Below are 56,589 nucleotides of genomic sequence, written 5' to 3'. Positions count from 1 at the left end.
CATAAAGAAATCTTCCGTGCCGTGCCGCGCTTTGAGCAGCTCGGTCAACCCTTTTTCGGCAACCTGGGTATTGGCATTGTCTTTGATTTTGACGGTGATGGAGTTGGTGTGGCTCTCGCCTGTGATTTGGTGCATCACTGTCGTATAGGGCGACCAAAGCATCAGCACGTCGGAATTGCCGAAAGCGTTTTCGTCTTTTTTCATCACGCCGATGACGGTCAAGGGGCGTTTCCTGAACAAAATGGTTTTACCCAACGGATCCGAGTCCGCAAAGAGTTTGTCTTTGACATTTTGGTCGATGACGACGACTTGCGCGTCTTCTTTCACATCGTTCTCATCAAACAGCCGCCCCGTTTCCAGCTTCAGCCCGCGCACGTCGAAATATTGTTCGCCCACGCCGTAAAGCGAGGCGGTCAGGTCGGTATTGCGGTAGGTCAGCGTGCCGCCGCTCGAAGTCATGGGCGTGGCGGAAGCAACGTAGCTTTGTTTGGCGATGATTTTTGCGTCGTCTATGGTCAGGGTTTTGATTTTGCCGCTGCGCCTGTCGCCGAAGCCGCGCCCGGGGAAGATGCTGATGGTGTTCGTCCCCATCGAACTGATGTCTTCAAGGATTTTTTTCTGCGAACCGTTGCCCAATGCAACGACGGAGACAACCGAAGCGATACCGATGATGATGCCGAGCATGGTCAGCAGCGAACGCATTTTGTGCGCCAATACTGCTTGCACCGACATTCTGAAGGCTTCGACAAACTGGTCGTAATAAAACGACCACGAGGCTTTTTCCTGAATCCTCCCGACCTTGCTTGTGGGGATTTCGGGATTTTTCGAGGTGTCGGAAATGATTTCGCCGTCCCGGATTTCGATGACGCGGTTGGCGTTGGCGGCGATGCCGGGGTCGTGCGTGACCATAATGACGGTATGCCCCGCTTCGTGCAGCCTGCGGATGATTTCCATCACGTTTTTGCCGCTGGCGGTATCGAGTGCGCCGGTCGGCTCGTCGGCGAAAATGATTTCGCCGCCGTTCATCAGGGCGCGGGCGATGGAGACGCGCTGCTGCTGTCCGCCCGAGAGTTCGCCGGGCTTGTTGCCCTCTTTGCTTGCCAAACCCAAATCCTGCAAGAGTTTGTCCGCCCGCGCGGAACGCTCTTTGCCGCCCATACCCATATACACGGCTGGCAGCGCGACGTTGTCCCTTGCGGTCAGCGAGCTTAAGAGGTTGTAGCGTTGGAAGATGAAACCGAAGCGTTCGCGGCGCAATGCCGCCAGTTCGTCAGGCTGCATTTTGGCAGTTTCGATGCCGTCGATTCGGTACGAACCGGAACCGGCGGTATCCAAACAGCCGAGTATGTTCATCAGCGTGGACTTGCCCGAACCAGACTGCCCGATGATGGCGACAAAATCGCCCTTCTCTATCGACAGGCTGATGTCTTTCAAAATATGGACGCGGTTCTCGCCGCTGCCGAAATAGCGGTTGATGTTTTTACATTCGATCAAGCTCATAATGTTCCGTCAATCAGTATGATAAATGCCGTCTGAAACCGTTTCCGTGTTCAGACGGCATATTCGTTTATCAGCGCGGCGGTCCGCCCATGACGCGTTCGCTGCTTTCCTGTTGCTCGGCGGCGGTCATTTCGGAGATAACCACTTTGTCCCCCTCTTTCAAACCGCTTTTCACTTCGGTATTCATACTGTCTTTCATACCGGTCCGGATTTCGCGTTCCACTGCTTTGCCGTCTGCACCCAACACGCGTACGAACGCCTTGCCGCCGCGATTTTTCACGGTCAGTGACGGAATAATCAGCACATTTTTCACACCGTCGATTTCAACCGTATTCTGCGTCGTCATCCCCGTGGCGAGTTTGCCGTCCGGATTGGGCACAAACGAACGGGCATAATAATAGACCGCATTGGAAGCCGTATCCGTACTGCTGTTGTAGCCGCCCGACGACATCGTGGTCAGCCCGGGGTCGACGCTGTCGAGCTTCGCCTTAATCGGCGTATCCGGTTCGGACAAAATCGTAAACGAAATATCCTGCCCCGCCTTCACCTTGGTAATATCGCCCTCGGCAATCTGCATTTTGTTCAACATCATATCCAAATTGGCAAGCTGGATAATCGTCGGTGCGGACTGCGCCGCGTTCACAGTCTGCCCTTCTTCCACGGGAATCGCCACCACCGTGCCGTCCATCGTCGCGGTAATGCGCGTGTAGCCCAATTCCGACTCGGCGGTATTGATGGAAATTTTGCTCTGTCTGATTAGAGCCTTCAGCTCGGCAACATTGGCTTTGGCGGCGGCAAGCGCATCCTGCGCGCTTTCCAAATCTTCTTTAGAGGTCGCATCATCCTTCCATAACGCCACCTGGCGTTTGTATTTCTTCTCCGCGCTGCCCAATGCAATCTGTGCCGACACCAGCTTCGCCTGATACGTTTCCAATTTGGATTTTTCCATATTGAGCGTGTTGGTCTGCGAGGTCGAATTGATTTCCGCAATCAAATCGCCCTTTTTGACCTGTTGCCCGAGCCGGACATAAAGTTTCTTAATCTGCCCCGATGCCTGCGCGCCGACCGATACCAGATTCGACGGCGAAATCTCACCTGTCGCAGAAACCGTCCGGCTGATGTCGCCACGCCTGACCGTTTCCGTAATATAAGAAACCTGCGGCTCGGGCTTCAGATAAGACCATCCGCCCCAAACCGCTGCCGCCGCGACTGCCGCAACAGCCGCCCATTTCATCATTTTTGCCATATTTTCAATTCTCTGTATGCGCCAATCCCATAAATCGGAAGCGGATTCTACCGCAAGTCCCTGCCCCATCCAAGGAGGCAAACTGCCGACAATAAAAATAACCATTTGTTTTAAATGGCTTATACAATCTGCTTTCCCTAAAATTTCAATCTGTTTACATATTCCGCCATTTCCGATACGGCGTTATAATGCCGCCGACCGATAAACAAATGGAAACACATTGCTATGAAAAACGTTCAAAAAGGCTTCACGCTGCTCGAGCTGCTGATTGCCGTCGCCATCCTCAGCATCCTGACGCTCATCGCCTACCCTTCTTATAAAGCCTACACCCGGCGCATCCGCCTGTCGGAAGTCAAATCCACCCTGCTGATGAACGCGCAAAACTTGGAGCGTTACTACCGCCAAAAAGGGACGTTTGACAACTACGACCCAAAAAAACTGAAACAAAACAAATATTTCAACATTACCTTAAGCAAAGTCAACCCCGACCACTTCACCCTTCAGGCCGTCCCCGATCCGACGACCAACGAAGGCGAAACCTGCATCGTCACGCTCAACGACGGCGGCACACTTTCCGCCGCCGGCAACGGACAATCCTGCCCGGACTTCGACTGATCCTCCGCCGAACCCGCAAACCCGTAAAAATGCCGTCTGAAGCTGTGTTCAGACGGCATTTTTGCGGGTTTCCCGTCCGGTTTTTTCAAACTGAAAACCTGCCGCCCCTTATCCGGCAACCGTCCGGATGCTGCGCCTTTCCAAGCCGTTATAGTATAACATATAACCCATATTTTTCAACAACATACTATTTGACCCGCAAGATGCGGAAGCGTATGCTTACCCTTATATCGGACAACATTCCGTTTACAGGTTTTTTTACCGTAACTAAGGAGCGCAATCATGAAAATGCAGGCAGTTGTTGTGAATAAAAATGTAGCGGGCGATGTGGAAGTAGTCGAACGCGAGGTTCGCCCGTTGGAATACGGCGAGGCGTTGGTGGAAGTCGAATATTGCGGCGTGTGCCACACCGACCTGCACGTTGCGGCAGGCGACTACGGCGAAAAACCGGGCCGCGTGTTGGGACACGAAGGCATCGGTTTGGTTAAAGAAGTTGCCGACGGTGTGAAAAATCTGAAAGTCGGCGACCGCGTCAGCATCGCCTGGCTGTTCCAAAGCTGCGGCTCGTGCGAATACTGCAACACCGGCCGCGAAACCCTGTGCCGTTCCGTATTGAACGCGGGCTACACCGCCGACGGCGGTATGGCGACCCACTGCATCGTCAATGCGGACTACGCCGTCAAAGTCCCCGACGGACTCGACCCCGCCCAAGCGTCCAGCATTACCTGCGCCGGCGTTACCTGCTACAAAGCCGTGAAAGTGTCCGGCGTGCGTCCGGGACAGTGGATTGCCATCTACGGCGCGGGCGGTTTGGGCAACTTGGGTGTCCAATACGCGAAAAAAGTGTTCGGCGCGCACGTTGCCGCCATCGACATCAACGATGAAAAACTGGCGTTTGCCAAAGAAACCGGCGCGGATTTGGTTGTCAACGCCGCCAAAGAAGACGCTGCCAAAGTGATTCAGGAAAAAACCGGCGGCGCGCACGCTGCGGTCGTAACCGCCGTATCTGCCGCCGCATTCAACTCTGCCGTGGATTGCGTCCGTGCTGGCGGACGTGTGGTTGCCGTCGGACTGCCGCCGGAATCGATGGATTTGTCTATCCCGCGTTTGGTTTTGGACGGCATCGAAGTGGTCGGCTCTTTGGTCGGCACGCGCAAAGATTTGGAAGAAGCCTTCCAATTCGGCGCGGAAGGTTTGGTTGTGCCGAAAGTCCAACTGCGTGCTTTGGATGAAGCACCCGCCATTTTCCAAGAAATGCGCGAAGGCAAAATCACCGGCCGTATGGTGATCGATATGAAAAAAGAATGCGGCTGCGGCCATCGTCACTGATTTGACGTGGCGGTACACATCAAAATGCCGTCTGAACGCTGTTCAGACGGCATTTTTGACATCCGTACTCGTCGTTCAGGCAGATTCTGCCATTTCCAATGCCTGCTTGATGTCCACGGCGACGACGCGCGATACGCCTTTTTCCTGCATCGTTACGCCGACGAGCTGCTCTGCCATTTCCATGGTCAGGCGGTTGTGGGAGATGTAGAGGAACTGGGTTTGCGCCGACATTTCTTTGACCAGGTTGCAGAAACGCGAGGTGTTGGCGTCGTCCAACGGGGCATCGACTTCGTCCAGAAGGCAGAACGGAGCGGGGTTGAGGCTGAACAGGGCGAACACGAGGCTCATCGCGGTGAGGGCTTTTTCGCCGCCGGAGAGGAGGTGGATGGTGCTGTTTTTCTTGCCGGGCGGGCGCGCCATGATGGACACGCCGGCGGTCAGAAGGTCGTCGCCTATCATTTTGAGGGTGGCTTCGCCGCCGCCGAACAGGGTCGGGAAGAAGGTTTGGACTTTGCCGTTGACGGCGTCGAAGGTCTCTTTGAAACGCGCTTTGGTTTTATCGTCGATTTGGGCGATGGCTTCTTCCAAAAGGGTAATGGCTGCCTGCACGTCTTCGCTCTGGCTGCGGTAGTAGCCGTCGCGTTCGCGCGCTTCTTCGAGTTCTTGCAGGGCGGCGAGGTTGACCGCGCCGAGTGCTTCGATTTGTTGCGAAAGGCTGCCGATGCTGCTGTTCAATACTTTCGGCGATTCTTTTGCCAACGCTTCGAGCGCGTCCAAATCGGCGGCGCGTTCGGTCAGGTTTTGATGGTAGCGTTTGGCGTTGATCAGGGCTTCCTGCTGCTGCAATAGGGCGGTTTGGGTAGCGGCCTGAAGCTGCGGCAGCTTGGTTTGCAGGGTTTGTACGCGGGCGTATTGCTCCCTGCCCTGTTCCTGAATCTGCGCGAGTTTTTCCTGCACGGCGATGTATTCTTCGTCCAGCGTGTGTACGGCTTCGGTCAGCTCGTCGAGCTTGATGTGCTGCTCGTCGTTTTGGAACTCGGTTTCATAGGCAAGGGCAAGCTCTTGCTGGCGTTCCTGCCAGTCTAGGGTTTGCTGTTCGAGCCGGGCGATTTGCTGCCGGTAGTTTTGTTTTTGCTGGTTGAGCTTGTGAACGGCGACTTCGGCCAGCCCGTATTGGCGGTTGGCTTCCAACAGGGCAAGCTGCGCCTGTTTCAGACGGCCTTGCTGCTCTTGGCGGCTGTGCGCGGCGGTTTGCTGCTGGTGTTCGAGTTCGGCGGCGGCTTCCTGCAAAATGGCGATGTCGTCTGAAAGCCCGTCGGACGTGTGTTGCAACACGGTCTGCTCTTCCGCCAACTGCGCCAGTTCGCGCTCGATGTGTTCGCGGCGGATTTGCCCTTGGTTGGTGCGCGCCAGAAGTTCGGCGGCGTGTTGCTGCGCCTGGCTGTATTGGCGCGTGTGCTGCTGTTGCTGCTGCATCAGGTTTTTGTGTTGCGTCTCAGACGAGCGCACGGCGGCTTCCGCCTGTTTGAACGCGGCTTCGGCGGCGAAAAGTTCGGGGGCGAGGTTTTCCAGTTCGGAAGCGATGCCGTCGAGGCGCGCTTTTTGGGCAATCAGGCTTTCCTGCGCGGGTTTGGCATAGAGCAGGACGCTGACTTTATCGACCTGATGGCCTTCGGGCGTGAGCCAGATTTGGTGTGCGCCCAAATCACTTTGATGCGCGAGGGCGTAGCTCAAATCGGGCGCGCACAATACGCCGTCGAGCCAGTGGTGCAATGCCGTCTGAAACGGCGGCTGAGCTTGGATTTGGTTCAGCAATGCCTGTACGGGCAGGGATTTTTTGATGCCGCCGGAGAGGTCGTCTGAAAGCCATGCCGCCTGCCCCTGCGGCAACGGCGCGGGCGGCACGAAGCCAGACGGCACGGCGCGGGCGTGCAGGCGTTCGGCAAGGATGACGGACAAGGCGTGTTGCCACTCGGCGGGCGCGGTGATATGTTGCCACAGTTGCGGCGCGGCGGCGTGGTCGGTTGCCTGCCAGAAGTCGGCGGCTTCCTGCTGTTGCGACAGGATTTGCGACAACGCCTGCTGCTGCGCCTGCAAGGTGATGTGTTGCTGTTTCAGGCTTTGGAAGCGGTCTGAGGCCGTCTGAAACGCCTGGCGGGCGGCGTGTAAGGCTTCTTCGGCGGCAATGATTTGTTCTTCGTAATGCTCTTGCCGGTTTTGCAACAAGGCGGCGGCTTCCTGCGCGGCGGCGGTTTCGGCTTCGTCGGGCAGGTTTAAGGCTTGGTTTTCCTGTTTCAGACGACCTTTGCGCTCTTCGTGCTTGGCAACGGTTTGTTCGGCATGGGCAAGCTGCTGCTGCTTCAACGCCAGTTCGCGGCGGATACGGTTTGCCTCGTCCTGCCGGGTTTGGAAGGCGGCGTTGAGCGTGGCTTGGGCTTCTTCCAATTCGGGCAGACGCTCTTCGTGTTCGGCAACCTGCATCGCCCATTCCGCCAACTCGGTTTGCTTTTCTTCGGCCTGCAACTCGTTTTCTTCAAGCTGTACGCGGATTTGCTGCTGCTCCTGATGGATGCGCTGCATCTGCGCCTGCGCCGCCTGTTTGTCGCGTTCGATGCGTTGGTGCAGGTTTTGCTGATGGCGGATTTGCTCTTCCAAACGGGCAATCTGCTCGCGCAACACGCCGCGTTTGTTGCTCAATTCGTGCACCGCCTGTTGCTGCGACTGTTCAGCGGCTTGCAAGGCGTGTACTTCGTCGTTTAACGCCTGAACCTGCGCGGCGGTTTCGTCCTGCTGCGCCTGCAAAGACTGATGCTGCGCGGTCGCCTTGTCGGCGGCGGCAAGCGATTGCTGCCATTGGGCGTAATCGAGCAAATCCTGTTGCCGGTTCAACTGCGCGGTCAGGGATTTGTAGCGTTCGGCAGTTTCTGCCTGTTTTTCCAGCTTTTCCACCTGACGCGCCAACTCGTTCTGCAAATCGCCCAAACGCTGCAAATGCTCGCGCGTGTCTTTCAGACGGCCTTCCGTCTCCTTGCGGCGTTCCTTATATTTGGACACGCCCGCCGCCTCCTCGATATAGGCACGCAACTCCTCCGGCCGCGCTTCGATGATGCGCGAAATCATCCCCTGCTCGATAACGGCATAACCGCGCGCGCCCACGCCCGTACCCAAGAACAAATCGGTAATGTCGCGGCGGCGCACGGTCTGATTGTTGATGAAATAAGTCGATTCGCCCTGACGAGTCAGCTGCCGCTTGATGCTCACTTCGGCATACTGCCCCCACGCTCCCTGCAAACTGTGGTCGCTGTTGTCAAACACCAGCTCCACCGAAGCTCTTGGCGCAGGACGGCGCGTTGCCGCACCGTTAAAAATCACGTCCTGCATACTCTCGCCGCGAAGCTGCTTCGCCGAAGCCTCGCCCAATACCCAGCGCACCGCGTCAATCACATTCGACTTGCCGCAGCCGTTGGGCCCGATAACCGCGACAAGCTGCCCCGGCACATAAATCGTGGTCGGGTCGGTAAAAGATTTGAAGCCGGAGAGTTTGATGTGGGTCAGGCGCATAATGGTCGGAAAAAATAAAAAAGAAGCGTATTTTAACGGAAATCTCGCCGCACCACCCCATATCTTTCCGGCAAAACCTTACCGCATCCTACGCCCGCGATGCCGTCTGAAGCCTTCAGACGGCATTTTTAACGCGCCCGAACCCCGGTTCCGCCAATGCCCGATGCTTGGCGCGGCATTTGCCGTATTGCCCCGCCGCCGGGCGCGTTATAATCCGCTACGACATCCGCCCGATTTGGAAACCTGCCTATGAAACCCGCCTATTTCATCTCCGACCTGCATTTGAGCGAAAAGCACCCCAAACTGACCGCGCTGCTGCTGCGTTTTTTACGTTCTTCCGCCGCCGGGCAGGCGCGGGCGGTTTATATTTTGGGCGATTTGTTTGATTTCTGGGTGGGCGATGACGAAGTTTCCGAGTTGAATACTTCGATTGCGCGGGAAATCAGGAAATTGTCCGACAAAGGCGTTGCCGTGTTCTTTGTCAGGGGTAACCGCGACTTCCTGATCGGTCAGGATTTTTGCCGGCGTGCGGGCATGACGCTGCTGCCGGATTACTCGGTTTTGGACTTGTTCGGCTGCAAAACCCTCATCTGCCACGGAGACACATTATGCACCGACGACAGGGCATACCAACGTTTCCGCAAAATCGTGCATCGGAAGCGGCTGCAAAAACTGTTCCTGATGCTGCCTCTGAAGTGGCGCACACGCCTTGCCGCCAAAATCAGGCGTGTCAGCAAAATGGAAAAACAGGTCAAGCCCGCCGATATTATGGATGTCAATGCCGCCTTTACCGCGCGGCAGGTTCGCGCCTTCGGTGCGGAAAGGCTGATACACGGGCACACCCACCGCGAGCATATCCATCACGAAAACGGCTTTACCCGCATCGTTTTGGGCGACTGGCACGGCAGTTATGCCTCGATTCTGCGTGTGGACGGGGACGGCGCGGTATTCGTGCCGCTGGAAAAATGCTGAAAATGCCGTCTGAAGCCTTTCGGGCGGCTTTTTTTACACGCCCCTTTCCCACACTCCCTCCGCCGCATCATCACCATCCTTAACCCGCATTAATAGCCATTATCGATAAAATGCTTGACCGATTACATAAGATTACGTAAAGTGTGCAAACGCATAATAATTGGTCTTACCAATTTATCTTTTAACCAAAATATCGGGTGTGCGGGATTTGAACGTCTTTCCAAACCTCGACGCGCCTTATGATGCAAATGCCTAAAAAGGATTCGTTATGGCACTTTTCCTCAGCATATTCCCCATCGTCCTGCTGATTTGGCTGATGGTGAAAAAAAACAGTATGCCTTCCTACGTCGCGCTGCCGATTACCGCAGTGCTGATTTACGCCATCAAACTTTTCTACTTCGGCGATGCGGGAATGCTGCTCAACGCCACCGCCGCTTCCGGCCTCGTCAAAACGCTCACGCCGATTACCGTGATTTTCGGCGCGATTATGTTCAACCGTATGATGGAAACCACGGGCTGCATCGATGTCATCCGCAAATGGTTGGCGACCATCAGCCCGAACCCCGTAGCGCAACTGATGATTATCGGCTGGTCGTTTGCCTTTATGATTGAAGGCGCGTCCGGCTTCGGTACACCTGCCGCGATTGCCGCGCCGATTCTGATGAGCTTGGGCTTCAATCCGTTGAAAGTAGCGATTTTCACTTTGGTGATGAACTCCGTCCCCGTCTCTTTCGGTGCGGTCGGTACGCCGACTTGGTTCGGTTTTGCACCGCTGAACCTGAGTGCCGAAGACATACTCGCCATCGGCAGGCAGACCGGCGTGATGCACTTCTTCGCAGGTTTCGTCATCCCCGTTATCGGCTTGAGTTTTATCGTACCTTGGTCTGAAATCCGCAAAAACTTAGGCTTCGTCGCCATTGCCGTTTTCTCCTGTACCCTTCCCTATGTCGCATTGGCAATGGTCAACGAAGAATTTCCTTCTTTGGTTGCCGGCGCAATCGGTCTGATGTTTTCCGTATTTGCAGCTAATAAAGGCTGGGGCTTGAGCAAAGACCACGCCAAAGACCCGAATGCCGAAAAAGTGCCGTTCGCCCAAGTCGCCAAAGCACTCGCCCCTTTGGGTATGCTGATCGGTATGCTGGTGGTTACGCGCATCAAACAGATCGGCATCAAAGGCATTTTGACCAGCAAAGAAGAATGGTTCAGCTTCCAACTGCCGTTTGATTTGTCCAAAATTACCGTCAGCGACTCCCTGACGATTACCTTCGGCAATATTTTCGGACAAGATGTCAGCGCATCTTACCAAACGCTGTACGTCCCGGCTTGGATTCCGTTTGTCTTTACCGTTTGGATCTGCATCCTGCTGTATAAGACCAAATTCAAAGATGCTTGGACGATTTATGCCGTAACCTTCAATCAAACCAAAAAACCGCTGCTTGCCCTGATGGGCGCGCTGATTATGGTTCAGCTGATGCTGGTCGGCGGCGACAATTCGATGGTGAAAATCATCGGTAAGGAATTTGCCGCAATGGCGGGCGAACACTGGGTTTATTTCTCGCCGTATCTGGGCGCGATCGGCGCGTTCTTCTCCGGTTCCAACACCGTGTCCAACCTGACTTTCGGCCCGATTCAGCAGCAAATCGCACTGGATACCGGCCTGTCCGTTACCCTGATTCTGGCGTTGCAATCCGTCGGCGGCGCGATGGGCAATATGGTGTGCCTCAACAACATCATCGCCGTATGTACCGTATTGGACGTGAAAAATTCCGAAGGTGCGATTATCAAGAAAACCGTTATCCCGATGGCGATTTACGGCGTGATTGCCGTCGTCGTGGCAATGATTTTCTTCCTCTAGGCGAAACGCCGCCATCCATAGCGGCAGCACGCGGGGAACGGAAACCGCCGTTCCCCGTCTGGGCGGTGCGTCGGGCAGAATCTCGGTGCCGGAACAGCCCACCCCACCAAACAAATGCCGTCTGAAACCGGAAAAGGCTTCAGACGGCATTTTTCCGCCGTTTGCATTCAGGCGTAATGATGATGCGGCATCTTTCCGTCAAGGCGGTAGCGCGTGCCGCAATACGGGCAGGCAACGCTGCCCGACTCTCCTTCGCCCAAAGGCAAAAACACCCTCGGATGTCCGTTCCACTGCTCGTTGTCCGGTCCCGAGCAATACAGCGGCAGATTTTCCGGCAACACGGAAATTTCCTGCGGATTCAGATTGTCCATTTGATTTTCCTTTGCGTGGTTGACGTGCGCCCATTTTACGCCATCGGCAGGCTAAAGGATATTTTCGGCGCAAAGCCGCAATCCGCTATAATCCCCACTTTTCAGACGGCATACCATGACTGCGCTTACCCTTCCGGAAGACATCCGCCAACAAGAACCATCCGTTCTGCTCTACACCCTCGTTTCCGCCTACCTCGAACACACCGCCCAAACCGGCGACGAATCCCTCTCCTGCCTGTCCGACGACCAGCACACGCTGACCGCATTCTGCTACCTCGACAGCCAAGTCGAAGAAGGCGGCTTCGTGCAGCTTATCGCATCCGGCTACGGAGAATACATTTTCCGCAACCCGCTTGCCGACAGCCTGCGCCGCTGGAAAATCAAAGCCGTGCCGAAAGTCTTGGACAAAGCCAAAGCCCTCTACGAACAACACGGCGAAACCATCGAAACGCTTGCCGACGGAGGCGCAGACATCGAATCCCTGCGCAAACAGTTCCCCGACTTTGAAGAATGGGACGGCGCATACTACGAAGCCGCCGAACAAGACCTGCCCCTGCTTGCAGAACACATACGGTCAAACTGGGAAACCTTCACCCATATCGGGCAGGCGTGATTGCGTCTGTTTCCAGCCCGTGTAAAACAGCGTAAAATCGGCAAACCCGAATGACCTTCCGTCCCCATCAAGGAGCAAGCCATGTTCTTCAACCATATCGAAGCCGCCCCCGCCGATCCGATTCTCGGTTTGGGCGAAGCATTCAAAGCCGAAACCCGCCCCGAAAAAGTCAACCTCGGCATCGGCGTTTATAAAGACGCATCCGGCGCGACACCCATTGTCAAAGCCGTCAAAGAGGCTGAAAAACGCCTGTTGGAAAGCGAAACCACCAAAAACTACCTGACCATCGACGGCGTTGCCGACTACAACGAGCAAACCCAAATCCTGCTGTTCGGCAAAGACCACGAAATCATTGCCAGCCGCCGCGCCAAAACAGCGCAAAGCCTCGGCGGTACAGGCGCATTGCGTATTGCGGCCGAGTTTGCCAAACGTCAGTTGAACGCGCAAACCATCTGGATTTCCAATCCGACTTGGCCAAACCACAACGCCATCGCCAAGGCGGTCGGTATCCAAGACCAACCTTATCGCTACTATGATGCCGCCAAACACGGTTTGGATTGGGACGGTATGATTGAAGATTTGAACCAAGCGCAAAAAGGCGACATCGTCCTGCTGCACGGCTGCTGCCACAACCCTACCGGCATCGACCCTACGCCCGAACAATGGGAAACGTTGGCAAAACTTTCTGCCGAAAAAGGCTGGCTGCCGCTGTTTGACTTTGCCTACCAAGGCTTCGGCAACGGTCTGGAAGAAGATGCCTACGGCTTGCGCGTGTTCTTGAAACACAATACAGAATTGCTGATTGCCAGCTCTTATTCCAAAAACTTCGGTATGTACAACGAGCGCGTCGGCGCGTTCACTTTAGTGGCCGAAGATGAAGCAACCGCCGCCCGCGCCCACAGCCAAGTCAAAACCATCATCCGTACCTTGTATTCCAATCCGGCTTCACACGGTGCGAACACTATTGCGCTGGTGTTGAAAAATGATGATTTGAAAGCCCAATGGATTGCCGAACTCGATGAAATGCGCGGCCGCATCAAAGCCATGCGCCAAAAATTTGTCGGGTTGCTCAAAGCCAAAGGTGCAAGCCAAGACTTTGATTTCATTATCGAACAAAACGGCATGTTCTCTTTCAGCGGTCTGACTCCCGAACAAGTCGACCGCCTGAAAAACGAGTTTGCCATTTATGCCGTCCGCTCCGGCCGCATCAACGTTGCCGGCATTACCGACGACAACATCGATTATCTGTGCGAAAGCATCGTAAAAGTACTGTAAAAGTACTGTAAAAGTACTGTAAAAGTACTGTAAAAGTACTGTAAAAAGCGCAGCCATATGAAAATGCCGTCTGAACCTCAACCAGTTCAGACGGCATCTGTTTTTTTGTTAAAAAACAATAAACTATAACAATTTCAAACAAGCTGAAAACATCTATAAAACCAACCCAATATGATGAACTCAAATAAAAATACGAATATCATCATTCTCAAATTCAAAATTTGAACGCCACCGTATTATCCGAAGCCACAAAAACCTTTCCGCCGTCATTCCCGCGCAGGCGGGAATCCGGGAACCCAATGCTGTAAGAATTGATTAGAAACAACTGAAACCGAGCAAAATGGATTCCCGCCTGCGCGGGAATGACGAAATAAGGCGAGCAAAACTGATGAAACAAATCAATTAATTAATTATTAAAAACAATAACTTATATTATTTTCTTTATAGTGGATTAACAGAAATCAGGACAAGGCGACGAAGCCGCAGACAGTACAGATAGTACGGCAAGGCGAGGCAACGCCGTACTGGTTTTTGTTAATCCACTATAAATTTTCGATAAAATCAATTTTCCGTATTCAATACTGCCCCAATCAATTCCTGCGCACCGTCGTCCGCCAATTTCTTAGCGACTGCGCGTCCGAGCGCGTCGGCGTATTCGGCAGGTGCTTGCGCGTCCGCCTGCAAAATGATCGAACCGTCAGGATGACCGACCAAGCCGCGCAAGGTCAGCAAGCCGTTTTCTTCCGTGCAATACGCGGCCAGCGGCACTTGGCAGCTTCCGCCCAAAGCGCGCGCCAAAGCGCGTTCTGCCGTAACGCAGGCGTGTGTGGTATCGTGGTTTAACGGCTTTAAGACTTCGTACAAATCTTCGCGGTGCGCTGCAATTTCAATACCCAATGCGCCTTGTCCGGCTGCAGGCAGGCTGTCGGATTCCGACAAAATCATGCGGATGCGTTCATCCAATTCCAGACGCTGCAAACCGGCGGCAGCCAAGATAATTGCGTCGTATTCGCCGTTATCGAGTTTAGACAAACGGGTTTGCACATTGCCGCGCAAAGGTTTGATAAGCAAATGCGGATAGCGCGCACGCAACTGGGCTTCGCGGCGCAGGCTGGATGTGCCTACGATCGCGCCTTTGGGCATTTCTTCCAAACGCGCGTATTGGTTGGACACAAACGCGTCAAACGGATTGGCGCGTTCGCCGATGGCCGCAAGCGCGAAACCTTCAGGCAAATCCATCGGTACGTCTTTAATCGAATGCACGGCTAAGTCGGCCCGGCCGTCATACAAAGCCTGCTCCAACTCTTTGACAAACAAGCCTTTACCGCCGATTTTTGACAAAGTTCTGTCCAAAATCTGGTCGCCGCGTGTGGTCATGCCCAAAATCTCGACTTCGCAATCAGGATACAGGGCTTTCAGACGGCCTTGGATATGTTTTGCCTGCCACATGGCAAGCAGGCTTTCGCGACTGGCAATAACGAGTTTTTTCGGGTTCATGTTCAATGCGTTCAAAGAATGGAAACGGCGTGAAGTCTATCATATTTTGAACGTTTCTTCAGACGGCATGAGGGTGAATATGTTATATTTACGCCCAAAAACCAAATTTTTCGGACAACATGAAACGCGCCAAACAATATCCTTTTTTATCCTTACAGCGGCAACGTTTTCATCTGAACTTTGAAAACGCCTCTTCCGCCGCCAACCTTCCAAGCGAACGCGATTTCTACCGCTGGGCGTGGTCTGCCTTGAAAAACGGATACCGCCGCGCCGACATCAGCCTGATTCTTCTGGACGAAGAAGAAGCCCGCGCCTACAACCGCGACTACCGCGGCAAAGATTACGCCACCAATGTCTTGAGTTTCGCGCTCAACGAAGGCGAAATCCTGCCCGACCAGTTTTCAGACGGCCTGTATGGCGATTTGGTGATTTGCCCGCAAGTGGTTTTGAAAGAAGCCGCCGAACAAGGCAAAACACCCGAGCAGCATTTTGCCCACCTGACCATACACGGTACTTTACACCTGATGGGCTACGACCACATCGAAGACGATGAAGCCGAAATAATGGAAGCCGAAGAAATCCGCCTGATGCTGGCGGCAGGCTTCCCCAACCCCTACCAAGAGGACGAATATTAAAATGGACGGTACGCAGTCGAAACCCAAGTTTTTCGAACGCCTGATCTCCCGACTTGCCGGCGAGCCCGACTCCGCCGAAGACGTATTGACCCTGTTGCGCCAAGCGCACGAACAGGAAGTTTTTGATGCCGACACACTGACCCGGCTGGAAAAAGTATTGGACTTTGCCGAGCTAGAAGTGCGTGATGCCATGATTACGCGCAGCCGTATGAACGTATTGAAAGAAAACGACAGCATCGAGCGCATCACCGCCTACATCATCGAAACCGCCCATTCGCGTTTCCCCGTCATCGGCGAAGACAAAGACGAAGTTTTGGGCATTTTGCACGCCAAAGACCTGCTCAAATATATGTTTAACCCCGAGCAGTTCCACCTGAAATCCGTCTTGCGCCCTGCCGTTTTCGTTCCCGAAGGCAAATCTTTGACCGCCCTTTTAAAAGAGTTCCGCGAACAGCGCAACCATATGGCGATTGTCATCGACGAATACGGCGGCACGTCGGGTTTGGTCACCTTTGAAGACATCATCGAGCAAATCGTCGGCGAAATCGAAGATGAGTTTGACGAAGACGACAGCGCCGACAATATCCATGCCGTTTCTTCCGAACGCTGGCGCATCCACGCCGCAACCGAAATCGAAGACATCAACGCCTTTTTCGGTACGGAATACAGCAGCGAAGAAGCCGATACCATCGGCGGCCTGGTCATTCAAGAGTTGGGACATCTGCCCGTGCGCGGCGAAAAAGTCCTTATCGGCGGTTTGCAGTTCACCGTCGCCCGCGCCGACAACCGCCGCCTGCATACACTGATGGCAACACGCGTAAAATAAAGTTTGCCCTATAAAACAAATGCCGTCTGAACCCGATACGGTTTCAGACGGCATTTCCCTAACCGGCTACTTCCTGCTCAAGGTCAGCCCCGTCCAACCGAATAACAGGGTCAACACCAAGCTCAAATAACAGAAAAAGGCATAAGGCAGATATTCCCAGACCGGCACACCCAGCGCATGGCTGATAAATACGCCGCACACGCTCCACGGCACGAGCGGGTTGATAACCGTACCCGCATCTTCGAGCGTGCGCGACAGGTTGCGCGAATGCAGGCCGAGCTTATCGTAAACAGGTTTGAACGTTTCACCCGACAACAAAATACTCAAATATTGCTCTCCAATCAGGAAGTTCACTCCAACCGAAGTCATGGCGACGCTGAACGTCGCGCGTCCGGCATTCGTCAAAAAGCTGCGGACGGCATCCAGCAAGGAAGGAATCGCGCCCAGCGCAAACAGCAGCCCGCCCAAACTCATCCCGAGAATCACGATGGTTTGCGTGAAAAACATACTTTCCAAGCCGCCGCGCGAAATGAGTTTGGCGATGTCTTTAAACGCTTCGCCTTCGAGTTTGTAGCCGCCGTAAAACCACGCGCCGAGCTGACGCAGATCGGGCGTGCTGTGCAGATACGTTACCGCAACGGCGGCAATGACGGTAAAGAGCATGGCGACGACGGCGTTGACGCGCATCAATGCCAAAACGACCAACAGTGCAAACGGAATCAGCGAATAGCCGTGCACCAATCCCGTAGCTTCAAGCTGGCTGCGGAAGGATTCGACGCTGCCCATATCGTATGCGGCGACATTCGGCAAAAGCCAAAGCATCAGTGCCGCGCTGATGAGCCATGCGGGGATAGTGGTGTACATCATATTTTTGATGTGCTCAAACAAGTCGATGCCGACGATGGACGCGGAAATGCCCGTCGTATCCGAAAGCGGGGACATTTTGTCGCCAAAAAATGCGCCCGAAACAATCGCGCCCGCCGTCATCGCCATATCGGCATGAAACGCCGCCGCCATCCCCATAAAGGCAACGCCGACCGTAGCGCAGGTGGTCAGGCTGCTGCCGATGGACACGCCGATGACGGAACACAGCGCGAAGGCGGAAAAATAAAAATAAGTCGGGGAAATCAGTCCGAAACCGTAATACATCAGCGTCGGAATCGCGCCGCTCATCATCAGCGCGCTGACCATCAGCCCGATGAAGAAAAACAGGTAAATCGCGCCCATACCCTGATTCAACGCACCTATCATCCCTGCCTGCATATCGTTGTATTTCAAACCGCGCGCCAAGCCGTACAAAATCAGCACGACGATGGCGGCAATAATGGACATATGCGGCAGCCACTCCAATGAAATGATGGTATAGCCCATCGCGGCAATCAGAGCGACGACGACGGCAAGTGCCTCACCGCGCGGCATATCGAGTAAGGATTTGAAAGCAAACATGATTCTTTGCCCGATTTGATATAAAGTTAACGGATTCTAACACACCATACCGAATCCGCCCGACGTTTTCAGACGGCATTTTAGCGTTTTACAAAAGCCGGGCAGAAACAAAACGGCAATTTTCTCAATTTAAATTAATTTTTTTGAAATATAATTTTTTATTTTTTTGTTTGTTGGCATATAAGACTTTTATGGATTAAAGTATAGTGGATTAAATTTAATCCACTATAAATTCGTCATTCCCGCAAAAACAGAAAAACAAAAACCTAAAGTCCCGTCATTCCCGCGCAGACGGGAATCCGTTTTTTTAAGTCTCGGTTGTTTCTGATAAATTCTTGCAGCTTTGAGTTCCTAGATTCCCGCTTTCGCGGGAATGACGGCGGAGAGGTGCTGTTTTTCCGATAAATTCCTGCCGCTCTTCGTTTTTGGATGGCGGGAAATATAGTGGATTAACAAAAATCAGGACAAGGCGACGAAGCCGCAGACAGTACAAATAGTACGGAACCGATTCACTTGGTGCTTCAGCACCTTAGAGAATCGTTCTCTTTGAGCTAAGGCGAGGCAACGCTGTACTGGTTTTTGTTAATCCACTATATTAAAACCTCGGCACACACGCCGCAAACACCGGTACGCAAAAATGCCGTCTGAAAGGTGTTCAGACGGCATTTCTCAAGAAAAAGATTATTTGTCCGCCCTATATCCGTACACCGCAAAAAACACGATATACAGGTAACAGATAACGGAAACGACAAACGAAGACATCAGGGTGTAAGTATCCGCCGCCCAACCTTGAATCACCGGCACGACCGCACCGCCGACAATCGCGGTACACAGCACACCGGAAGCCGCGTTGGTGAATTTGCCCAACCCTTTGGTTGCCAAAGAGAAAATCGTCGGGAACATAATTGAGTTGAAAAAACCGATGGCAAGCAGCGACCACATCGCCACATCCGCATTGCCGCTGCCCGTCGCCATCGCAACGGCAAGCAGCACGACCGCAGCCGATGCGTTAAACGCCAGATAGCGGTTGGGCGCGAATTTCGCCATTACTGCCGAACCGAGGAAACGTCCGACCATCGCGCCGCCCCAATAGAACGACAGGTAATGCGCGGCAGAGGCGTGGTTCAGCCCTTTCAGATAACCCAATACGTTGACCATCAGCGAACCGATGGAGACTTCCGCACCGACGTAGCAGAAAATGCCTGCCGCACCGAACACGAGATGTTTGTATTGCCATACGCCGGTTTTGCCGTCGTGGTTATGCGCACTTTCCTCGGCGGCAATTTTTTGCGCGTCGGGCAGGCGGATCATTTTCACGAAAACGGCAAGGATAATCAACAGCCCCGCCAGTCCCAAATAGGGAATCTGTACGGAAGAAATCTGTTCCGCCTTGCTGACGGTTTGGGTTGCGTCTGCCAGAATCAGGAACGCGCCGATTTGAGGCGCAATGGTCGTACCCAAAGAGTTAAACGCCTGAACCAGCGTCAGCGTTGCCGATTCCTTACCCGGTTTCGCCAGCAGGGTAACATAAGGATTACCGGCGACCTGAAGCAGCGTTACGCCGGAAGCCAAAATAAACAACGCGCCCAAAAATACCGCGTAAGAATGGCTGCCCGCAGCAGGATAAAACAGCAGGCATCCGGCCGCCGTCAGCAGAAAGCCGCCGACAACGCCGTTTTTATAGCCGACTTTACCCACCAGCGTACCCATGGGAATCGACATCACCGCATAGGCGGTAAAGAAACAGAATTGAATCAGCATCGCCTGAACGTAAGTCAGGTCGAAAATTTCTTTCAAATGAGGGATAAGGATGTCGTTCATGCAGGTAATAAAACCCATCATGAAGAACAGCGTGGTCAAGACGACCAACGGGGACGTATGGTTGTTTTGTGATTGCGCAGACATGATTTGCCTTTCATTTTATTGGAATACATTGCACGGTTCGGACGGCAAAAATTGACATTCTTCAAGGGCGGCGTGAATCATACTGACATTTCACAAATTTGCAAGCCGTCGGCATATCCTTGCCGGACAACATCCGCTATTATCCCGACAAGCACGCCGACGCTGTATTTTTTCAATCCTCATTTTGATTTATCACAAACCGTACATGACCGTTTTTTCCGCCTACGCCGCACTCGCCTTTTCCGCCTTCACTTCCGCCACCCTCCTGCCCGGCACATCGGAAGCCGCCTTTGCCCTATTCGTCCACCGCTTTTCCGAACATGCATACGGCGCGTTGCTGTGCGCCGGCCTTGCCAACGGATTGGGCAGTATGGTTTCCTATTGGATGGGGCGTTTGCTGCCTTCCCGAAAAATGCCGTCTGAAAAAACAATCAGGATAATGAAGCGTTACGGCGTATGGCTGCTTGCGTTTGCCTGGCTGCCCGTCATCGGCGACGCACTGCCGCTTGCCGCCGGCTGGCTGCGGTTGAATCCGTGGACAAGCGGGCTGATGCTGGTTATCGGCAAAACGGCGCGTTACGCCTTCATTCTGTGGGGAATGCAATATTACGCCGCCTGAACCATACGTTATAATGCCGAACACACAAACCCACCGTATAAAAAAATGAACAGACACATCCGCCAAGAAATTTTCGAACGCTTCCGCGCCGCCAACCCCCATCCGACCACCGAGCTGAATTTCAACTCCCCTTTCGAGCTTTTAATCGCCGTTCTGCTTTCGGCGCAGGCGACCGACGTCGGCGTGAACAAGGCGACGGCGAAACTGTTTCCGGTTGCCGATACGCCGCAGGCGATGCTGGATTTGGGCTTGGACGGCGTGATGGAATACACGAAAACCATCGGGTTATATAAAACCAAGTCCAAGCACATCATGCAGACCTGCCGCATCCTGCTGGAAAAATACAACGGCGAAGTGCCGGAAGACCGCGAGGCTTTGGAATCGTTGCCGGGCGTGGGGCGCAAAACGGCAAACGTGGTATTGAACACGGCGTTCGGCCATCCCGTTATGGCGGTCGATACGCATATTTTCCGCGTGTCCAACCGAACCAAAATCGCACCCGGAAAAGACGTTCGCGAAGTCGAAGACAAACTGATGCGCTTCATTCCTAAAGAGTTCCTGATGGACGCGCACCACTGGCTCATCCTGCACGGACGCTACACCTGCAAGGCACTCAAACCGCAATGCCAAACCTGCATCATCAACGATTTGTGCGAATATCCTGCCAAAACCTGACCGCCGCCGCCCTTCAAAATGAAATGCTTGAAAATTCGGACGGACGTTGTAGAATTTCAACCTATGCCGTCTGAAGCCGACAAAATGCGCTTCAGACGGCATTGAAGTCAATATCGGCACAACACAAAGGACGAAACGTGTTCAAAAAATACCAATACCTCGCTTTGGCAGCACTGTGTGCCGCCTCGCTGGCAGGCTGCGACAAGGCAGGCAGCTTTTTCGGTGCGGACAAAAAAGAAGCACCCTTCGTAGAACGCATCGAACACACCAAAGACGACGGCAGCGTCAGTATGCTGCTGCCCGACTTTGCCCAACTGGTGCAAAGCGAAGGTCCGGCAGTCGTCAATATTCAGGCAGCCCCCGCCCCGCGCACCCAAAACGGCAGCGGCAATGCCGAAAACGATTCCGACCCGATTGCCGACAACGACCCGTTCTACGAATTTTTCAAACGCCTCGTCCCGAATATGCCCGAAATCCCCCAAGAAGAAGCAGATAACGGTGGATTGAACTTCGGTTCGGGCTTCATCATCAGCAAAGACGGCTATATTCTGACCAATACGCACGTCGTTACCGGCATGGGCAGCATCAAAGTCCTGCTCAACGACAAGCGCGAATATACTGCCAAGCTCATCGGCTCGGATGTCCAATCCGATGTCGCCCTTCTGAAAATCGATGCAACGGAAGAGCTGCCCGTCGTCAAAATCGGCAATCCCAAAGATTTGAAACCCGGCGAATGGGTAGCCGCCATCGGCGCACCCTTCGGCTTCGACAACAGCGTTACCTCCGGCATTGTGTCCGCCAAAGGCAGAAGCCTGCCCAACGAAAGCTACACACCCTTCATCCAAACCGACGTTGCCATCAATCCGGGCAACTCCGGCGGTCCGCTGTTCAACCTGAAAGGACAGGTCGTCGGCATCAATTCGCAAATATACAGCCGCAGCGGCGGATTTATGGGCATTTCCTTCGCCATCCCGATTGACGTTGCCATGAATGTTGCCGAACAACTGAAAAACACCGGCAAAGTCCAACGCGGGCAACTGGGTGTCATCATTCAGGAAGTATCCTACGGCTTGGCGCAATCGTTCGGTCTGGATAAAGCCAGCGGCGCATTGATTACCAAAATCCTTCCCGGCAGCCCCGCAGAACGTGCAGGCTTACAGGCAGGCGACATCATACGCAGCCTCAACGGAGAAGAAATACGTTCTTCCGGAGACCTTCCCGTTATGGTCGGCGCCATTACGCCGGGAAAAGAAGTCAGCCTCGGCGTATGGCGCAAAGGCGAAGAAATCACAATCAAAGTCAAGCTGGGCAACGCCGCCGAGCATACCGGCGCATCATCCAAAACAGATGAAGCCCCCTACACCGAACAGCAGTCCGGTACGTTCTCGGTCGAATCCGCAGGCATTACCCTTCAGACACATACCGACAGCAGCGGCGGACACCTCGTCGTCGTACGGGTTTCCGATGCGGCAGAACGCGCAGGCTTGAGGCGCGGCGACGAAATTCTTGCCGTCGGGCAAGTCCCCGTCAATGACGAAGCCGGTTTCCGCAAAGCGATGGACAAGGCAGGCAAAAACGTCCCCCTGCTGGTCATGCGCCGTGGCAACACGCTGTTCATCGCATTAAACCTGCAATAACACACATAATTTAACCAAAATATTTTTTAAATGATAAAATGCCAGTCAATACCGATTAACGGGCATTTTACAAAAATCAGTTGGCTGATTTTAAACAAATATTTTTTACAACAAAAAATATTTCCGCCCATTTTGCCAACAAAACCCAAACCGGAGGCGGACAGATACCCTCCCATCCGGACGCTTGACACCCCCATAAACCATGCAGCTGATTGACTATTCACATTCATTTTTCTCGGTTGTGCCACCCTTTTTGGCACTGGCACTTGCCGTCATTACCCGTCGCGTACTGCTGTCTTTAGGCATCGGTATTTTGGTCGGCGTTGCCTTTTTGGTCGGCGGCAACCCCGTCGACGGTCTGACACACCTGAAAGATATGGTCGTCGGCTTGGCTTGGTCAGACGGCGATTGGTCGCTGGGCAAACCAAAAATCTTGGTTTTCCTGATACTTTTGGGCATTTTCACTTCACTGCTGACCTACTCCGGCAGCAATCAGGCGTTTGCCGACTGGGCAAAACGGCACATTAAAAACCGGCGCGGCGCGAAAATGCTGACCGCCTGCCTCGTGTTCGTAACCTTTATCGACGACTATTTCCACAGCCTCGCCGTCGGTGCGATTGCCCGCCCCGTTACCGACAAGTTCAAAGTTTCCCGCGCCAAACTCGCCTACATCCTCGACTCCACCGCCGCGCCCATGTGCGTGCTGATGCCCGTTTCAAGCTGGGGCGCGTCGATTATCGCCACGCTTGCCGGATTGCTCGTTACCTACAAAATCACCGAATACACGCCGATGGGGACGTTTGTCGCCATGAGCCTGATGAACTATTACGCACTGTTTGCCCTGATTATGGTGTTCGTCGTCGCATGGTTTTCCTTCGACATCGGCTCGATGGCACGTTTCGAACAAGCCGCTTTGAACGAAACCCATGATGAAACCGCCGTTTCAGACGGCAGCCGGGGCAGGGTTTACGCATTGATTATTCCCGTTTTGGCCTTAATCGCCTCAACGGTTTCCGCCATGATCTACACCGGCGCGCAGGCAAGCGAAACCTTCAGCATTTTGGGGGCATTTGAAAATACCGACGTAAACACTTCGCTGGTCTTCGGCGGCACTTGCGGTGTGCTTGCCGTCGTCCTCTGCACGCTCGGCACGATTAAAACCGCCGACTATCCCAAAGCCGTTTGGCAGGGTGCGAAATCCATGTTCGGCGCAATCGCCATTTTAATCCTCGCTTGGCTCATCAGTACGGTTGTCGGCGAAATGCACACCGGCGATTACCTCTCCACACTGGTTGCGGGCAACATCCATCCCGGCTTCCTGCCCGTCATCCTCTTCCTGCTCGCCAGCGTAATGGCGTTTGCCACCGGCACAAGCTGGGGGACGTTCGGCATCATGCTGCCGATTGCCGCCGCCATGGCGGTCAAAGTCGATCCCTCACTGATTATCCCGTGTATGTCCGCCGTGATGGCGGGGGCGGTATGCGGCGACCACTGTTCGCCCATCTCCGACACGACCATCCTGTCTTCCACCGGCGCGCGCTGTAACCACATCGACCACGTTACCTCGCAACTGCCTTACGCCTTGACGGTTGCAGCCGCAGCCGCATCGGGCTACCTCGCATTGGGTCTGACAAAATCCGCGCTGTTGGGCTTTGGCACGACAGGCATTGTATTGGCGGTGCTGATTTTTCTGTTGAAAGATAAAAAACGCGCCAACGCCTGACCCCTTTCCCTGTTCAGACGGCATATGCCGTCTGAAGCTTTTTGGAGCAAACCGAAATGACTGTTCCCTGTATTCCGCGCGGCCCCGTAATGGCTGACATTGCCGCCTTCCGCCTGACCGGAGAAGAAAAGCAACGCCTTCTCGATCCCGCCGTCGGCGGAGTCATCCTGTTCCGCCGCAACTTCCAAAATATCGCACAGCTCAAAGAACTCACCGCCGAAATCAAAGCCCTGCGCACACCCAAACTCATTATCGCCGTCGATCACGAAGGCGGAAGGGTGCAACGGTTTATCCAAGGATTTACCCGCTTGCCCGCAATGAACGTTTTAGGACAAATTTGGGACAAAGACGGCGCGTCCGCCGCCGAAACCGCCGCCGGACAAGTCGGCCGGGTTTTGGCAACCGAGCTTTCCGCCTGCGGCATCGACTTGTCCTTCACGCCCGTCTTAGATTTGGACTGGGGAAACTGCGCCGTCATCGGCAACCGCAGTTTCCACCGTAACCCCGAAGCCGTAACCCGTCTTGCCCTCGCCCTTCAAAAAGGTTTGGAAGAAGGCGGCATGAAATCATGCGGCAAACATTTTCCCGGACACGGATTTGTCGAAGGAGACAGCCATCTGGTCTTGCCGGAAGACAGGCGCAGCCTGTCCGAACTCGAAACCGCCGACCTTATCCCCTTCCGCGGCATGAGCCGGGAAGGTATGGCGGCGGTCATGCCTGCCCACGTCGTTTATCCGCAAGTGGACACAAAGCCCGCAGGGTTTTCCGAAATCTGGCTCAAACAAATTTTGCGCCGCGATATCGGATTCAAAGGCGTGATTTTCTCTGACGATTTGACCATGGAAGGCGCATGCGGAGCCGGCGGTATCAAAGAACGCGCCCGACTGTCGTTTGAAGCAGGTTGCGACATCATATTGGTCTGCAACCGTCCCGACTTGGTCGATGAATTGCGCGACGGTTTCACCATTCCCGACAACCCGGATTTGGCGGGACGTTGGCAATACATGGAAAACTCGCTCGGTCATGAGACAGCACAAGCCGTTATGCAGACAACGGATTTCCAAGCGGCGCAAGCCTTTGTTGCCGGTCTGGCCTCGCCGCAAGACACAGCAGGCGGCGTGAAAGTCGGAGAGGCCTTTTAAATCCGCCCGACACGCTGCAAAAAGGCAAAACGGTATAGGCACGCCGTATTTTTTGCGCTATAATCACGCCTTACTTAATTCGGAATGTAGCGCAGCCCGGTAGCGCACTTCGTTCGGGACGAAGGGGTCGGAGGTTCGAATCCTCTCATTCCGACCATATTCAAACCGCCTCGGCATCGATTGCCGGGGCGGTTTTTCCTTTTGGCGGCAACAGAAAAATGCCGTCTGAAACAGAATGCTGTTTCAGACGGCATTTCGTTTTCCCTAACCCTGCTATTTGCGTGCACTGACAAAGGGTATCGGCAAGGTTCAAAAGACTATCAGAATTTAGGAAGCCGAGCTTGTACTCAACGACGGCATCTTATTCAGTAAGGTTACAAACCAATTAGGCAGCGGAAATGTGGGCAGTTTCACGCGGAAGCGGTACACTTTCCCCATATGTCAAACATCGGCAAAACGGTACGCCGTCCCTTTGAGTTACACTGCTTAAACTACTCTATCCCCGCCCATTTATGCGTCTGCACGCTCAACTGCCAATGGACGGGCGCATCGGGGCGGCCGTTCAGAATACCGATTTGGCGGATGGTGTCGTAGATGTTCATCGCACCGTCTTGTTCGCAGGGCGAAAGGTAGTAATGATGCGCGCGGATTTTGCGTTCCATATTTTCGCAGAACGCAAGGACATCGCCGTCCGCCACGATGCGCACTTCGTCGGCTTCGGCGATGCAGTTTGTTTCATATTTGTCGGAGTAGCAGACTTTGGGGCTGGTGGCGACATAGTCGATTTGCGGCGGCGCGGGCTTAAGGCCGTTGGTTTCGATACAGAGGAAATAGCCTTCCGCCTTGAGCGCGTTCAAGAGGGTGTCGAGATGCGGCTGTATGGTCGGCTCGCCGCCGGTGATGATGATGTTGCGGGCGGCATAGGCTTTCAGACGGCCTAAGATGTCGGACAGGCTCATCATGCCGAATGTCAAATAATCGGTATCACACCAGCCGCAGGCGAGGTTGCATTTGCCCAAGCGGACGAACACGGCGGGCATACCAGTATTCCAGCCCTCGCCTTGCAGGCTCTCGAAAATTTCGACGATACGGTATTGGGGATTTTCGGGGGCGACGCTGATTTTTTTCATACCGCCAATACCGCAGCGGCTGCCAGCATCGCGGGCAAACCTTGTTTGACGAGTATGCCTTTGTTGCCGGAAGAGAACGCGCCCCACGCGGCGGCAATCAGGACGAAGCCGAGAAACAGTACTGTCGCGCCGTACACGGCGTTATCCGGCGCGGCAAACTGCGCCCACAAAAGCCCGACGGCAAGAAAGCCGTTGTACAGCCCTTGGTTGCCAAACAGGGTCTGCACGCGCTTTTGTTCCATAAATTCATAAGGCAGCTTGAATATTTCCGCCGCTTTTTCGCTGGGAATCTGTGTCATTTCAAGCCAGGCGATGTAGAAATGTTCGGCAGCGACGAGGAGGACAAGGAGGGTGGCGAGGAGTTTCATGGGTGTTCCTTTTAATGGGTACGTTTGAGATGGAATGCCGTTTGAAAAGACGGGGAATCCGTGCAGGAGAAAAAACCGTTTTACGGTATATTGGTAGATCTTATCTGCTCTGGCTCTCAGGCTTCGTTCGCCGGGTGTGAATCCGTCCAAACGGTCTAGGGCATTATTCTCCACCGCATTCTGCCCCAGCACGCCCCCTACCTGTGCACTGATCAGCATGAAAAAAGTGTAAACAATGCAATTTTTCCAATAAATAATCAATACAGAAATTTACTTGCATCTATTATATTCACTTTGCAACCATGTTAAATCACTGTATTTTATTTTATTAATTTTATCAAAAACTATTTGGTGCTTATTTATTTGAGCATTTTCTATACTATCAGTTAGTTTGTTAATACGTAATAGCTTTAACTTTTTATTTGTATAGCAGAAATCATGCACAATACCTCCATCAATATATGAAAAATAAATAAAGTTACCCTCTTCTATATAGTTATTAATAAAGAAATAAATAATGGAATTCTGATTTTTATCTATTAAGAAATAGTTAAATGGTATGCCAGAATTATAACTGTATGACTTCTCAAAAATAAATCGTTTTGTTGATAATTCCTTCTCATTTGGATAAAAAATGAAAATCCAAAATAAAGTCATAACTACCCATAAAATTATTTTTTTAATTAACAATATTAACTCTCCCTTTGAAATCTATCTTGAATTTTGTACCACTAGTGGATTAACAAAAATCAGGACAAGGCGACGAAGCCGCAGACAGTACAAATAGTACGGAACCGATTCACTTGATGCTTCAGCACCTTAGAGAATCGTTCTCTTTGAGCTAAGGCGAGGCAACGCTGTACTGGTTTAAATTTAATCCACTATAAAGCAGATTCAAATAAGGACGCCCCACACTGTCATTCCCGCGCAGGAGGGAATCCAGAGATTTGGAATTGCTGCAATTTTTAAATATTCCTGATAAATCAAGGTCTGGATTCCCGCCTGCGCGGGAATGCCGGCTTAGTGCAAGTTTCATTCAAATTCACTATATCGATACGTTCAAGATATTCCCTACCCTCCTTCATACTCCGCGCACGATGTCGGCGTTTCCCACAATTTCACGCTGCACACGTTCAACCCCGCGTTTTTCAGACGGCCATACATTTCGACTGCCATATTTTCGGCAGTGGTGCGGCAGGGCAGGCGCAGGGTTTTCATGTTCCAGCCTTCCAAGAGTGCGGCGATTTGAGATTCGCGACCGTTGCCGCCGTGGTAGATGAAGGCGTGGTCGAAGGGGTCGGTAATATGTTGTTTCACAATGGCTTTCAAGTCAGTAAAGTCCATCACCATACCGTCTTTCGCGCCGCCTTTGATGATGCCGTCTGAAACGGTGATTTCGAGTTTGTAGGTATGCCCGTGCAGGTTTTGGCATTTGCCATCATGCCCGTCGAGCATATGCGAGGAGTCGAAGGTAAATATCTTGGTAATTTTCATCCCGATTCCTTTTCAGTGAAAACTCCGCCGCTTTCCGCCCGGGACGGTGCGCGGCGGGTGGCTTGATGTGTCGTTTTGCGTGGAAACATATCCGCTGCTTCAAATGGGCAAATAGCCTTGAAAGCCGATTTCGGCGGGTTTGCCGTGCGGATTCGGGGTCAGGCGGATATGGAAATTGCCGATGCGGTCGAGCGCAAGCAGGTTGTCCACGTCTTTTAAGTTGTCTTTATGTTGCTGAACATGGTCGGTCAACAGGGTTTGCAGGGCTTTTTGTTTGGCTTCGGCAGGCGTGGCGGCGGCGAACAGCCCGAACGCGTGCGCCTCGGCAAGCTGCCCCGCGCGATAACCGCCGACATTGGCAAAATACAGGCGCGGGGCGTGTTCAGACGGCATTTCCGTTTTGGGCATTTCGGATACGGCGATGTCGTAACCGTCCGCCCATTCGACAACCTGCCAACCGTCGATGTGGATTTTGTCCGCATCGCCGAACCACGCGGCTTTGAGTGCGGGGACGGCTTCGCGGTAGTCGTCGCACACGGCAAATTGGATGTCGTGCACTTCGATATTGGAACTGCCTGCGTTACCGCCGAGGTAAAACATATGAAGCTTGGGCATATCGTATTCCTTGTGCTTTGCGCGCGTTCAGACGGCCTTTTTACTTTCCAAATATTCCGCCAGCCCACGCTCGCGCAACACGCAGCTCGGGCATTCGCGGCAGCCGCCGACGATGCCGTTATAGCAGGTGTGGGTCTGCTCGCGGATATAGTCCAGCACGCCCATTTCATCCGCCAACGCCCAAGTTTGCGCCTTGGTCAGGTACATCAGCGGCGTGTGTATTTGGAAATCATAGTCCATCGCCAGATTAAGGGTAACGTTCATCGATTTGACGAACACGTCGCGGCAGTCGGGATAGCCGGAAAAGTCGGTTTCGCACACGCCCGCGATGATGTGCCGGATGCCCCGCCCTTTGGCAAAAATGGCGGCGTAAAGCAGGAAAAGCGCGTTGCGCCCGTCCACAAAGGTATTGGGAACGCCATTGCCGGCGGTTTCGATGGCGGCGGCTTCGTCCATCAGGGCGTTATGCGTAATCTGCCGCATCAGGCTCAAATCGAGTACGGTTTGACTGACACCCAAATCCTGCGCGATCCATTCTGCGCGTTCCAGCTCGACGGCGTGGCGTTGCCCGTATCGGAAGGTGATGGCTTGGACGTTTTCGCGCCCGTAGGTTTGGATTGCCTGAATCAGGCAGGTGGTCGAATCCTGACCGCCCGAAAAGATGACCAAGGCTTTTTGGTTTGACATATCGAATCCTAGTTTTGGTAACGCGGGAGGTTTGCGAACCGCGAAGTTGGACAGTAAAGACGCGGATTATACAGGCAAACGCGTTCAGACGGCATCTGAACGCCAAGCCGTCTGCCTTGTGCGAAAGCGGTGTCGTTTTCTTCGGCGGTCGGGACGGGGCCGCTGTCGGGAATATCTTTTTCGACGGCTTCGCAGACGGCGGACACTTTGGGAACGGTAAGCGATACGGCTTCACAACCTTCGACGCTGTCGATGCCGCGAGCGATTCGGCGGGCGGGATTGCGGGGGCTGCCGTTTTGGGAATAGTAGAGGACGAGGATTTTGAGGGGGATTTGGGTTCATAGGCGGATTCCGTTAAAATGGTTCGGTCTTCAGACGGCATAACGGTTGTCCCGATGCCGTCTGAAACAGCCGCGGTTCAGGCATTTGTTCCTGACGGCAAAACTGGCTATAACATCGGGCATCAACGCCCAACCTACTGACCGGGCAAGAAATTATGACCTTTTTACAACGTTTGCAAGGTTTGGCAGACAATAAAATCTGTGCGTTTGCATGGTTCGTCGTCCGCCGCTTTGATGAAGAACGCGTACCGCAGGCGGCGGCAAGCATGACGTTTACGACGCTGCTGGCACTCGTCCCCGTGCTGACCGTGATGGTGGCGGTCGCTTCGATTTTCCCCGTGTTCGACCGCTGGTCGGATTCGTTCGTCTCCTTCGTCAACCAGACCATTGTGCCGCAGGGCGCGGACATGGTGTTCGACTATATCAATGCGTTCCGCGAGCAGGCGAACCGGCTGACGGCAATCGGCAGCGTAATGCTGGTCGTTACCTCGCTGATGCTGATTCGGACGATAGACAATACGTTCAACCGCATCTGGCGGGTCAATTCCCAGCGTCCGTGGATGATGCAGTTCCTCGTCTATTGGGCATTACTGACGTTCGGGCCGCTGTCTTTGGGCGTGGGCATTTCCTTTATGGTCGGGTCGGTACAGGATGCCGCGCTTGCCTCAGGTGCGCCGCAGTGGTCGGGCGCGTTGCGGACGGCGGCGACGCTGACCTTCATGACGCTTTTGCTGTGGGGGCTGTACCGCTTCGTGCCAAACCGCTTCGTTCCCGCGCGGCAGGCGTTTGTCGGGGCTTTGGCAACAGCGTTTTGTCTGGAAACCGCGCGTTCCCTCTTCACTTGGTATATGGGCAACTTCGACGGCTACCGCTCGATTTACGGCGCATTTGCCGCCGTGCCGTTTTTTCTGTTGTGGCTGAACCTGTTGTGGACACTGGTGTTGGGCGGCGCGGTGTTGACTTCTTCACTGTCCTACTGGCAGGGCGAAGCGTTCCGCAGGGGCTTCGACTCGCGCGGACGGTTTGACGACGTATTGAAAATCCTGCTGCTGCTCGACGCGGCGCAAAAAGAAGGCAAAGCCCTGCCCGTACCCGAGTTCAGACGGCATATCAACATGGGCTACGATGAATTGGGCGAGCTTTTGGAAAAGCTGGCGCGGTACGGCTATATCTATTCCGGCAGACAGGGTTGGGTGTTAAAAACCGGCGCAGATTCCATCGCACTGGACGAACTCTTCAAACTCTTCGTGTACCGCCCCGCCGCCCAAAACAAAGACAAAGCCAACCGAACCGTCGATGCCGTCATGCAGCCCTGTCTGCAGACGCTCAACATGACACTGGCGGAATTTGACGCGCAAACCGGGCAAACCGTTTCCCCCAATTCCCCCACAACATCCGGAGGATAAGCCATGTTACGCAAAACCTTCCTCATCCTTTCCGCAACCCTCGCCTTCGCGCACGCACACGCCGATGCGCCAGACGGCATTTTCGCCGTCAATTTCCAATCCCCCAGCGGCAACATCGTCTGCGGCGGCGACACCGGACCGCCGGAAGGCGGAGAACCGTGGCACGGCGTATCCTGCTTCATCCGTGAAACCGGCAATACCAAACCCGCTATGCCGAAACCCAAAGGATGCGGATTCGACTGGGGCAACGTGTTCAATATCGACAACAAAGGGAAAGCCTATATGAGCTGTTACAGCGACTACCCGTACAGCCCCGAACCGCCCGTCCTCGCCTACGGCAGCAGCATCAAAGGCACAGGTTGGCAGTGCGGCAGCCTCGAAAACGGCGTACTCTGCACCAACTCGGCAGGACACGGCTTCCTGCTCAACCGCAAACGGCAGCGTATGTTTTAAAACAGAATGCCGTCCGAACCGCAGTTTCGCAGCGTTCGGACGGCATACCCGCCAACCACACAAAGGAAAAACCATGAGCAAAAAAATCAAAGCCGGCATTGTCGGCGCGACGGGCTACACGGGCGTGGAACTGCTGCGCCTGCTTGCCGCCCATCCCGATGTCGAAGTCGCCGCCGTAACCAGCCGCAGCGAAGCCGGAATCGCGGTTGCCGATTACTTTCCGAGTTTGCGCGGCGCGTACGGCCTCGCCTTCCAAACGCCCGAGCAGGCAGGTTTGGAACAATGCGACATCGTCTTCTTCGCCACGCCCAACGGCATCGCTATGAAAGACGCGCCGCGCCTGATTGAACAGGGCGTGCGCGTCATCGACCTTTCCGCCGACTTCCGCATACGGGACATTCCGACCTGGGAACACTGGTACGGCATGACCCACGCCGCTCCCGGCCTCGTTTCCCAAGCCGTGTACGGATTGAGCGAACTCAACCGCGAAGCCGTCGCACAGGCGCGCCTCGTCACCAACCCCGGCTGCTACCCGACCTGCGTTTCCCTGCCGCTCGTGCCGCTGTTGCGGCAATGCCGTCTGAAAGCCGGTATGCCGCTGATTGCCGACTGCAAATCCGGCGTGTCCGGCGCGGGCAGGAAAGGCAATGTCGGTTCGCTGCTGTGCGAAGCCGGCGACAACTTCAAAGCCTACGGCATAGCCGGACACCGCCACCTGCCCGAAATCAGGCAGACCATCGCCGGGCTTCAGGACGGCATCGCCGAAGGATTCGTGTTCACGCCGCACCTCGCGCCGATGATACGCGGCATGCACGCCACCGTTTACCTCCACCTTTCAGACGGCAGCGACCCCGAAACCGTTTTGCGCGACTATTACCGCGACAGCCCGTTCGTGGACATCCTGCCTGCCGGTTCGATACCCGAAACCCGCAGCGTGCGCGGAAGCAACATCTGCCGCATCAGCATCCAACAGGCGGCGCAATCCGACGTGTGGGTCGTCCTTTCCGTCATCGACAACCTCGTCAAAGGCGCGGCGGGACAGGCAGTCCAAAATATGAACATTATGTTCGGACTGGAAGAAACGCACGGCTTAGGCGGCATCCCCCTGCTCCCCTAAAGCGCAAACGGCAAACCGCAGGCATCGTGCCTGCGGTTTTTGATGCCGTCTGAAAGCGGCGGTTTTTAGGTTCAGACGGCTTTTGGCTCATTATTCCGCGAAAACAAAAACCTAAAATCCCGTCATTCCCGCAAAAGCGGGAATCTAGTTTATCCGGCTTCAGCGATTTCCGACACATTCCCACACGCTTCGATTCCGTCATTTCTCCGGTTTCAATCGTTTCCGATAACACCGTGGTTTTTCATTTCCAGATTCCCGCCTGCGCGGGAATGACGGCGGAGGGCTTGCCGTTTTTCCCGGTAAATACCTGCAATTTAAAATCCCATCATTGCCACGAAAACAAACCAAAAACCTAAAATCCCGTCATTCCCGCAAAAGCGGGAATCTAGTTTATCCGGCTTCAGCGATTTCCGACACATTCCTACACGCTTCGATTCCGTCATTTGTCCGGCTTTAGTCATTGCCGATAACACCGTGGTTTTTCATTTCCAGATTCCCGCCTGCGCGGGAATGACGGCGGAGGGCTTGCCGTTTTCCCGGTAAGTCTCTGCGGCTTCTCATTGCCGGATTTCCGCCCACTTGGGAATAACGGGATTTGAAATGATAAAAATGTGTCAAAAATAGCGAAAAATCAGATTCCGTTACACTTTTTTCTAATATTTCAGACGGCATTTTGCTCACACGCCCAAATACCCTTCCCTGCCGGAAAGCCACCTTGCCAAATGCGCTTCGACGATTTCGGGGTTTTGCTCAATCAGCAAAGGGGCGGTTTCGTGCGCCTGTTCCAAAAGGTGCAGGTCTTCTTCGAGTTTGGCGAAACGCAGCATAGGCACGCCGCTTTGACGCGCGCCGAGAAATTCGCCGGGTCCGCGGATATTGAGGTCTTGGCGGGCGATTTCGAAGCCGTCGGTGTGTTCGTAGATGACTTTCAGCCGCGCTTTGGCAAGTTCGCCCAAGGGTTCGGCAAACAGGAGGACGCACACGCTTTCCGCTGCGCCGCGCCCTACCCGTCCGCGTAATTGGTGAAGCTGCGCCAAGCCCATGCGCTCGGCGTGTTCAATCACCATCAGGGCGGCGTTGGGCACATCTACGCCGACTTCGATAACGGTAGTCGCAACCAGGACGTTCAGCTCCCCCGAAAAAAACCGCTCCATCACTTCGGCCTTTTCGGCGGCCTTCATGCGCCCGTGTACCAGTCCGATATTGAGTTCGGGCAATGCCGTCTGAAGCCGGGCAAGGGTTTCGGCGGCGGTTTGCAGTTGCAGGGTTTCGCTCTCTTCAATCAGCGGGCAGACCCAGTATGCCTGCCGCCCTTTGCGGCAAGTGCCGAGGACGAAGCCTTCGACTTCGGCGCGGCGGACGTTGTTGACGAGGCGCGTTTTAATCGGCGTGCGCCCGGGAGGCAGTTTGTCGATGACGGACACGTCCAAGTCGGCGAAAAAACTCATCGCAAGCGTGCGCGGGATGGGTGTGGCGGACATCATCAATTGATGGACGTCGCGCCCTTTGTTTTTGAGGGCGAGGCGTTGGGCAACGCCGAAACGGTGCTGTTCGTCCACAATGGTCAAACCCAAATTGTGAAACGCCACGCCGTCTGAAAACAGGGCGTGCGTGCCGACGGCGATTTTGACGCTGCCGTCGGCGAGTTTGGCTTTGGCTTCGTCTTTGGCTTTTTTACGCAAACTGCCAAAAAGGCGGACAACTTCAATGCCCAAAGGTTCGAGCCATTGTTTAAATTTAATAAAATGCTGTTCGGCAAGGATTTCGGTCGGCGCCATTACAGCCACCTGCGCGCCGGATTCGATAGCCGTCAAAGCAGACAAAGCAGCCACAATGGTTTTGCCGCTGCCGACATCGCCTTGCAGCAGGCGGTGCATCGGGTAGGTTTGCGCCATATCGCGGCAGATTTCGGAAACAACTTTTTCTTGTGCATCGGTCAGGGCAAACGGTAGGGCGTGGCGCAGGGCTTGGGTCAACGTGCCGTCGCCGCACAATGCCGCCGCCGTGCCGCTGACACGCTTCTGCCGCGCCAGCCGCATGGAAAGCTGTTGCGCCAAAAGTTCGTCGAATTTGAGCCGTTGCCATGCAGGCAGCGTGCCGTCTGAAAGTTGATGAATCGTGAAACTCGGCGGCGGCGAATGCAAAAGGCGCAGGCTTTCGGCAAGGTGCGGCAGCTTCAGACGGCCTAATAAAGCATCAGGCAAGGTGTCGTGCAGCGGCGTAACGTCCAACGCCGTCTGAATGATGCGGCGCAAAGTGGGCTGGTTCAAGCCGTTTACAGTCGGGTAAACCGGCGTGAGGCTTTCCGCCAAACCGCTGCTCTCGGCATCGCGGATTTTGGGATGAATCATCTCGTCGCCGTAAAACCCGTGTTTGATTTCGCCCACGGCGCGGATGCGTTTGCCGGCCGCCATCTGCTTCTGATGGCTGGCGTAAAAGTGGATGAAGCGCAGGAAAAGGACGCTGCCGGAACCGTCGGCGATTTGGACAATCAACTGCTTGCGCGGTTTGAACGTTACTTCCTGATGGATGACCTCACCCTCGACCTGGCACGGCACGCCGATCGGCGCGTCCTTAATCGGCATAATGTGCGTCTCGTCCTCGTAACGCAGCGGCAGGTGCAACACCAAATCCCACGCGGTATGAAGGTTGAGTTTGTCGAGCTTCTTGGCGGAAACATCGGTAATTTTGAGCTGTTTCTGGGTTTCGGGCGACATCATAGGCAGATTCCTTTGGACGCGCTTATTTTATCCGAAAACAAAAATGCCGTCTGAAACGGATTCAGACGGCATCGGCAGGCAAGAATCAAGCCCCGGCGGCTTCGGCTTCCTGCTGTTGTTGGTAAATCGCCTCAAAATTAATCGGCGCAAGCAGGACGGGCGGGAAGCCGGCGCGCGTTACCGTACTGGAAACAGCTTCGCGCGCGTAAGGGAAGAGGATGTTCGGACACGCCACGCCGAGCAGCAGGTCGGCATCTTCTTCGGGGATGTTTTCCAGACGGAAAATACCGCTTTGGGTTACTTCGTTCAAAAACATCGTGCGCTCGTTATCCAATTTGGCGGTAACGGTTACGGTAACGTCCACGTTGTAGTAGCCGTCTTCCAGCTTTTGGCTGCCGGTGGAAACGCGCATATCCACTTCGGGCTCGCCCTGTTCCAAAAAGATTTGCGGCGCGTGCGGCACTTCCAAAGACAAGTCTTTGACATACAGTCGCTCGATGCTGAATACGGGTTGCAGTTCTTCGCTCATTTTGTTTTCCTAGTTGGGGGTTAAGGGTTCAGCAGTCCGTCCAGCCCGCCTTCCTGCTGGAGGCGGTAGAGGTCGGTAAATCCGCCGATGTGCGTTTCGCCGATGAAAATCTGCGGCACGCTGCGCTGTCCCGAAAGCTGCTGCATTTCGGCAAAGGCTTCGGGGCTTGCATCGACACGGATTTCGTCGATATGTCCGACACCTGCCGCGTGCAGCAGCCTTTTCGCCATCGTGCAGTAAGGACAAAACGGACCTGTGTACATGGTAACGGTCTGCATATTGGGTTTCCGAAAGTTTTGCAATGATAATCAATATAGGGGCAATCGCTCCGTTTGGCAAGTGCGGAACAGATGCACGTTCAGACGGCATGTGCGGAGTGTGTCAAAGTTTCTTTTTTAAAGTATGATAGGCATTGTGAAAAATATTTTTGCACCCGCGCTGCGCGGCGGAACGGGTGCAAAAATATTTTTATTACATTTTCAGGAAAAACCATGTTGTCAGGACTCCCCATCCCCAAAGACATCGCGCGCCCGCCCGAAACGATATTGGTCAACATCACGCCGCAGGAAACGCGCGTGGCGGTGTTGGAGGAAAACAATATCTGCGAGCTGCACATCGAGCGCAACAGCGGGCACAGCCTGGTCGGCAATATCTATCTGGGCGTGGTGCGCCGCGTGCTGCCCGGGATGCAGAGCGCGTTTATCGACATCGGTTTGGAACGCGCGGCATTTTTACACATCGTCGATGTCCTCGAACAACGCCGCAACCCCGAAGAAACCCAGCGCATCGAACATATGCTGTTTGAAGGGCAGTCGGTTTTGGTGCAGGTCATCAAAGACCCGATCAACACCAAAGGCGCGCGCCTTTCCACACAAATCTCGCTGGCGGGGCGTTTCCTCGTCCACCTTCCGCAGGAAGAACATATCGGCGTATCCCAGCGTATCGAGGACGATACGGAACGAAGCAACCTGCGCGAGCGTCTCAACAAGCTCCTGCCGGAAAAGGCATGCCACGGCTACATCATCCGCACCAACGCCGAAAACGCCACCGACGAACAGCTCCAGTCCGACATCGACTACCTGACCAAAGTGTGGGAACACATCCAAGAACAGGCGAAAATCCAGCCGCCGGAAACCCTGCTTTATCAGGATTTGCCTTTAAGCCTACGCGTGTTGCGCGATATGGTCGGCTGCGACACGCAGAAAATCCTCGTCGATTCCACCGTAAACCACAGACGGATGACGCGTTTTGCCGAACAATACGTTCACGGCGCATTGGGCAGGATAGAATTGTTCAAAGGCGAACGCCCGCTGTTTGAGACCCACAACGTCGAGCAGGAAATCAGCCGCGCCCTGCAACCGCGCGTCAACCTCAACTTCGGCAGCTACCTCATCATCGAGTCCACCGAAGCCATGACCACGATAGATGTAAACACCGGCGGCTTTGTCGGCGCGCGCAATTTCGATGAAACCATCTTCCGCACCAACCTCGAAGCCTGCCACACCATCGCCCGCGAATTGAGGCTGCGAAACCTCGGCGGCATCATCATCATCGACTTCATCGATATGGCGCAGGAAAGCCACCGCGAAGCCGTGTTGCAAGAGCTTGCCAAAGCCCTCGCCTTCGACCGCACGCGCATCACCCTGCACGGCTTTACCCATTTGGGGCTGGTCGAGCTGACGCGCAAACGCTCGCGCGAAAACTTAAACCAGGTTCTCTGCGAACCCTGCCCTTCCTGCCAAGGCAGGGGCCGCCTGAAAACGCCGCAAACCGTGTGCTACGAAATCCAGCGCGAAATCGTCCGCGAAGCGCGCCGTTACGATGCCGAAAGTTTCCGCATCCTCGCCGCCCCCAACGTCATCGACCTGTTTTTGGACGAAGAATCGCAATCCTTGGCAATGCTGATAGATTTCATCGGCAAACCGATTTCTTTGGCGGTCGAAACCGCTTACACACAGGAACAATACGATATTGTGCTGATGTAAAAAAATGCCGTCTGAAGCCTTCAGACGGCATCTGTCTATTTCAGGGTTTCCTTGTCCAACAAGGCGCGTATCAGCAGACCGTGTCCGAAACGTCGGCTGTCGGTCAGTTCCAAATATCCGCCGTATTTTTTGGCAAGCGTGTCGGCAATCGACAGCCCCAGCCCCGTCCCCTGCTGCTCCGTTCCCAAAATACGGTAAAACGGATCGAGGACGCGGGCACGTTCGGATTCGGGAATGCCGTTCCCGTTATCTTCCACCCACACGGCAAGATATTTCCCTTCGTCCGTGAAACCCAAATCTATCCTGCCTTCGGGCGGCGTATAACGTACCGCGTTGTCGGCAAAGGTTTTAATCAGCGTATAGATTTCTGTTTCGTCGGCAGACACTTCGACATCGCCTCCGACCGCCACACCGATGTCCTGACGTTTTTCCAAAGCCAGCGGCATCAGTTCCTGCAACACTTGGCGGAAACGGCTTTGCAGACCGAATGTCGTTTTCGTCAGAGGGGTTTCGTCCGACTGCGAACGCGCCAGTGCCAAAAGCTGTTCGAGCAGGTGTTTGTTGCGCCTGATGCTCTGCTGCAAAACGGCGGACTGCCGCGCCGCTTCTGGCGGGAGCGGCATATTGTTGAGCCGTTCCGCCTGAAGGGAAAGGGCGGTCATCGGCGTACGCAATTCGTGTGCCGCGTCGGCAACAAACCGCTGACGGTGGCGGATGTCTTCATCCGCACGTTTCAAAAGCAGGTTGATGGCGGTTACGAACCCTCTGATTTCACTGGGAATATTGTCCACACTCAAAGCAGACAGGTCATTGATTCGGCGTTGTTCGAGACTTTGCGACAATTTGCGGACGGGGCGCATGGCTTTGTGCGTAATCCACACGGTCAGCAGTATCATCAGCGGCAGTGCCGCCAGCAGGGGCAACACGCTTTGCCGTGCCGCATCCGCCGCCAAATCTTCACGGTATTCGTTTTCCTGCATGACGGCAATCCGTCCCTGTTCGGTCGTGCGGATATAGACGCGGTAATAATCGTCGTCCCCGTTCGCCTGAAGCGTGTGCAGACCGTCCGCCAGATGCACGGGCAGGCTGACAACAGGGTCTTCCTGCTGCGGCATCTGCACGAAAATGCGCGTATCGCCGTCGCCCTCGGGCAAAGTTTCGGGTTGGGAATCGGGGGCGACGTACAATGCCGTCTGACGGAGTAGGTCGTCCTGCAACTCTTCCGTTTCGTGGAAGGTTTCGTAGTAGGAAAACATACCTGCAAGCATTGCCAGCGGAACAAACATCCAAATCAGGGCAAGGCTGATTCTGACCTGAAGCGAATGTTTTAAAATTTTAAAAAAACGGTCCGGCATCTTCGTTCCTGTTCAGACGGCATCTTGACGCGGCATCAGCCAGCCTACACCGCGCACATTTTGTATGCTTTCCTTACCCAGTTTCTTACGCAGCGCGTGAATCAGAAAATCTACCGCATTGCTTTCGACTTCCTCGCCCCAACCGTAAACCTTGTCCTCCAAATCCGAGCGCGACAAAATGACACCCGGTCTCGCCAGCAAAGCCTGCAATACCGAAAACTCCTTGTTGCTCAACGCGACCTGCCGTCCTTCGGCAACAATTTCCGCCTGATACGTTGCCGGATTCAGCGAAATCACACCGTTGGACAGGCAAACCTGTCCCTGACCGCCGCCGCGCCGCAACACCGCCCGCATCCGTGCCTTAAGCTCCGCCATATCGAACGGCTTGACGATATAGTCGTCCGCACCGCCGTCCAAACCGTTCAGCCGGCTGTACAAATCATCCCGCGCCGTAACGATCAGCACGGGGACGGCGCAGCCTGCCGCGCGTATTTCCGACAAAACATCCAAACCGTCCCGCACCGGCAAACCCAAATCCAGCAGCATCAAGTCATAAGGCTGGGCAGCGGCCGCCGCCGCAACCTGCGCGCTGTTTTTGACCCAATCTACCGCATAGCCGCCGTCTTTCAAATTTGCCGACACTGCCTCCGCAATCATCGCATCGTCTTCCACCAGCAAAACACGCATCAACTTTCCCTTCAAAATAAACCGTGCCTATTCTAACACCCCAAAATTAGCCGCAATTTAGCGGCAGCAAAAAACCGCAGAACCAAGATTCTGCGGTTTCTGTCCTTGTTCAAACTACTTGGCGTGTTTTTCCACCAAAGCGGCAAACTGGTCGATATAGCCTTGGACAAACGCCCTTGCCGATTCGTTCAACTTACCGTTTTCATCAAACAGCGTCGGTGAATTGCCCAAAAATACCTCAGGCTGCCCTGTCAGCGGCATATCGAAATACGACAGGGCAAGGCGCAGGTTTTTTTGCGAACTGTACCCGCCCATCTTGCCGACGGAATGGCTGATGATGCCGGCCGGTTTGTTTTTCCACGCCACGTCGGCATTCGGTTTCGAGCCGATGTCCACCGCATTCTTCAAACAGGCGGGAACAGTGCGGTTGTTTTCGGACGTAACGAACAAAATGCCGTCTGAAGCCTTAATCGTTTCGCGGAAAGCCGTGTAACTTTCGGGCAGCGGCACATCTTCCACCGCAGGGTCGTCATAATCGAAATTGTAAAGCGGCAGATGTCCGATTTCGACGATTTCCGCCTGCCAGCCTTCGGGGAACATCTCCGCCGCATTCAATGCCACTTTGCGTGCAAACGAAGCACGGCGCAGGCTGCCCACCAAAATACTGATTTTCTTAGCCACAATCATTCCTCCTGAATATTAAGTTTGTGCGTTTCAATCATTTTATAATGATAACGATTATTATATATGTGATTTCCCCTGCAAACAAGCCGGCCCGCCGCCACGGCGTTCCCACTTATCCGGCTTTGCCTTATAATTGCTTTTTTTATGTAACAGATTCACCTATGAATTTCCCCAAAACAGCGGCCTCCCTGCTGCTGCTTCTCGCCTCCCTCGCCGCACACGCGCTCGATACCGGCCGCATTCCGCAAAACGAAATCGCCGTATATGTCCAAGAACTCGGCAGCGGCAGGGTCGTCATCGACCACCGCGCGGATGTCCCCGTCAACCCCGCCTCCACGATGAAGCTCGTTACCGCGTTTGCCGCCTTCAAAACCTTCGGCAGCAATTACCGCTGGGCGACCGAGTTTAAAAGCAACGGCAAAGTGAGTAACGGCACGCTGGATGGCGATTTGTATTGGGCAGGCAGCGGCGACCCCGTTTTCAATCAGGAAAACCTGCTTGACGTTCAAAAACAGTTGCGCGACAAAGGCATACGCAATATCACGGGACACCTGATGCTCGACCACAAGCTGTGGGGCGAAGTCGGCAGTCCCGACCATTTTGAAGCCGACGGCGGCTCTCCTTTTATGACTTCCCCCAATCCGACTATGCTGTCTGCCGGTATGGTTATGGTGCGCGCCGAACGCAATGCCGCCGGCAGTACCGACATTCTCACCGATCCGCCTTTGCCGCATATTTTCGCCCAAAACAACTTGAAAATTACCGCCTCCCAAGCTGCCTGTCCTTCGGTCAAAAAACTGATGCGCGTATCTTTTTCGGACAATACGCTGAAATTGCGCGGCAATATTCCCGAAAGCTGTTTGGGCAAGCCTGTCGGTGTCCGGATGTTCGCACTTGACGAACTGATCCAGCAAAGTTTTACCAACCACTGGCTGCTGGGCGGCGGACGGATTTCAGACGGCATCGGCATAGCCGACACACCGGAAGGCGCGCAGACGCTTGCCGTTGCACACTCAAAGCCGATGAAGGAAATTTTGACGGACATGAACAAGCGTTCGGACAATCTGATTGCGCGCTCCGTCTTCCTGAAACTGGGCGGCAACGGCAAACTGCCCGCCGTTTCCGAACAGGCAGCGTCTGCCGTCCGGCGCGAACTTGCCGTGTCTGGCATCGATGTTGCGGATTTGGTTTTGGAAAACGGTTCGGGCCTGTCCAGAAAAGAAAGGGTAACGGCGAGAATGATGGCGCAAATGTTGGAAACGGCTTATTTCAGCCCGTTTGCACAAGATTTCATCGACACGCTGCCCATCGCCGGCACAGACGGGACTTTACGCAACCGCTTCAAACAAAGCGGCGGGCTTCTGCGCCTGAAAACAGGCACGCTCAACAATGTCCGCGCATTGGCAGGCTACTGGCTGGGCGACAAACCGATGGTCGTCGTCGTCATCATCAACAGCGGGCGCGCCGTTTCCCTGCTGCCCGACTTGGACAACTTCGTTGCCAAAAACATCATCTCCGGCGGCGACGGCTGGCTGGATGCGAAACTAATGTGCAAAGAACGCCGAGCCTGAACGGACAAAATATAGTGAATTAACAGGTTACCGCATTGCCGTACAGTTTGCAGTTTCACCGCCTTGTTCCGATTCCTGCCGACCCACGATGAAATGCCGTCTGAACTTGCACTGCCCCAACTGATAGGGTGCAGTCAAGTCCAGACGGCATTTTTATTTTTCCATCAAATCGTAGCTCCAATCCAACAGCGTCAATATTTTATCCGTTTCCGCACCATAATCCAACACGATACCGACCCAATGCTGCTTGTTCATATGGTATGCAGGTAAAAAATTTTTCCCCCGCCTCAAAACGGAAACCATATCAGGATTACTCTTCACATTAATGGATGTTACCCCTCCATCCCCTGCAAACCCAAACGGCTTTTGGCAATCCTCCCGATTAGTGCATACCATTTCCCCCTATTCCCACCATGCCTCAACACGGCAGAATCGGGATATTTTATCCACAAATACTTAAGAACCGTGCCGCATTGCTTCTCTACGTATTCTAAAATCCGCCTTGATTGGGTCACAACTTTCCCTCCATAAAAGAATGCCGTACCGGACTCCCTGACAAAAACAAAACCCTCTAAGAAAATACTTAGAGGGTTTTGGAATTTGGCTCCCCGACCTGGGCTCGAACCAGGGACCTGCGGATTAACAGTCCGTCGCTCTACCGACTGAGCTATCGGGGAATAAGCGCGAATAATAAAACAGAAATACCGAACGTGTCAATATAAATTTGCAATCGATTGCACTTTATCTGCAAGCCCGTAATCTTTATATATTATATGGCTTCCGCAATATGCCTTGCCGCCCGTTTGGCATCCAATAGGATTAAACCAAGTTTGCCGGTTTCTTTTGCCATCAGCACCAACACGGCATCTTTACCCGCCTGACTTAAAAGGATATAGCCTGATTTTCCTTTAATCATCACTTGCTCCAATTCCCCGCAGGCGAGTTCCTGCACCGAGCGGCTGCCTAAAGCAAGCAAAGTGGCAGAAATCGCCCCTACCCTGTCCGAATTCAAATGTGAAGGAAGCATTGTCGCCATCGGCAATCCGTCGGTTGAGATAACGGCAGATGCGACAATATCCGGAGATGTGTTGTTCAAGTCTTCCAAAACCGAAATTAATAATTGCTGCATAAACCCTCCTATCCCAAATTTTACACACGGTTGCTGTAACGGCGGTATAAAATCCTGACCAAAGTAACAAATGCCTCCTTGCTCAAATCGGGTATGCCGCCGATGACCAAAATAAATTTGGTTGAACCGATATACAATGGGAAAAATGTCAATTCGCTCTGACCGGAAGGGTCGCAAACGCCCCAAGCGTTATTGTTGATATACAGGTTGTTCTTAATCAGCAGCCGGTGTTTCTTTTCCATCTGTGCAACTTCTGCCGCCAGCAACCCCAACTCTTCAGCCGCCTCATGGTGGAAATTGGCGTTGGCAAGATACAGGCCGTTCCGATCGACCAATAATGCCTTACCGCTGCCGGACAATTGTTCCATCAGCAACGGCAATTGCTCGTCCGACAGATTGATGCCGTCTGAATGACCGTTTTCATCGCCATAGAGAAATTCGAGTTTTTGCAAACGGTACAACAGGTTCAAAGCGGTATCGATGTCGGCGGTGTCCGCCCAAGCGAGCAGCTTCTCACTGCTGACCACTTCGTCCGCATCCGCTTTCAACAGGCTGTGCAACAAAGTTTTACCGGCACTGGGGGTATCGCTGGATACGGCATAAAATGCACCGGCAGGAGTCAGGCGGGGATATAAATTTGCTTGTAGTGAAAGTGTTGATTCCATATTAAACCTCCAGTCCCGGATCAATAGAAAATAACATTGCGCTAACCAATTGCTTTACGTCATCTTCCTTACGGGCATCAATTTCAAAAACCGGAACATTAAGATTATGTTTTGCAAGATATTTGTGATACACGTCGATACCGGGCTGAGAGCGTATATCCATCTTGGTAATACCGACAACGACGGGTGCCTTCTCCAGCAGCCCTCGAAACGAATGCAAAAAGAATTCTAAATCTTTCAATGGGTTGGTTCGGGCATTATCTAAAAGCAAGACCAAACCCATACTGCCTTGGCTTAAGATTTCCCACATAAAGTTGAACCGTTCCTGACCGGGCGTACCATATAAATGGACTTTGGTATCCTCATCCAAGCTGATGACCCCGTAGTCCATCGCCACTGTCGTATTCCTTTTCCTATCCAAAGTCATATCGGATGCGGAAGCATCGGTCTGGACGGGTGCTTCGTCCGAAATAGCCGCAATGGCGGTGGTTTTCCCTACGCCGACAGGTCCTGTGAAAATAATTTTATTTTCTCTCATCTCTCCGCCTCTTAGCTGCCCAACAGTTTTTTCATCAGCCTTTGCAGAAGGCCGCGCGGCTGGGATTGGGATGGTGTCGTGATTTTTTCCGCTTTTTTCACCATTTCACTATCAGAGGCAGAATCGGTCCCGATATTTATTTTATCCGCCATATCGGAGTATGCCTGTTGTGAAACCGTTTTCAAATCTACCGACAAAAACCCGGTTGTATAGGTTGCCGCAAGATAATTCAGAATATCATCAAGGTTTAAAGGCATCACTTTATACAACACGTTAAGGTTGACGGATGCCTTGGTCAGAAATGCCGACAAGCGTATCGATCCCGGTACATTTGCCAACCGGGTCAGGTTTGGCCAAGATTTCAACGTAAACGGAGTATCGGGAGAAATCGGATAAATCAACCTGCCCTGCGCCGTCCAAATGGAAAACTGCCACATACAGGACATAATGCCTACTTTAGCCTTTTCGCGCCATTGCGGGTTATCGGGAACAGTCTTGCAACTGACCTGCAAATTTTCGTCTTTGCACAATTCTTCGAGTTTTTGCACACTTTCTGTCAGCAAAACCCGTTGTATCAAGGGGAAAACAATAAGGACCGGCTTATTTCCATGCAAGATAGCGATGTCCCGCCTGTTCTTTTCCGCAAACCGCAACGCCCCCAATAATCCTTTATTCGGGTTAAACCGGCGTATCGTAACCGTACGCTGTACGTTCACGTTGTTTTTCGCCGACCGGTCTGCGGGTGCAATAAACGATTTCCCATAAACATTCTCGCCCTGCAACAACTTGCGGAGCATAGGAAACAATGTTTCAAACCGAATCGGTTTGGGCAGGTAGGGAACTTCAGAATCGGGAACTTTCTCCGAACAGACGGCGACAGGTATATCCTTATAACGCTCGGCAAGCTCTTTCCAAAGTTCAAAACCGCCCTCGGCATCGGTATCCGCCAAAACCAAATCGGGCACGACACTGCCGTCTGAAGGTAATACCGTTTCATAACGGGTGGTATTGTGCATTTTGAATGCCATTTTGAAAACGGATTCCTGCTGCGCCGTCATCCCCGCCAACATTACGCGTACTGTTTTAATTTTCGGCAGTTGAACTTCCATTTTTATTTTCCGTACCGTTTTATTTTTTTATATTTTGATTCATACGCTGCAGCAGCCGGCTCATCAGCATAACGACCTCTTCAGGAAGCCTGTCCGCACGTTCCCTCAATACCCTTAAAAACTGCCCCAACCTATCCCAATCTTCAGTACGTTCATAAATATCAATCAACGTAATATAAAGCTGGGACTCGTCGGGATATTTCAATACCGCCTGCTCCAACACATCCATTGCCGCCTCAATCTGACCATACATCAGCAACGACTCTACTTCTTTAACCGCATCGTCTGCCGGAGACGAACCGGTGTTGATCAATGAAGAATCTTGAAGCACCAAATCCCGATGTTGCGCTTTGAATTTCTGTATATTTTGCGGCAGATATCCGTGCCCCATACCGATGTCTTTGATTTGCCGGTCGTTCGGCCCCTTTTCCAAATCATCGAAAACTTCATGGTAACCCAGGCTGTACCCCCAACCCAGCATCCGCTCTTTAACCTGCCTGCCATAGTTGCCCAACGTTTGGTAAAGCTTCCACAAATGTCCGGCAAAACGGTCTATGTCCGCGTGTTGGTAATCGAGTTTCAATGCATCGATAATCAGGTTTGCAGGTTTTTCGGAAGTTTGGATGGCGCGGTCGTATTGTTTCGATGCCGTTTCGTAGCTGACTTTGTCTTTAAGGATTTTCGCACCTTGATCGGCACGGACCAGACCGGCAATCGCACCGATTTCCTCTTGGCTGATTTCGGACACGTCTTTTTTGCCCCGCACAATCGGGATGCGCTTGATTTCTTCGGCTCCATAAGCCTTACCGCCGGCATCCGGCTGGGGCGATGCGGAAACTGCCGTCGCAGAACCGCCTTCCGCGCGTTTTTCAATCTCCTGAATGCCCCATCCCAAACCTTCTTCCGCCAAGACGCGGATACGCAAATGGTTGGGATCACGCTGTAATGCCTGTTCGATATATTTTGCCAAAAGTTCGGAAGGGATCAGTTTGCCGTATTTTTGCAGATTGTCTGCCAAAGTATCCGTATTTCCTGCTTCAAGATTGGCATCGAGCAATTCCAAGATAAGGTTTTCAGGTTTTTCCTCCCCGTCCGGAATGCCGTCCAAATAGGCAGCCAAAGACTCGGCAGCCTTGCCCTGATAACCGAACTGCTTATAAACCTGATATTCCGTCAGCGGATCGACTTCTTGCGCGGATACTGCCGCAGATGCGTTTTCGGCACTCTCATTCCAAGAAAATCCCGTCTGCGTGCCGTCTGAAACCGATTGGTCAACCTGATCGACCCAATCCGAATCATTGCTTCCAGGCGGCTGCCCCTGCGTATTGCCGACACCTTGGGATTTGCGCTTCGGCATTTTCTTACCCTGCTTCGCACGCATAACCAAAAGCACCAGCAATACCGCCAGTGCCAAACCGATAATTAATGAGTTTTCCAAAGGATACTCCCGATACCGTAACGAGCGGATAGCTGACTGCCTGCAACGGCAATTGTCCGCTTTTATTATTAACGATTTACTGAAATAGACTTGTAAGTTTCAAATCATACCATAATTTAACGTTTGACAATATGCCTTCTGCACAAGCCTTGCCATATGACCTTTTATGTTTTATACGTTTAAATGTATTTGTCGGGCACTATCTGTTTGCACCCCCTCCCTTAATTATTCTTTGCCTTTGATTTTCAAAAAGTTATTTTCCTGTTTGCGGCAACAAATCGAATACGGCGACAGACTCGGTATGAGATGTCTGGGCAAACATATTCATTATCCCTGCCCCGCTGAGTATATAGCCTTTTTCAACCAACACGCCCGCATCCCGTGCCAAAGTGGAAGGGTTGCAGGATACATAAACGATTTTTTGCGGAAGGTAGGGTGTATGCAGCGATTTGACGACTTCATACGCACCGCTTCTGGGAGGATCTATCAGCATTTTGTCAAACCTTCCCCAAGAGGCGACTGTCTTTTCGGTGCAATCAAAGAGGTTGGCAGCAATAAAATCCGTCTGTCCGTCGCAACCGTTCAACCGTGCATTCTGCTGGGCGCGCCCGACCAGGTTTTCCGCACCTTCGACACCAACCACACTCGCTCCGCTCTTGGCTATGGGCAGACTGAAATTGCCCAAACCGCAAAACAGGTCGGCAATCCTTTCGCCCCGCCGTATGTCGAGCATTTTCACGACACGTGAAACCATCAGCCGGTTGGTATCGGTATTGATTTGTGTAAAATCTCCCGGACGGAATGGCATTTCAATGCCGAATTCAGGTAATGTATATTTTAATGTTTTGTCTGTTTTGGGATAAAACGGTTGCGATACGCCCCCTTCGATTTGCAGCCAAACCTGCCAGCCGTCCGACAATTCCGAATCAAACCACTGCCGAATCCGGTTTTCTTCGTTCTGCCGAAGTTTGCTTTTGAACGCGATGTTCAATACGGTGATTTCACTGCCGCGATAAAACTCGGCAAACCGGGCAACACTTCCCTCTTCCACCAAATCCTGCAACAGCCCCCTGATGGCGGGCAGCTTGTCTGAAACCGGCTTCGGAAGAAGCATACATGACGAAATATCCACCACATCATTCGTTTTCTTTGCCTGAAACCCCAGTTTCAGACGGCATGATTTGTCTAATGACACACTGAACCGCGCCCTGTCCCGATAATGCCATACATGTCCGTAAATCGGCGGCAATATCTGCTTCGGTTTGACCTTGCCGATACGCTCGAGCTGCTCTTCCATAATCCTTTGTTTGAACGCCACCTGCGCTGTCGGAGAAATATGTTGCAGGGAACAACCGCCGCAGCGTTCAAAATAACGGCACTGCGGGACGGTACGCTCATCCGAAACTTTGAATATCGCTACTGTTTCCGCTTCGTCAAACTGCTTTTTCTGTTTGGTAATCTGAAAACCGACTTTTTCAGACGGCAATGCCCCTTTAATAAAAACCGTTTTGCCGCCAACCTTTGCCACACCCCTGCCTTCATAATCCAAGGCGGAAATTTCCGCGACATTTACTTCCGTCTCCATTCCCAAAACCGTCCATACTGTACCGAAACGCATATTTTCGCACAAAACCGCACGGTTTCAGGTATGATTTGCCAAAACACCATCGAACGCACACTACATTTTGATATGAATAAAACAATCTGCCTCACCGCCGTACTGTCTATAACCAGTTTTTCATACGCGCATACAGTTATTCCCGATGTTTCCCCTATTGCGCAAGGTCAACATGTCTTCATCAACATCCCTCAACAACGCCTGTTTCTCTACACCGACGGCAAACTGACCAAGGTTTATCCCGTTGCAGTAGGTCGGGCGATGACGCAAACCAATCTAGGCGAACATAAAATCGGTGCAAAAGCCTACAACCCCGTTTGGCGCATCCCCAAATCCATACAAAAAGAACGCGGCGACGGCGTGAAAACCATAGCCGCCGGTCCAGACAACCCTTTGGGGCCGGTTTTTGTCCGCTTAGGCGACCCGAAACTCGGTTTGGGCATACACGGAACCAATGCGCCGGCCAGCGTCCCCGGGGTTCGGAGTCACGGCTGCGTCCGCATGAAATCGCCCGACGCGCTCGAGTTTGCCAAAACCATCGCCAGCGGCTCGCCCGCCTCCGTCATCTATCAAATGGCGGGTCTCAATGAAGATGCGGATCGCAACCTGTGGCTTGCCGCCTTCCGCGACCCTTACGGCAAAAACAATCTTGACACCGCCTCCCTGAAAAAAAGCATCGGGCAATGGGCAAAAACACAGGGCAAAACCATCGCACCCGAGAAAGTCGATGCCGTACTCAAAGACCGCACCGGATCGGCCGTCTGCCTGACCTGCGGCAAAAACGGCAAGATGAAGATGCCGCTCAAATCGCTGGCGTGGATACAGGGTTCTTCCTCATACAGCCAAGCTGAAGCAGCTAAGCCGAAAATTACCCGGGTTAACCCTGTCGAACAGCCGGCTTCCCAAGCCGCCGAACAACCCGTCCGTCCCCTTCCCGCCCTGCCGCCGGCCGATGTCGAACCGGTTACCGAATCCGTACCGCAGGCAGAAACTGAAACTTTTAAAAACACTGCTTCCGAACCGTTTGATTCGCTGTTCTAAATCCGTCTCCCCACCGGAAAACAAAATGCCGTCTGAACGCTTCAGACGGCATTTTGGTTCATCTTTCCATCAAAGGAATCAGCGATCGAGCTGCTCTTTGATGATTTTCAGGTCGGGGTAAGACAACACGATGTCGTATTCGCGGCCGTCTTTATAGGCTTCCACTTCCAAAACCGGTTTGCCCCAATGGTCGTCGGCATCGACATCGTGAACTTGATAACCGCGCTGTTCCAACATTTTCACAGCTTTTACGCGGTTCTGTTCAAAATTAGGATCACCGTAAATCTGACGCTCTGCATGGTCACCGGCGAATGCAGCAGCGGCACTCAGGGAAATAACAGCGGCCAATAACAATTTTTTCATTTTCAGTCCTTTCTTTATCGACTTATTGAACAAGAAGTGTTTTTCAATGCTGCCATTAAAACACAGCAAAATTAGGTTTGAATTAGAGGGAAGTTAAGAAGCGTAAATGCCGTCTGAAAAAAACAGAGCCGTCAAACGGCTCTGTTTTCCTTATGCTTCTTTTGTTTCAACTGCTTTCTGACGCAGACGCAGGCTCAATTCACGCAACTGCTTGTCGTCCACGCTGTTGGGCGCGTTGGTCAGCAGGCATTGTGCGCGTTGGGTTTTCGGGAAGGCAATCACGTCGCGGATAGATTCGGCACCGGTCATCAGGGTAACCAGACGGTCGAGGCCGAATGCCAAACCGCCGTGAGGAGGCGCACCGAATTTCAGGTTATCCAAGAGGAAGCCGAATTTCTCTTGTTGCTCTTCAGGGCTGATTTTCAGCGCAGCAAACACTTTCTCTTGTATGTCTGCACGGTGGATACGGATAGAGCCGCCGCCGATTTCCCAGCCGTTCAATACCATGTCGTAGGCACGGGCCAGGCAGTTTGCAGGGTCGGAAACCATCAGGTCTTCATGACCTTCTTTTGGCGCGGTAAACGGATGGTGTACGGCAACGTAGCGGTCGGCTTCTTCGTCGTATTCGAACATTGGGAAGTCGACAACCCACAAAGGTTTCCATTCGTCTACGAAGTAGCCGTTGTCTTTGCCGTGTTCCAAGCCGACTTTAATGCGCAACGCGCCGATGGCTTCGTTCACGACTTTGGCTTTGTCTGCGCCGAAGAAGATGATGTCGCCGTTTTGCGCGCCGGTACGCGCAATGATTTCTTTCAGGGCGTTTTCAGATAGGAATTTCACGATTGGAGATTGCAGGCCGCTGTCTTCGCCGTTGGAGAGGTTGCTGACATCGTTCACTTTGATGTATGCCAGACCTTTCGCGCCGTAGATGCCGACAAATTTAGTGTATTCATCGATTTCTTTGCGGCTGAATTTTGCGCCGTTCGGCACGCGCAAAGCGACCACGCGGCCGCCTTTCATATCTGCCGCGCCACGGAAGACTTTGAATTCTTCCGTTTTCATCAGGTCGGTCAACTCGGTAAATTTCAAGTTGATGCGCATATCGGGCTTGTCGGAGCCGTAGTAAAACATGGCTTCAGAGTAAGGCATGCGTGGGAAGTCGCCCAAATCTACGTTTAAAGCATCTTTGAAGACTTGTTTGGCCATGCCTTCAGTGATGTCCATGATTTCATCCTCGTTCAGGAACGAGGTTTCCAAGTCGATTTGAGTGAATTCAGGTTGACGGTCGGCACGCAAGTCTTCGTCGCGGAAGCACTTGGTGATTTGGTAGTAACGGTCGAAACCTGCCACCATCAACAGTTGTTTGAACAATTGCGGAGATTGCGGCAGCGCGAAGAATTCGCCCGGATGGACGCGGCTCGGCACGAGGTAGTCGCGCGCGCCTTCCGGAGTGGATCGGGTCAGCATCGGCGTTTCGATGTCGATGAAGCCTTGCGCATCCAAGTAGCGGCGAACGCCCATAGCGACTTGGTAACGCAGACGCAGGTTGCGCTGCATCACAGGGCGGCGCAGGTCGATAACGCGGTTGGTCAGGCGTACGTTTTCGCTGATGTTTTCATCGTCGATTTGGAACGGCGGCGTAGCGGCGGCGTTCAAGACTTCGATTTCTTTGGCAAGGATTTCGATTTTGCCGGAAATCATTTTGTCGTTGGTCGTGCCTTCGGGGCGGTTGCGTACGCGGCCGGTAATGCTTAAAACGTATTCGTTGCGGGAAGAGTCGGCAGCGGCAAATGCTTCCGGAGTGTCAGGGTCGATCACGACTTGGACGATGCCTTCGCGGTCGCGCAGGTCGATAAAAATCACACCGCCGTGGTCGCGCCGGCGGTGTACCCAGCCTTTGACGGTAACGGTTTGGTCTAAGTATTGCTCGCTGATCAGACCGCAATAGTTGGTACGCATAAAATCACCTTTTATTGATTTAAACTGAAAACAGAAAATGCCGTCTGAACGGCGGCTTTATTGTTGTTCGGGCAAATCCGCCTTTTCAGACGGCATAGGTCCTGCCAATGTTTTGACGGGCAGGTCGTCAGGGATGACCATACCCAGCGAAATCACATATTTCAACGCTTCGTCCACGCTCATATCGAGTTCGCGCACATCACTTTTCTTTACCATAATATAGTAACCGCCGGTCGGGTTGGGCGTGGTCGGGACATACACGGAAAGATAATCGCCATCCTGAGGCAATGCGGCCTTAACCGCATTCGACACCTGCCCTGACACGAAAGCAATCGTCCAAATACCGGGCTGGGGAAACGGCACGAGTACCGGTGTTTTAAACGAACGGCTGCTGTCGGAAAGCAGGGACTCGGATACTTTTTTCACACTCGAGTAGATGGATTTCACAACCGGAATCCTACCCAACAAGCTGTCCCACGCGGCAAGAATCTGCCGACCCAATACATTGGCGGCAAATAATCCGGTTACAAACAATACGGCAATGGCAACGATAACGCCCAGCCCAGGGATATTAAACCCCAAAACATATTGCGGCCGCCATTGCTTCGGCAGCAGGTTGACAAGCTGGTCGGACGCGGAAACGATATAGGAAATCACCCAAACCGTTACCGCAATCGGCAGCCAGACCAAAATGCCTGTAATCAGATATTTTTTTAACGCCTTGGCAGCTTTGCCGCCTTCGGCCGCAGGTTCCGTCATCTTGCTTGATTCCGACAAAGTCCGTACAAACCGCACATTATACGCGTTTGCCCGGATTCAAACGAATTTTTTATCCCGCCCCGCCAAACCGCCGGCGGCTTCAGACGGCACGGCAACTTGATATGCCGTCTGAACGCGCGGTTCAGATGCCGTCCCAGTCGTTGAACATCAACCCGATACCGATACCGTTCTGCTTGTGGTTGTAATCGATCAGGCTTTCCCCGTAGCCGTGGAATCCGCGTACCACGCCTTTGAGTTTGCCCTTAATCGGAAACGTGTAGGCGGCTTCAATTGCGCCGTAGCCCGTTTTGGGGTTGTAGCGCAATACGGAATACACATTCTTCCTGTCGTTCAGGCGGTACTGAACTTTCACATCGCCATACCCCATATAGTCGGCAATATCGGGATTGTCGTTTTTATCGCCGCTCTGATCGAACGCACGCACCCACACGCGCGGAATTACCGTCAATTTGCCCCACTCCATCCCCGCCACGGCGTAAATCCTGTTCCACGAACGCGATTCGGGACGGCTTTGCCCATTGGACTGGTGGACAAAACCCGCACCAAACATACGCAGCCTGCCGCCAAAGGGAAGGTCTGCCTTCACAGGCTGGGTCAGGAAGATTTCAGGCTCGTAATCGGTATTGCGGAACGGCGCGGATTTCCTGCCTTGGTTGTAAATCTGCCAATCGGATTTTTGGGTGTAGCCGAACCACAAATCCGCGCGGGTTTTAAACAAATCTTCGGCAATTTTGCTTTTGAACGAAACCTGCAATTTGGTTTCCGCACGTTTCTGCTGTCCGAATTTTTCCTGTACAGTCGTACCGCGCGTCGGCGAATCCGGAGCATAGTTGGGCGAACTGTTGTACCAAACCGGCATAAGGTACATCGGATTGTGTTCGCGCACGCCCAACAGCCCGCGCGGGTCGTTTTTGTCCAAGTCGTACATCAGGCTCAAAGGCGTATAGATGTCGGCGGTTTCGCCCATACTGTCGGCAGGAAGCGCATCCCCGCCTTTTTCAACAACAATGACCGCCTCACCCTTATCCAGGCTGCTGCGGACGGTTTCCGTCAGATTGAGTACGGTTTTCGACTCCCGCCCTTCCTGCCCTGCCGAAGACGGAAGCTGTGCCGCAAAAATCCTGTCGTAACACGCCAAACGCGTAACATTGTCCGTCAAAGCGGCGCATTGCAGCGCGGTCTCTCCAAAAGCGGATGCCGTCGGCAACAGTCCTGTCAAAAGGATATAGCGCATATTCCGTGTATTCATCTCCACCCCCATTGTCGGCATATTGGTTTTCAGACGGCATTTTATAGCGGATTCGGATAAAAAACCGCACCCTTTCCGCCATTTCGGGATTTTGTCCCCACAATGCGGAAAACCCCGAAACCGTCGGGCTTCAGGGTTTTCCGCTTATCGCGTATCAACCGCCGTGGCGGTTCTGCAAAAATCAAGCCAAGGCTTTTACTTTTGCAGACAGGCGGCTTTTGTGGCGAGCCGCTTTGTTTTTGTGGAACACGCCTTTGTCGGCGATGCGGTCGATGACTTTGACAGACTCTTGGTAAACCGCTTGTGCAGCTGCCTTATCGCCTGCTTCGACTGCTTTCAATACTTTTTTCACTGCGGTGCGGAATGCGGTACGCAGGCTAGCGTTGTGGGCGCGTTGTTTGACGGACTGGCGGGCACGTTTGCGTGCTTGTGCGCTGTTTGCCATATTGGAATCTCCTGGAAGAAAAATAAATTCTGTAAACGCGAAATTTTAAAGGGGGTTTACATTATATGCAAGCCTTTTCTCTCTATCCGCCCGTCGGACACCCTGACAGCGCAGGAAAACGGCAAAATCGGGCAACCGTTTTCCTCCCCTTTTGGAAACAGGGTAATTTTTTAGGAAAATCAGTCCAATATCGCTTTGAGTTCGCACAAATTTACTTTACAATGCCCAAACCTTGCGCTGGGGTAACGATGGGGCGCGGGGATTTCTTTTTTTCAACCTCTTTCATCAGGAATCTGCCCGTATGAAAAAATCCGTATTAGCCGTTTTGGCCGCGCTGTCTCTGGCAGCCTGCGGCGGCAGCGAAAAAAACGCCGTGCAACCTCAAGCAGACGCTGCGTCTGCTGCCAATGCCGAAGCCGCTGCCACCGATACTCTGAACATCTACAACTGGTCGAACTATGTTGACGAGAGTACGGTCGAAGACTTTAAAAAAGCCAACAATCTGAAGCTGACTTACGACTTGTACGAAAACAATGAAACGCTGGAAGCCAAAATGCTGACCGGCAAATCCGGTTACGATTTGGTTGTGCCGGGCATCGCCTTCCTGCCGCACCAAATCGAGGCGGGCGCGTATCAAAAAGTCAACAAAGACCTGATTCCCAACTATAAGAACATCGATCCCGAACTCTTGAAAATGCTGGAAACCGCCGACCCGGGCAACCAGTATGCCGTCCCCTATTTCTCCGGCGTGAACACGATTGCGATTACGGCGAAAGGCAAAGAGCTTTTGGGCGGCAAGCTGCCCGAAAACGGCTGGGATTTGCTGTTCAAACCCGAATACACCCACAAGCTGAAATCCTGCGGCATCGCCCTGTGGGACACCCCGAGCGAAATGTTCCCGATTTTGCTGAACTACTTGGGCAAAGACCCCAAAGGCTCGAATCCTGAAGATTTGAAGGCGGCGGCGGAAGTGTTGAAGTCTATCCGTCCGGATGTCAAACGTTTCAGCCCGTCCATCATCGACGAGCTGGCGCGCGGCGACATCTGCCTGGCGGCAGGCAACGGCGGCGATTTGAACTTGGCGAAAGCACGTTCCGAAGAAGTGAAAAACAACGTCGGCATCGAAGTGTTGACGCCGAAAGGTATGGGCTTTTGGATTGAGTCTTGGCTGATTCCCGCCGATGCGAAAAACGTCGCCAATGCCCACAAATACATCAACTACACGCTCGACCCCGAAATCGCGGCGAAAAACGGCATCGCCGTAACCTTTGCCCCCGCCAGCAAACCGGCACGCGAAAAAATGCCTGCCGAGCTGGTGAACACCCGTTCCATCTTCCCGAACGAGCAGGATATGAAAGACGGTTTCGTGATGCCGCAAATGAGTACGGATGCGAAAAAACTGTCGGTCAGCCTGTGGCAGAAAATCAAAGTCGGCACCAACTGATTTGAAGCATTAAAAATGCCGTCCGAACAATGTTCGGACGGCATTTTATATTGGATTGAAATAGAAATATTTATATAGTGGATTAACAAAAATCAGGACAAGGCGACGAAGCCGCAGACAGTACGAGACCTTTGCAAAATTCCCCAAAATCCCCCAAATTCCCACCAAGACATTTAGGGGATTTCCCATGAGCACCTTCTTCCGGCAAACCGCACAAGCCATGATTG

53 protein-coding genes, 2 tRNA genes and 1 pseudogene (1 of these 56 only partly in view) are annotated in these 56,589 nt (G+C 53.2%); 22 read left to right on the top strand and 34 right to left on the bottom strand.

What is annotated here, in order from left to right; all coding sequences use genetic code 11:
• Positions 1-1,500, bottom strand: partial view of a MacB family efflux pump subunit gene (locus Q9J79_RS02150; protein WP_301912416.1) — the 5' portion only. It extends 435 nt beyond the left edge of the window; 1,500 of the gene's 1,935 nt are visible here — the first part of the coding sequence; its start codon is at positions 1,498-1,500; its stop codon lies beyond the left edge, outside the window.
• 70 nt (positions 1,501-1,570) lie between these two features.
• Positions 1,571-2,746, bottom strand: a complete 1,176-nt coding sequence (locus Q9J79_RS02145) for a MacA family efflux pump subunit (RefSeq protein ID WP_301912415.1) — start codon at positions 2,744-2,746, stop codon at positions 1,571-1,573.
• A gap of 225 nt (positions 2,747-2,971) precedes the next feature.
• On the opposite strand from Q9J79_RS02145, the gene Q9J79_RS02140 reads away from it, so the two are divergent.
• The gene (locus Q9J79_RS02140) at positions 2,972-3,361 is read left to right on the top strand and encodes a type IV pilin protein (protein WP_301912414.1); all 390 of its coding nucleotides are present in this window, start codon (positions 2,972-2,974) and stop codon (positions 3,359-3,361) included.
• Between the two features lie 282 nt (positions 3,362-3,643).
• Positions 3,644-4,690, top strand: a complete 1,047-nt coding sequence (gene adhP / locus Q9J79_RS02135; protein WP_301912413.1) for an alcohol dehydrogenase AdhP — start codon at positions 3,644-3,646, stop codon at positions 4,688-4,690.
• Positions 4,691-4,765: 75 nt separating this feature from the next.
• On the opposite strand, the gene smc is transcribed toward adhP, so the two are convergent.
• The gene (smc, locus tag Q9J79_RS02130; RefSeq protein ID WP_301912412.1) at positions 4,766-8,251 is read right to left on the bottom strand and encodes a chromosome segregation protein SMC; all 3,486 of its coding nucleotides are present in this window, start codon (positions 8,249-8,251) and stop codon (positions 4,766-4,768) included.
• Here smc and Q9J79_RS02125 point away from each other — a divergent pair.
• The 3 genes from Q9J79_RS02125 to Q9J79_RS02115 all read left to right on the top strand — a co-directional run bounded on the left by Q9J79_RS02125 (position 8,235) and on the right by Q9J79_RS02115 (position 11,078).
• A complete protein-coding gene (locus tag Q9J79_RS02125; protein ID WP_301912410.1) occupies positions 8,235-8,504 on the top strand; it encodes a hypothetical protein in 270 nt (89 codons plus the stop codon). The genes smc and Q9J79_RS02125 overlap by 17 nt on opposite strands.
• Positions 8,501-9,223 (top strand): UDP-2,3-diacylglucosamine diphosphatase, encoded by a 723-nt coding sequence (gene lpxH / locus Q9J79_RS02120; RefSeq protein ID WP_301912409.1) that lies wholly within the window; start codon positions 8,501-8,503, stop codon positions 9,221-9,223. Before Q9J79_RS02125 ends, lpxH begins: the two co-directional genes overlap by 4 nt.
• A gap of 268 nt (positions 9,224-9,491) precedes the next feature.
• Complete coding sequence (locus tag Q9J79_RS02115) at positions 9,492-11,078, top strand: L-lactate permease (RefSeq protein WP_107863359.1); 1,587 nt, start codon at positions 9,492-9,494, stop codon at positions 11,076-11,078.
• 167 nt (positions 11,079-11,245) lie between these two features.
• On the opposite strand, the gene Q9J79_RS02110 is transcribed toward Q9J79_RS02115, so the two are convergent.
• On the bottom strand, positions 11,246-11,449 hold the full coding sequence (locus Q9J79_RS02110; protein ID WP_002241191.1) for a zinc-finger domain-containing protein: 204 nt from the start codon (positions 11,447-11,449) through the stop codon (positions 11,246-11,248).
• Positions 11,450-11,564: 115 nt separating this feature from the next.
• Between Q9J79_RS02110 and Q9J79_RS02105 the strand changes: the two genes are divergently transcribed.
• Together Q9J79_RS02105 and Q9J79_RS02100 are read left to right on the top strand one after the other, a co-directional pair.
• Entirely contained in the window at positions 11,565-12,062 is a 498-nt protein-coding gene (locus Q9J79_RS02105) for a DNA-mimic protein DMP19 (protein WP_301912408.1), read from the top strand.
• A gap of 81 nt (positions 12,063-12,143) precedes the next feature.
• The gene (locus Q9J79_RS02100) at positions 12,144-13,337 is read left to right on the top strand and encodes an amino acid aminotransferase (RefSeq protein ID WP_301912407.1); all 1,194 of its coding nucleotides are present in this window, start codon (positions 12,144-12,146) and stop codon (positions 13,335-13,337) included.
• Positions 13,338-13,898: 561 nt separating this feature from the next.
• Here the strand turns inward: Q9J79_RS02100 and hemC are convergent.
• Positions 13,899-14,834 carry a hydroxymethylbilane synthase gene (gene hemC / locus Q9J79_RS02095; protein WP_301912406.1) on the bottom strand — a complete coding sequence of 312 codons (936 nt, stop codon included), beginning with the start codon at positions 14,832-14,834 and terminating at the stop codon, positions 13,899-13,901.
• A gap of 119 nt (positions 14,835-14,953) precedes the next feature.
• Here hemC and ybeY point away from each other — a divergent pair, with 119 nt between their 5' ends.
• The gene (gene ybeY / locus Q9J79_RS02090) at positions 14,954-15,469 is read left to right on the top strand and encodes an rRNA maturation RNase YbeY (RefSeq protein ID WP_301912405.1); all 516 of its coding nucleotides are present in this window, start codon (positions 14,954-14,956) and stop codon (positions 15,467-15,469) included.
• Position 15,470: 1 nt separating this feature from the next.
• A complete protein-coding gene (locus tag Q9J79_RS02085; RefSeq protein ID WP_301912404.1) occupies positions 15,471-16,295 on the top strand; it encodes a CorC family transporter in 825 nt (274 codons plus the stop codon).
• A 66-nt stretch (positions 16,296-16,361) separates the two neighbouring features.
• Here Q9J79_RS02085 and nhaC read toward each other — a convergent pair whose 3' ends face one another.
• Both nhaC and Q9J79_RS02075 read right to left on the bottom strand, forming a co-directional pair.
• Positions 16,362-17,741, bottom strand: a complete 1,380-nt coding sequence (gene nhaC / locus Q9J79_RS02080) for a Na+/H+ antiporter NhaC (protein WP_301912403.1) — start codon at positions 17,739-17,741, stop codon at positions 16,362-16,364.
• A 681-nt stretch (positions 17,742-18,422) separates the two neighbouring features.
• Positions 18,423-19,646, bottom strand: a complete 1,224-nt coding sequence (locus tag Q9J79_RS02075) for a sugar MFS transporter (protein ID WP_301912402.1) — start codon at positions 19,644-19,646, stop codon at positions 18,423-18,425.
• A gap of 205 nt (positions 19,647-19,851) precedes the next feature.
• On the opposite strand from Q9J79_RS02075, the gene Q9J79_RS02070 reads away from it, so the two are divergent.
• From Q9J79_RS02070 to Q9J79_RS02045, 6 genes are all read left to right on the top strand, one after another.
• Positions 19,852-20,265, top strand: coding sequence for a YqaA family protein (locus tag Q9J79_RS02070; protein ID WP_301912401.1), 414 nt, complete (start codon positions 19,852-19,854; stop codon positions 20,263-20,265).
• 45 nt (positions 20,266-20,310) lie between these two features.
• The gene (gene nth, locus Q9J79_RS02065) at positions 20,311-20,940 is read left to right on the top strand and encodes an endonuclease III (RefSeq protein ID WP_127203072.1); all 630 of its coding nucleotides are present in this window, start codon (positions 20,311-20,313) and stop codon (positions 20,938-20,940) included.
• A gap of 137 nt (positions 20,941-21,077) precedes the next feature.
• Complete coding sequence (locus tag Q9J79_RS02060; protein WP_301912400.1) at positions 21,078-22,577, top strand: DegQ family serine endoprotease; 1,500 nt, start codon at positions 21,078-21,080, stop codon at positions 22,575-22,577.
• A gap of 202 nt (positions 22,578-22,779) precedes the next feature.
• Entirely contained in the window at positions 22,780-24,300 is a 1,521-nt protein-coding gene (locus Q9J79_RS02055; RefSeq protein WP_301912398.1) for a Na+/H+ antiporter NhaC family protein, read from the top strand.
• 56 nt (positions 24,301-24,356) lie between these two features.
• Positions 24,357-25,442 (top strand): beta-N-acetylhexosaminidase, encoded by a 1,086-nt coding sequence (nagZ, locus tag Q9J79_RS02050; protein ID WP_301912510.1) that lies wholly within the window; start codon positions 24,357-24,359, stop codon positions 25,440-25,442.
• 80 nt (positions 25,443-25,522) lie between these two features.
• Positions 25,523-25,599: transfer RNA gene (locus Q9J79_RS02045), tRNA-Pro, on the top strand.
• 334 nt (positions 25,600-25,933) lie between these two features.
• Here the strand turns inward: Q9J79_RS02045 and Q9J79_RS02040 are convergent.
• The 7 genes and pseudogenes from Q9J79_RS02040 to Q9J79_RS02010 all read right to left on the bottom strand — a co-directional run.
• A complete protein-coding gene (locus Q9J79_RS02040) occupies positions 25,934-26,572 on the bottom strand; it encodes a 7-carboxy-7-deazaguanine synthase QueE (protein ID WP_301912397.1) in 639 nt (212 codons plus the stop codon).
• Positions 26,569-26,940 (bottom strand): DUF1304 domain-containing protein, encoded by a 372-nt coding sequence (locus Q9J79_RS02035; protein WP_301912396.1) that lies wholly within the window; start codon positions 26,938-26,940, stop codon positions 26,569-26,571. The genes Q9J79_RS02040 and Q9J79_RS02035 overlap by 4 nt, the downstream gene beginning before the upstream one ends.
• 270 nt (positions 26,941-27,210) lie before the next feature.
• A complete protein-coding gene (locus Q9J79_RS02030) occupies positions 27,211-27,630 on the bottom strand; it encodes a hypothetical protein (RefSeq protein WP_042508533.1) in 420 nt (139 codons plus the stop codon).
• Positions 27,631-28,011: 381 nt separating this feature from the next.
• Positions 28,012-28,434, bottom strand: a complete 423-nt coding sequence (gene queD, locus Q9J79_RS02025; RefSeq protein ID WP_301912395.1) for a 6-carboxytetrahydropterin synthase QueD — start codon at positions 28,432-28,434, stop codon at positions 28,012-28,014.
• Between the two features lie 99 nt (positions 28,435-28,533).
• A complete protein-coding gene (locus Q9J79_RS02020) occupies positions 28,534-29,049 on the bottom strand; it encodes a DUF1543 domain-containing protein (protein ID WP_301912394.1) in 516 nt (171 codons plus the stop codon).
• A gap of 27 nt (positions 29,050-29,076) precedes the next feature.
• Positions 29,077-29,736, bottom strand: coding sequence for a 7-cyano-7-deazaguanine synthase QueC (gene queC, locus Q9J79_RS02015; RefSeq protein ID WP_301912393.1), 660 nt, complete (start codon positions 29,734-29,736; stop codon positions 29,077-29,079).
• Positions 29,737-29,855: 119 nt separating this feature from the next.
• Positions 29,856-30,078: pseudogene (locus Q9J79_RS02010) on the bottom strand (NAD(P)H:quinone oxidoreductase); the annotation flags it as partial.
• 154 nt (positions 30,079-30,232) lie between these two features.
• Here Q9J79_RS02010 and Q9J79_RS02005 point away from each other — a divergent pair.
• The 3 genes from Q9J79_RS02005 to argC all read left to right on the top strand — a co-directional run bounded on the left by Q9J79_RS02005 (position 30,233) and on the right by argC (position 33,053).
• Positions 30,233-31,483: a YihY family inner membrane protein gene (locus tag Q9J79_RS02005; protein ID WP_301912392.1), complete on the top strand. Its 1,251-nt coding sequence runs from the start codon at positions 30,233-30,235 to the stop codon at positions 31,481-31,483.
• A gap of 3 nt (positions 31,484-31,486) precedes the next feature.
• Positions 31,487-31,936, top strand: coding sequence for a DUF6636 domain-containing protein (locus Q9J79_RS02000; RefSeq protein ID WP_301912391.1), 450 nt, complete (start codon positions 31,487-31,489; stop codon positions 31,934-31,936).
• A 73-nt stretch (positions 31,937-32,009) separates the two neighbouring features.
• The gene (gene argC, locus Q9J79_RS01995; RefSeq protein WP_301912390.1) at positions 32,010-33,053 is read left to right on the top strand and encodes an N-acetyl-gamma-glutamyl-phosphate reductase; all 1,044 of its coding nucleotides are present in this window, start codon (positions 32,010-32,012) and stop codon (positions 33,051-33,053) included.
• Between the two features lie 453 nt (positions 33,054-33,506).
• Here argC and Q9J79_RS01990 read toward each other — a convergent pair whose 3' ends face one another.
• From Q9J79_RS01990 to grxC, 4 genes are all read right to left on the bottom strand, one after another.
• Positions 33,507-33,725, bottom strand: coding sequence for a hypothetical protein (locus Q9J79_RS01990; protein ID WP_301912389.1), 219 nt, complete (start codon positions 33,723-33,725; stop codon positions 33,507-33,509).
• 5 nt (positions 33,726-33,730) lie between these two features.
• Positions 33,731-35,773, bottom strand: coding sequence for an ATP-dependent DNA helicase RecG (gene recG / locus Q9J79_RS01985; protein ID WP_301912388.1), 2,043 nt, complete (start codon positions 35,771-35,773; stop codon positions 33,731-33,733).
• Between the two features lie 85 nt (positions 35,774-35,858).
• Positions 35,859-36,302 (bottom strand): protein-export chaperone SecB, encoded by a 444-nt coding sequence (gene secB, locus Q9J79_RS01980; protein WP_003754271.1) that lies wholly within the window; start codon positions 36,300-36,302, stop codon positions 35,859-35,861.
• Positions 36,303-36,322: 20 nt separating this feature from the next.
• A complete protein-coding gene (grxC, locus tag Q9J79_RS01975) occupies positions 36,323-36,580 on the bottom strand; it encodes a glutaredoxin 3 (RefSeq protein WP_250314856.1) in 258 nt (85 codons plus the stop codon).
• A 213-nt stretch (positions 36,581-36,793) separates the two neighbouring features.
• Between grxC and rng the strand changes: the two genes are divergently transcribed.
• Positions 36,794-38,287, top strand: coding sequence for a ribonuclease G (gene rng / locus Q9J79_RS01970; protein ID WP_118792085.1), 1,494 nt, complete (start codon positions 36,794-36,796; stop codon positions 38,285-38,287).
• Between the two features lie 35 nt (positions 38,288-38,322).
• On the opposite strand, the gene Q9J79_RS01965 is transcribed toward rng, so the two are convergent.
• The 3 genes from Q9J79_RS01965 to Q9J79_RS01955 all read right to left on the bottom strand — a co-directional run bounded on the left by Q9J79_RS01965 (position 38,323) and on the right by Q9J79_RS01955 (position 41,016).
• A complete protein-coding gene (locus Q9J79_RS01965; RefSeq protein WP_301912509.1) occupies positions 38,323-39,573 on the bottom strand; it encodes an ATP-binding protein in 1,251 nt (416 codons plus the stop codon).
• Positions 39,574-39,654: 81 nt separating this feature from the next.
• Positions 39,655-40,329 (bottom strand): response regulator transcription factor, encoded by a 675-nt coding sequence (locus tag Q9J79_RS01960; protein WP_301912387.1) that lies wholly within the window; start codon positions 40,327-40,329, stop codon positions 39,655-39,657.
• 114 nt (positions 40,330-40,443) lie between these two features.
• Positions 40,444-41,016 carry an NADPH-dependent FMN reductase gene (locus tag Q9J79_RS01955; RefSeq protein WP_301912386.1) on the bottom strand — a complete coding sequence of 191 codons (573 nt, stop codon included), beginning with the start codon at positions 41,014-41,016 and terminating at the stop codon, positions 40,444-40,446.
• A 158-nt stretch (positions 41,017-41,174) separates the two neighbouring features.
• Between Q9J79_RS01955 and dacB the strand changes: the two genes are divergently transcribed.
• Complete coding sequence (gene dacB, locus Q9J79_RS01950; protein ID WP_304685262.1) at positions 41,175-42,584, top strand: D-alanyl-D-alanine carboxypeptidase/D-alanyl-D-alanine endopeptidase; 1,410 nt, start codon at positions 41,175-41,177, stop codon at positions 42,582-42,584.
• Positions 42,585-42,737: 153 nt separating this feature from the next.
• On the opposite strand, the gene Q9J79_RS01945 is transcribed toward dacB, so the two are convergent.
• The 8 genes from Q9J79_RS01945 to rlmD form a co-directional block, all read right to left on the bottom strand.
• Complete coding sequence (locus Q9J79_RS01945) at positions 42,738-42,980, bottom strand: MmcQ/YjbR family DNA-binding protein (protein WP_301912384.1); 243 nt, start codon at positions 42,978-42,980, stop codon at positions 42,738-42,740.
• A gap of 205 nt (positions 42,981-43,185) precedes the next feature.
• Positions 43,186-43,261: transfer RNA gene (locus tag Q9J79_RS01940), tRNA-Asn, on the bottom strand.
• A 92-nt stretch (positions 43,262-43,353) separates the two neighbouring features.
• A complete protein-coding gene (locus Q9J79_RS01935) occupies positions 43,354-43,713 on the bottom strand; it encodes a roadblock/LC7 domain-containing protein (protein WP_003710368.1) in 360 nt (119 codons plus the stop codon).
• Positions 43,714-43,733: 20 nt separating this feature from the next.
• The gene (locus tag Q9J79_RS01930; protein ID WP_003710371.1) at positions 43,734-44,378 is read right to left on the bottom strand and encodes a hypothetical protein; all 645 of its coding nucleotides are present in this window, start codon (positions 44,376-44,378) and stop codon (positions 43,734-43,736) included.
• Position 44,379: 1 nt separating this feature from the next.
• A complete protein-coding gene (locus tag Q9J79_RS01925) occupies positions 44,380-44,916 on the bottom strand; it encodes a GTP-binding protein (protein ID WP_003710372.1) in 537 nt (178 codons plus the stop codon).
• An 11-nt stretch (positions 44,917-44,927) separates the two neighbouring features.
• Complete coding sequence (locus tag Q9J79_RS01920; RefSeq protein ID WP_301912383.1) at positions 44,928-46,025, bottom strand: DNA-binding transcriptional response regulator; 1,098 nt, start codon at positions 46,023-46,025, stop codon at positions 44,928-44,930.
• Between the two features lie 19 nt (positions 46,026-46,044).
• A complete protein-coding gene (locus Q9J79_RS01915; RefSeq protein WP_301912382.1) occupies positions 46,045-47,463 on the bottom strand; it encodes a tetratricopeptide repeat protein in 1,419 nt (472 codons plus the stop codon).
• 253 nt (positions 47,464-47,716) lie between these two features.
• Positions 47,717-49,048 carry a 23S rRNA (uracil(1939)-C(5))-methyltransferase RlmD gene (gene rlmD, locus Q9J79_RS01910; protein ID WP_301912381.1) on the bottom strand — a complete coding sequence of 444 codons (1,332 nt, stop codon included), beginning with the start codon at positions 49,046-49,048 and terminating at the stop codon, positions 47,717-47,719.
• A gap of 105 nt (positions 49,049-49,153) precedes the next feature.
• Here rlmD and Q9J79_RS01905 point away from each other — a divergent pair, with 105 nt between their 5' ends.
• A complete protein-coding gene (locus tag Q9J79_RS01905; protein ID WP_373321249.1) occupies positions 49,154-50,122 on the top strand; it encodes a L,D-transpeptidase in 969 nt (322 codons plus the stop codon).
• Positions 50,123-50,200: 78 nt separating this feature from the next.
• Here Q9J79_RS01905 and Q9J79_RS01900 read toward each other — a convergent pair whose 3' ends face one another.
• The 5 genes from Q9J79_RS01900 to rpsT form a co-directional block, all read right to left on the bottom strand.
• Positions 50,201-50,485 carry a PepSY domain-containing protein gene (locus Q9J79_RS01900; protein WP_301912379.1) on the bottom strand — a complete coding sequence of 95 codons (285 nt, stop codon included), beginning with the start codon at positions 50,483-50,485 and terminating at the stop codon, positions 50,201-50,203.
• Between the two features lie 150 nt (positions 50,486-50,635).
• Positions 50,636-52,444: an aspartate--tRNA ligase gene (gene aspS, locus Q9J79_RS01895; RefSeq protein ID WP_301912378.1), complete on the bottom strand. Its 1,809-nt coding sequence runs from the start codon at positions 52,442-52,444 to the stop codon at positions 50,636-50,638.
• 57 nt (positions 52,445-52,501) lie between these two features.
• The gene (locus Q9J79_RS01890; protein ID WP_127239130.1) at positions 52,502-53,203 is read right to left on the bottom strand and encodes a DUF502 domain-containing protein; all 702 of its coding nucleotides are present in this window, start codon (positions 53,201-53,203) and stop codon (positions 52,502-52,504) included.
• A 142-nt stretch (positions 53,204-53,345) separates the two neighbouring features.
• Positions 53,346-54,494, bottom strand: coding sequence for a phospholipase A (locus Q9J79_RS01885; RefSeq protein ID WP_301912376.1), 1,149 nt, complete (start codon positions 54,492-54,494; stop codon positions 53,346-53,348).
• Positions 54,495-54,654: 160 nt separating this feature from the next.
• Positions 54,655-54,918, bottom strand: coding sequence for a 30S ribosomal protein S20 (gene rpsT, locus Q9J79_RS01880; RefSeq protein WP_002212556.1), 264 nt, complete (start codon positions 54,916-54,918; stop codon positions 54,655-54,657).
• 301 nt (positions 54,919-55,219) lie between these two features.
• Here rpsT and Q9J79_RS01875 point away from each other — a divergent pair, with 301 nt between their 5' ends.
• Positions 55,220-56,362 (top strand): extracellular solute-binding protein, encoded by a 1,143-nt coding sequence (locus Q9J79_RS01875; protein ID WP_101125406.1) that lies wholly within the window; start codon positions 55,220-55,222, stop codon positions 56,360-56,362.
• The last annotated feature ends 227 nt before the right edge of the window (positions 56,363-56,589 follow it).

It is taken from the genome of Neisseria viridiae, from assembly GCF_962747995.1.
Lineage (GTDB): Bacteria > Pseudomonadota > Gammaproteobacteria > Burkholderiales > Neisseriaceae > Neisseria > Neisseria viridiae.
This window is presented reverse-complemented; position numbering and strand designations above follow the sequence as displayed.

What these genes read in the sequence shown, in the direction of transcription:
- Q9J79_RS02145 (WP_301912415.1), bottom strand. Translation starts at nt 2,746, where the DNA reads ATGGCAAAAATGATGAAATGGGCGGCTGTTGCGGCAGTCGCGGCGGCA.
- Q9J79_RS02140 (WP_301912414.1), top strand. Translation starts at nt 2,972, where the DNA reads ATGAAAAACGTTCAAAAAGGCTTCACGCTGCTCGAGCTGCTGATTGCC.
- adhP (WP_301912413.1), top strand. Translation starts at nt 3,644, where the DNA reads ATGAAAATGCAGGCAGTTGTTGTGAATAAAAATGTAGCGGGCGATGTG.
- Q9J79_RS02125 (WP_301912410.1), top strand. Translation starts at nt 8,235, where the DNA reads ATGTGGGTCAGGCGCATAATGGTCGGAAAAAATAAAAAAGAAGCGTAT.
- smc (WP_301912412.1), bottom strand. Translation starts at nt 8,251, where the DNA reads ATGCGCCTGACCCACATCAAACTCTCCGGCTTCAAATCTTTTACCGAC.
- lpxH (WP_301912409.1), top strand. Translation starts at nt 8,501, where the DNA reads ATGAAACCCGCCTATTTCATCTCCGACCTGCATTTGAGCGAAAAGCAC.
- Q9J79_RS02115 (WP_107863359.1), top strand. Translation starts at nt 9,492, where the DNA reads ATGGCACTTTTCCTCAGCATATTCCCCATCGTCCTGCTGATTTGGCTG.
- Q9J79_RS02110 (WP_002241191.1), bottom strand. Translation starts at nt 11,449, where the DNA reads ATGGACAATCTGAATCCGCAGGAAATTTCCGTGTTGCCGGAAAATCTG.
- Q9J79_RS02105 (WP_301912408.1), top strand. Translation starts at nt 11,565, where the DNA reads ATGACTGCGCTTACCCTTCCGGAAGACATCCGCCAACAAGAACCATCC.
- Q9J79_RS02100 (WP_301912407.1), top strand. Translation starts at nt 12,144, where the DNA reads ATGTTCTTCAACCATATCGAAGCCGCCCCCGCCGATCCGATTCTCGGT.
- hemC (WP_301912406.1), bottom strand. Translation starts at nt 14,834, where the DNA reads ATGAACCCGAAAAAACTCGTTATTGCCAGTCGCGAAAGCCTGCTTGCC.
- ybeY (WP_301912405.1), top strand. Translation starts at nt 14,954, where the DNA reads ATGAAACGCGCCAAACAATATCCTTTTTTATCCTTACAGCGGCAACGT.
- Q9J79_RS02085 (WP_301912404.1), top strand. Translation starts at nt 15,471, where the DNA reads ATGGACGGTACGCAGTCGAAACCCAAGTTTTTCGAACGCCTGATCTCC.
- nhaC (WP_301912403.1), bottom strand. Translation starts at nt 17,741, where the DNA reads ATGTTTGCTTTCAAATCCTTACTCGATATGCCGCGCGGTGAGGCACTT.
- Q9J79_RS02075 (WP_301912402.1), bottom strand. Translation starts at nt 19,646, where the DNA reads ATGTCTGCGCAATCACAAAACAACCATACGTCCCCGTTGGTCGTCTTG.
- Q9J79_RS02070 (WP_301912401.1), top strand. Translation starts at nt 19,852, where the DNA reads ATGACCGTTTTTTCCGCCTACGCCGCACTCGCCTTTTCCGCCTTCACT.
- nth (WP_127203072.1), top strand. Translation starts at nt 20,311, where the DNA reads ATGAACAGACACATCCGCCAAGAAATTTTCGAACGCTTCCGCGCCGCC.
- Q9J79_RS02055 (WP_301912398.1), top strand. Translation starts at nt 22,780, where the DNA reads ATGCAGCTGATTGACTATTCACATTCATTTTTCTCGGTTGTGCCACCC.
- nagZ (WP_301912510.1), top strand. Translation starts at nt 24,357, where the DNA reads ATGACTGTTCCCTGTATTCCGCGCGGCCCCGTAATGGCTGACATTGCC.
- Q9J79_RS02040 (WP_301912397.1), bottom strand. Translation starts at nt 26,572, where the DNA reads ATGAAAAAAATCAGCGTCGCCCCCGAAAATCCCCAATACCGTATCGTC.
- Q9J79_RS02035 (WP_301912396.1), bottom strand. Translation starts at nt 26,940, where the DNA reads ATGAAACTCCTCGCCACCCTCCTTGTCCTCCTCGTCGCTGCCGAACAT.
- queD (WP_301912395.1), bottom strand. Translation starts at nt 28,434, where the DNA reads ATGAAAATTACCAAGATATTTACCTTCGACTCCTCGCATATGCTCGAC.
- Q9J79_RS02020 (WP_301912394.1), bottom strand. Translation starts at nt 29,049, where the DNA reads ATGCCCAAGCTTCATATGTTTTACCTCGGCGGTAACGCAGGCAGTTCC.
- queC (WP_301912393.1), bottom strand. Translation starts at nt 29,736, where the DNA reads ATGTCAAACCAAAAAGCCTTGGTCATCTTTTCGGGCGGTCAGGATTCG.
- Q9J79_RS02005 (WP_301912392.1), top strand. Translation starts at nt 30,233, where the DNA reads ATGACCTTTTTACAACGTTTGCAAGGTTTGGCAGACAATAAAATCTGT.
- Q9J79_RS02000 (WP_301912391.1), top strand. Translation starts at nt 31,487, where the DNA reads ATGTTACGCAAAACCTTCCTCATCCTTTCCGCAACCCTCGCCTTCGCG.
- argC (WP_301912390.1), top strand. Translation starts at nt 32,010, where the DNA reads ATGAGCAAAAAAATCAAAGCCGGCATTGTCGGCGCGACGGGCTACACG.
- Q9J79_RS01990 (WP_301912389.1), bottom strand. Translation starts at nt 33,725, where the DNA reads ATGCCGTCTGAAATATTAGAAAAAAGTGTAACGGAATCTGATTTTTCG.
- recG (WP_301912388.1), bottom strand. Translation starts at nt 35,773, where the DNA reads ATGATGTCGCCCGAAACCCAGAAACAGCTCAAAATTACCGATGTTTCC.
- secB (WP_003754271.1), bottom strand. Translation starts at nt 36,302, where the DNA reads ATGAGCGAAGAACTGCAACCCGTATTCAGCATCGAGCGACTGTATGTC.
- grxC (WP_250314856.1), bottom strand. Translation starts at nt 36,580, where the DNA reads ATGCAGACCGTTACCATGTACACAGGTCCGTTTTGTCCTTACTGCACG.
- rng (WP_118792085.1), top strand. Translation starts at nt 36,794, where the DNA reads ATGTTGTCAGGACTCCCCATCCCCAAAGACATCGCGCGCCCGCCCGAA.
- Q9J79_RS01965 (WP_301912509.1), bottom strand. Translation starts at nt 39,573, where the DNA reads ATGTTTGTTCCGCTGGCAATGCTTGCAGGTATGTTTTCCTACTACGAA.
- Q9J79_RS01960 (WP_301912387.1), bottom strand. Translation starts at nt 40,329, where the DNA reads ATGCGTGTTTTGCTGGTGGAAGACGATGCGATGATTGCGGAGGCAGTG.
- Q9J79_RS01955 (WP_301912386.1), bottom strand. Translation starts at nt 41,016, where the DNA reads ATGATTGTGGCTAAGAAAATCAGTATTTTGGTGGGCAGCCTGCGCCGT.
- dacB (WP_304685262.1), top strand. Translation starts at nt 41,175, where the DNA reads ATGAATTTCCCCAAAACAGCGGCCTCCCTGCTGCTGCTTCTCGCCTCC.
- Q9J79_RS01945 (WP_301912384.1), bottom strand. Translation starts at nt 42,980, where the DNA reads ATGGTATGCACTAATCGGGAGGATTGCCAAAAGCCGTTTGGGTTTGCA.
- Q9J79_RS01935 (WP_003710368.1), bottom strand. Translation starts at nt 43,713, where the DNA reads ATGCAGCAATTATTAATTTCGGTTTTGGAAGACTTGAACAACACATCT.
- Q9J79_RS01930 (WP_003710371.1), bottom strand. Translation starts at nt 44,378, where the DNA reads ATGGAATCAACACTTTCACTACAAGCAAATTTATATCCCCGCCTGACT.
- Q9J79_RS01925 (WP_003710372.1), bottom strand. Translation starts at nt 44,916, where the DNA reads ATGAGAGAAAATAAAATTATTTTCACAGGACCTGTCGGCGTAGGGAAA.
- Q9J79_RS01920 (WP_301912383.1), bottom strand. Translation starts at nt 46,025, where the DNA reads ATGGAAGTTCAACTGCCGAAAATTAAAACAGTACGCGTAATGTTGGCG.
- rlmD (WP_301912381.1), bottom strand. Translation starts at nt 49,048, where the DNA reads ATGGAGACGGAAGTAAATGTCGCGGAAATTTCCGCCTTGGATTATGAA.
- Q9J79_RS01905 (WP_373321249.1), top strand. Translation starts at nt 49,154, where the DNA reads ATGAATAAAACAATCTGCCTCACCGCCGTACTGTCTATAACCAGTTTT.
- Q9J79_RS01900 (WP_301912379.1), bottom strand. Translation starts at nt 50,485, where the DNA reads ATGAAAAAATTGTTATTGGCCGCTGTTATTTCCCTGAGTGCCGCTGCT.
- aspS (WP_301912378.1), bottom strand. Translation starts at nt 52,444, where the DNA reads ATGCGTACCAACTATTGCGGTCTGATCAGCGAGCAATACTTAGACCAA.
- Q9J79_RS01890 (WP_127239130.1), bottom strand. Translation starts at nt 53,203, where the DNA reads ATGACGGAACCTGCGGCCGAAGGCGGCAAAGCTGCCAAGGCGTTAAAA.
- Q9J79_RS01885 (WP_301912376.1), bottom strand. Translation starts at nt 54,494, where the DNA reads ATGCCGACAATGGGGGTGGAGATGAATACACGGAATATGCGCTATATC.
- rpsT (WP_002212556.1), bottom strand. Translation starts at nt 54,918, where the DNA reads ATGGCAAACAGCGCACAAGCACGCAAACGTGCCCGCCAGTCCGTCAAA.
- Q9J79_RS01875 (WP_101125406.1), top strand. Translation starts at nt 55,220, where the DNA reads ATGAAAAAATCCGTATTAGCCGTTTTGGCCGCGCTGTCTCTGGCAGCC.